Annotated in this window: 49 protein-coding genes and 2 tRNA genes (2 of these 51 cut by a window edge); 29 read left to right on the top strand and 22 right to left on the bottom strand. The window is 67.2% G+C overall.

Going from position 1 to position 56,043, the window contains the following annotated elements; genetic code table 11:
* Positions 1-846, top strand: partial view of a serine hydrolase gene (locus ASC79_RS11470; RefSeq protein ID WP_200937170.1) — the 3' portion only. The gene continues 255 nt to the left of window position 1, outside the view; 846 of the gene's 1,101 nt are visible here — the last part of the coding sequence; its start codon lies beyond the left edge, outside the window; it ends in the stop codon at positions 844-846.
* A gap of 17 nt (positions 847-863) precedes the next feature.
* Here ASC79_RS11470 and ASC79_RS11465 read toward each other — a convergent pair whose 3' ends face one another.
* Positions 864-1,274: a TIGR01244 family sulfur transferase gene (locus ASC79_RS11465; RefSeq protein ID WP_056016042.1), complete on the bottom strand. Its 411-nt coding sequence runs from the start codon at positions 1,272-1,274 to the stop codon at positions 864-866.
* Between the two features lie 106 nt (positions 1,275-1,380).
* Here ASC79_RS11465 and oppB point away from each other — a divergent pair, with 106 nt between their 5' ends.
* Positions 1,381-2,304 carry an oligopeptide ABC transporter permease OppB gene (oppB, locus tag ASC79_RS11460; protein ID WP_056016039.1) on the top strand — a complete coding sequence of 308 codons (924 nt, stop codon included), beginning with the start codon at positions 1,381-1,383 and terminating at the stop codon, positions 2,302-2,304.
* Positions 2,305-2,339: 35 nt separating this feature from the next.
* Complete coding sequence (locus ASC79_RS11455; RefSeq protein WP_056016036.1) at positions 2,340-3,200, top strand: ABC transporter permease; 861 nt, start codon at positions 2,340-2,342, stop codon at positions 3,198-3,200.
* 3 nt (positions 3,201-3,203) lie between these two features.
* Here the strand turns inward: ASC79_RS11455 and ASC79_RS11450 are convergent, their stop codons facing one another.
* Entirely contained in the window at positions 3,204-3,749 is a 546-nt protein-coding gene (locus ASC79_RS11450) for a hypothetical protein (RefSeq protein WP_056016033.1), read from the bottom strand.
* A gap of 9 nt (positions 3,750-3,758) precedes the next feature.
* Here ASC79_RS11450 and ASC79_RS11445 point away from each other — a divergent pair, with 9 nt between their 5' ends.
* The 3 genes from ASC79_RS11445 to ASC79_RS11435 all read left to right on the top strand — a co-directional run bounded on the left by ASC79_RS11445 (position 3,759) and on the right by ASC79_RS11435 (position 9,853).
* Positions 3,759-5,435 (top strand): peptide ABC transporter substrate-binding protein, encoded by a 1,677-nt coding sequence (locus tag ASC79_RS11445; protein WP_056016028.1) that lies wholly within the window; start codon positions 3,759-3,761, stop codon positions 5,433-5,435.
* A 224-nt stretch (positions 5,436-5,659) separates the two neighbouring features.
* Entirely contained in the window at positions 5,660-8,638 is a 2,979-nt protein-coding gene (locus ASC79_RS11440) for a TonB-dependent receptor domain-containing protein (protein ID WP_082532082.1), read from the top strand.
* A gap of 171 nt (positions 8,639-8,809) precedes the next feature.
* Complete coding sequence (locus ASC79_RS11435) at positions 8,810-9,853, top strand: retropepsin-like aspartic protease (RefSeq protein WP_162244286.1); 1,044 nt, start codon at positions 8,810-8,812, stop codon at positions 9,851-9,853.
* Here ASC79_RS11435 and sppA read toward each other — a convergent pair.
* Entirely contained in the window at positions 9,850-11,625 is a 1,776-nt protein-coding gene (gene sppA, locus ASC79_RS11430; RefSeq protein WP_056016019.1) for a signal peptide peptidase SppA, read from the bottom strand. The two genes, ASC79_RS11435 and sppA, sit on opposite strands and share 4 nt — an antisense overlap.
* 296 nt (positions 11,626-11,921) lie before the next feature.
* On the opposite strand from sppA, the gene ASC79_RS11425 reads away from it, so the two are divergent.
* The 5 genes from ASC79_RS11425 (at position 11,922) to ASC79_RS11405 (ending at position 18,398) form a co-directional block, all read left to right on the top strand.
* The gene (locus ASC79_RS11425) at positions 11,922-13,649 is read left to right on the top strand and encodes a CIA30 family protein (protein ID WP_235528639.1); all 1,728 of its coding nucleotides are present in this window, start codon (positions 11,922-11,924) and stop codon (positions 13,647-13,649) included.
* A gap of 330 nt (positions 13,650-13,979) precedes the next feature.
* Positions 13,980-16,994 carry a TonB-dependent siderophore receptor gene (locus ASC79_RS11420; protein ID WP_235528637.1) on the top strand — a complete coding sequence of 1,005 codons (3,015 nt, stop codon included), beginning with the start codon at positions 13,980-13,982 and terminating at the stop codon, positions 16,992-16,994.
* Positions 16,995-17,210: 216 nt separating this feature from the next.
* Positions 17,211-17,435 carry a hypothetical protein gene (locus tag ASC79_RS11415; protein WP_056016012.1) on the top strand — a complete coding sequence of 75 codons (225 nt, stop codon included), beginning with the start codon at positions 17,211-17,213 and terminating at the stop codon, positions 17,433-17,435.
* Positions 17,432-17,788 carry a MarR family winged helix-turn-helix transcriptional regulator gene (locus ASC79_RS11410; RefSeq protein ID WP_156378243.1) on the top strand — a complete coding sequence of 119 codons (357 nt, stop codon included), beginning with the start codon at positions 17,432-17,434 and terminating at the stop codon, positions 17,786-17,788. The genes ASC79_RS11415 and ASC79_RS11410 overlap by 4 nt, the downstream gene beginning before the upstream one ends.
* 145 nt (positions 17,789-17,933) lie before the next feature.
* Positions 17,934-18,398 (top strand): Lrp/AsnC family transcriptional regulator, encoded by a 465-nt coding sequence (locus ASC79_RS11405; protein ID WP_162244285.1) that lies wholly within the window; start codon positions 17,934-17,936, stop codon positions 18,396-18,398.
* A 2-nt stretch (positions 18,399-18,400) separates the two neighbouring features.
* On the opposite strand, the gene ASC79_RS11400 is transcribed toward ASC79_RS11405, so the two are convergent.
* Entirely contained in the window at positions 18,401-19,108 is a 708-nt protein-coding gene (locus tag ASC79_RS11400; RefSeq protein ID WP_082532135.1) for a TetR/AcrR family transcriptional regulator, read from the bottom strand.
* On the opposite strand from ASC79_RS11400, the gene ASC79_RS11395 reads away from it, so the two are divergent.
* The 5 genes from ASC79_RS11395 (at position 19,083) to ASC79_RS11375 (ending at position 26,349) form a co-directional block, all read left to right on the top strand.
* Positions 19,083-20,231, top strand: coding sequence for an efflux RND transporter periplasmic adaptor subunit (locus ASC79_RS11395; RefSeq protein ID WP_056016000.1), 1,149 nt, complete (start codon positions 19,083-19,085; stop codon positions 20,229-20,231). The genes ASC79_RS11400 and ASC79_RS11395 overlap by 26 nt on opposite strands.
* Positions 20,232-20,255: 24 nt before the next feature.
* Entirely contained in the window at positions 20,256-23,480 is a 3,225-nt protein-coding gene (locus ASC79_RS11390) for an efflux RND transporter permease subunit (RefSeq protein ID WP_056015997.1), read from the top strand.
* A complete protein-coding gene (locus ASC79_RS11385) occupies positions 23,477-24,877 on the top strand; it encodes an efflux transporter outer membrane subunit (protein ID WP_056015994.1) in 1,401 nt (466 codons plus the stop codon). The genes ASC79_RS11390 and ASC79_RS11385 overlap by 4 nt, the downstream gene beginning before the upstream one ends.
* A gap of 302 nt (positions 24,878-25,179) precedes the next feature.
* Positions 25,180-25,503, top strand: a complete 324-nt coding sequence (locus tag ASC79_RS11380) for a hypothetical protein (RefSeq protein ID WP_200937169.1) — start codon at positions 25,180-25,182, stop codon at positions 25,501-25,503.
* A gap of 84 nt (positions 25,504-25,587) precedes the next feature.
* The gene (locus ASC79_RS11375) at positions 25,588-26,349 is read left to right on the top strand and encodes a L,D-transpeptidase (protein ID WP_200937167.1); all 762 of its coding nucleotides are present in this window, start codon (positions 25,588-25,590) and stop codon (positions 26,347-26,349) included.
* A gap of 174 nt (positions 26,350-26,523) precedes the next feature.
* Here ASC79_RS11375 and ASC79_RS11370 read toward each other — a convergent pair.
* A tRNA-Pro gene (locus tag ASC79_RS11370) sits at positions 26,524-26,600 on the bottom strand.
* Between the two features lie 144 nt (positions 26,601-26,744).
* Between ASC79_RS11370 and ASC79_RS11365 the strand changes: the two genes are divergently transcribed.
* Positions 26,745-26,818, top strand: a tRNA-Gln gene (locus ASC79_RS11365).
* Between the two features lie 74 nt (positions 26,819-26,892).
* On the opposite strand, the gene ASC79_RS11360 is transcribed toward ASC79_RS11365, so the two are convergent.
* The 3 genes from ASC79_RS11360 to ASC79_RS11350 are packed head-to-tail and all read right to left on the bottom strand — an operon-like array spanning position 26,893 to position 30,043.
* On the bottom strand, positions 26,893-27,447 hold the full coding sequence (locus tag ASC79_RS11360) for a GNAT family N-acetyltransferase (protein ID WP_056015991.1): 555 nt from the start codon (positions 27,445-27,447) through the stop codon (positions 26,893-26,895).
* Complete coding sequence (locus tag ASC79_RS11355; RefSeq protein ID WP_156378241.1) at positions 27,435-29,519, bottom strand: S9 family peptidase; 2,085 nt, start codon at positions 29,517-29,519, stop codon at positions 27,435-27,437. The genes ASC79_RS11360 and ASC79_RS11355 overlap by 13 nt, the downstream gene beginning before the upstream one ends.
* Positions 29,520-29,557: 38 nt before the next feature.
* On the bottom strand, positions 29,558-30,043 hold the full coding sequence (locus ASC79_RS11350) for a peroxiredoxin (RefSeq protein WP_056015985.1): 486 nt from the start codon (positions 30,041-30,043) through the stop codon (positions 29,558-29,560).
* Positions 30,044-30,220: 177 nt separating this feature from the next.
* On the opposite strand from ASC79_RS11350, the gene ASC79_RS11345 reads away from it, so the two are divergent.
* Positions 30,221-31,045 (top strand): serine protease, encoded by an 825-nt coding sequence (locus tag ASC79_RS11345; protein ID WP_056015982.1) that lies wholly within the window; start codon positions 30,221-30,223, stop codon positions 31,043-31,045.
* A 55-nt stretch (positions 31,046-31,100) separates the two neighbouring features.
* Here the strand turns inward: ASC79_RS11345 and ASC79_RS11340 are convergent, their stop codons facing one another.
* Positions 31,101-31,550, bottom strand: a complete 450-nt coding sequence (locus ASC79_RS11340; protein WP_056015979.1) for a MaoC family dehydratase — start codon at positions 31,548-31,550, stop codon at positions 31,101-31,103.
* Positions 31,551-31,652: 102 nt separating this feature from the next.
* On the opposite strand from ASC79_RS11340, the gene proS reads away from it, so the two are divergent.
* Positions 31,653-33,212: a proline--tRNA ligase gene (proS, locus tag ASC79_RS11335; protein WP_056015976.1), complete on the top strand. Its 1,560-nt coding sequence runs from the start codon at positions 31,653-31,655 to the stop codon at positions 33,210-33,212.
* 47 nt (positions 33,213-33,259) lie between these two features.
* On the opposite strand, the gene ASC79_RS11330 is transcribed toward proS, so the two are convergent.
* The 3 genes from ASC79_RS11330 to ASC79_RS11320 form a co-directional block, all read right to left on the bottom strand.
* Entirely contained in the window at positions 33,260-33,745 is a 486-nt protein-coding gene (locus ASC79_RS11330) for a hypothetical protein (protein ID WP_056015973.1), read from the bottom strand.
* A complete protein-coding gene (locus ASC79_RS11325; RefSeq protein WP_056015971.1) occupies positions 33,742-34,386 on the bottom strand; it encodes a hypothetical protein in 645 nt (214 codons plus the stop codon). The genes ASC79_RS11330 and ASC79_RS11325 overlap by 4 nt, the downstream gene beginning before the upstream one ends.
* Positions 34,387-34,488: 102 nt before the next feature.
* Positions 34,489-36,027, bottom strand: a complete 1,539-nt coding sequence (locus ASC79_RS11320) for an acyl-CoA synthetase (RefSeq protein WP_056015968.1) — start codon at positions 36,025-36,027, stop codon at positions 34,489-34,491.
* Positions 36,028-36,167: 140 nt separating this feature from the next.
* Here ASC79_RS11320 and ASC79_RS11315 point away from each other — a divergent pair, with 140 nt between their 5' ends.
* The 4 genes from ASC79_RS11315 to ASC79_RS11300 all read left to right on the top strand — a co-directional run bounded on the left by ASC79_RS11315 (position 36,168) and on the right by ASC79_RS11300 (position 39,658).
* Positions 36,168-37,052, top strand: a complete 885-nt coding sequence (locus ASC79_RS11315) for a crotonase/enoyl-CoA hydratase family protein (RefSeq protein ID WP_056015965.1) — start codon at positions 36,168-36,170, stop codon at positions 37,050-37,052.
* A gap of 56 nt (positions 37,053-37,108) precedes the next feature.
* Entirely contained in the window at positions 37,109-38,320 is a 1,212-nt protein-coding gene (locus ASC79_RS11310; protein WP_056015962.1) for a DUF2336 domain-containing protein, read from the top strand.
* A 221-nt stretch (positions 38,321-38,541) separates the two neighbouring features.
* Positions 38,542-38,964: a MucR family transcriptional regulator gene (locus ASC79_RS11305; protein ID WP_056015959.1), complete on the top strand. Its 423-nt coding sequence runs from the start codon at positions 38,542-38,544 to the stop codon at positions 38,962-38,964.
* Positions 38,965-39,166: 202 nt separating this feature from the next.
* Positions 39,167-39,658: a PAS domain-containing protein gene (locus tag ASC79_RS11300; RefSeq protein ID WP_056015957.1), complete on the top strand. Its 492-nt coding sequence runs from the start codon at positions 39,167-39,169 to the stop codon at positions 39,656-39,658.
* A gap of 6 nt (positions 39,659-39,664) precedes the next feature.
* Here the strand turns inward: ASC79_RS11300 and ASC79_RS11295 are convergent, their stop codons facing one another.
* Both ASC79_RS11295 and ASC79_RS11290 read right to left on the bottom strand, forming a co-directional pair.
* Positions 39,665-40,090 (bottom strand): SufE family protein, encoded by a 426-nt coding sequence (locus ASC79_RS11295; RefSeq protein ID WP_056015954.1) that lies wholly within the window; start codon positions 40,088-40,090, stop codon positions 39,665-39,667.
* A gap of 44 nt (positions 40,091-40,134) precedes the next feature.
* Positions 40,135-40,923 carry a sensor histidine kinase KdpD gene (locus ASC79_RS11290; protein ID WP_056015951.1) on the bottom strand — a complete coding sequence of 263 codons (789 nt, stop codon included), beginning with the start codon at positions 40,921-40,923 and terminating at the stop codon, positions 40,135-40,137.
* A gap of 209 nt (positions 40,924-41,132) precedes the next feature.
* Between ASC79_RS11290 and ASC79_RS20780 the strand changes: the two genes are divergently transcribed.
* On the top strand, positions 41,133-42,608 hold the full coding sequence (locus tag ASC79_RS20780; RefSeq protein WP_156378240.1) for a sensor histidine kinase KdpD: 1,476 nt from the start codon (positions 41,133-41,135) through the stop codon (positions 42,606-42,608).
* Here the strand turns inward: ASC79_RS20780 and ASC79_RS11280 are convergent.
* Positions 42,605-43,516 carry a hypothetical protein gene (locus tag ASC79_RS11280; protein ID WP_156378239.1) on the bottom strand — a complete coding sequence of 304 codons (912 nt, stop codon included), beginning with the start codon at positions 43,514-43,516 and terminating at the stop codon, positions 42,605-42,607. The genes ASC79_RS20780 and ASC79_RS11280 overlap by 4 nt on opposite strands.
* A 91-nt stretch (positions 43,517-43,607) precedes the next feature.
* Between ASC79_RS11280 and ASC79_RS11275 the strand changes: the two genes are divergently transcribed.
* The 4 genes from ASC79_RS11275 to ASC79_RS11260 all read left to right on the top strand — a co-directional run bounded on the left by ASC79_RS11275 (position 43,608) and on the right by ASC79_RS11260 (position 47,626).
* Positions 43,608-43,940: a DUF1491 family protein gene (locus ASC79_RS11275; RefSeq protein ID WP_056015946.1), complete on the top strand. Its 333-nt coding sequence runs from the start codon at positions 43,608-43,610 to the stop codon at positions 43,938-43,940.
* A 99-nt stretch (positions 43,941-44,039) separates the two neighbouring features.
* Positions 44,040-44,420 carry a hypothetical protein gene (locus tag ASC79_RS11270; RefSeq protein WP_056017874.1) on the top strand — a complete coding sequence of 127 codons (381 nt, stop codon included), beginning with the start codon at positions 44,040-44,042 and terminating at the stop codon, positions 44,418-44,420.
* A 42-nt stretch (positions 44,421-44,462) separates the two neighbouring features.
* The gene (locus ASC79_RS11265; protein WP_056015943.1) at positions 44,463-46,061 is read left to right on the top strand and encodes a peptide chain release factor 3; all 1,599 of its coding nucleotides are present in this window, start codon (positions 44,463-44,465) and stop codon (positions 46,059-46,061) included.
* Positions 46,062-46,246: 185 nt separating this feature from the next.
* Positions 46,247-47,626, top strand: coding sequence for a hypothetical protein (locus tag ASC79_RS11260; RefSeq protein ID WP_056015940.1), 1,380 nt, complete (start codon positions 46,247-46,249; stop codon positions 47,624-47,626).
* Here ASC79_RS11260 and ASC79_RS11255 read toward each other — a convergent pair.
* The 6 genes from ASC79_RS11255 to ASC79_RS11230 all read right to left on the bottom strand — a co-directional run bounded on the left by ASC79_RS11255 (position 47,623) and on the right by ASC79_RS11230 (position 54,170).
* The gene (locus ASC79_RS11255; RefSeq protein ID WP_056015937.1) at positions 47,623-48,720 is read right to left on the bottom strand and encodes a DUF2336 domain-containing protein; all 1,098 of its coding nucleotides are present in this window, start codon (positions 48,718-48,720) and stop codon (positions 47,623-47,625) included. The two genes, ASC79_RS11260 and ASC79_RS11255, sit on opposite strands and share 4 nt — an antisense overlap.
* 12 nt (positions 48,721-48,732) lie before the next feature.
* Positions 48,733-49,353, bottom strand: a complete 621-nt coding sequence (locus ASC79_RS11250) for a hypothetical protein (RefSeq protein ID WP_056015934.1) — start codon at positions 49,351-49,353, stop codon at positions 48,733-48,735.
* Between the two features lie 49 nt (positions 49,354-49,402).
* A complete protein-coding gene (locus tag ASC79_RS11245) occupies positions 49,403-50,161 on the bottom strand; it encodes an ABC transporter permease (protein WP_056015932.1) in 759 nt (252 codons plus the stop codon).
* Positions 50,158-50,904, bottom strand: a complete 747-nt coding sequence (locus ASC79_RS11240; protein WP_056015929.1) for an ABC transporter ATP-binding protein — start codon at positions 50,902-50,904, stop codon at positions 50,158-50,160. Before ASC79_RS11240 ends, ASC79_RS11245 begins: the two co-directional genes overlap by 4 nt.
* 110 nt (positions 50,905-51,014) lie before the next feature.
* The gene (locus ASC79_RS11235) at positions 51,015-52,031 is read right to left on the bottom strand and encodes an ABC transporter substrate-binding protein (protein ID WP_369817252.1); all 1,017 of its coding nucleotides are present in this window, start codon (positions 52,029-52,031) and stop codon (positions 51,015-51,017) included.
* A gap of 69 nt (positions 52,032-52,100) precedes the next feature.
* Entirely contained in the window at positions 52,101-54,170 is a 2,070-nt protein-coding gene (locus tag ASC79_RS11230) for an ATP-binding protein (protein ID WP_056015926.1), read from the bottom strand.
* Between the two features lie 195 nt (positions 54,171-54,365).
* Between ASC79_RS11230 and ASC79_RS11225 the strand changes: the two genes are divergently transcribed.
* Complete coding sequence (locus ASC79_RS11225; protein WP_082532079.1) at positions 54,366-55,418, top strand: SPOR domain-containing protein; 1,053 nt, start codon at positions 54,366-54,368, stop codon at positions 55,416-55,418.
* On the opposite strand, the gene ASC79_RS11220 is transcribed toward ASC79_RS11225, so the two are convergent.
* A protein-coding gene (locus tag ASC79_RS11220; protein WP_056015920.1) for an ABC-F family ATP-binding cassette domain-containing protein crosses the window boundary here: on the bottom strand, positions 55,415-56,043 show its 3' end. Its footprint extends 1,183 nt past the window's final position; 629 of the gene's 1,812 nt are visible here — the last part of the coding sequence; the start codon falls outside the window, past its right edge; its stop codon occupies positions 55,415-55,417. The genes ASC79_RS11225 and ASC79_RS11220 overlap by 4 nt on opposite strands.

The following is a 56,043-nucleotide window of genomic DNA, read 5'->3' as shown; positions in this document are numbered from 1 at the left end:
ACCAAGACCGTCACCGCCATGCTGGTCGGCGCGGCGATCGCGCAGGGAGACATCGCCAACGCCGATGCGCCGGTCATGCCGTTCATCGGCGCCTATGGCCCGTTCGATCGTCCAGACCCGCGCAAGGGCGCCATCACGATCGAAGACCTTCTGACCATGAGCTCGCTTCTGGAGTGCGACGACGAGAACCAGTTCTCGAGCGGCCATGAGGAGCGGATGTATCTGATCGAGGACTGGGTGAACTTCGCGTTCGGTCTGCCCATCCGAGGCTTTCCAGCCTGGATCGCCAAGCCCGCCGACCAGCCGTACGGGCGCGCCTTCAGCTATTGCACCGCGGGGGCGACCACGCTCGGCGCGGTGGTTCAGTCCGCCGCCCGCCAGCCGTTGCCGGACTTTGCGCGGCGCGCGCTCTTCGATCCCTTGGGTATCGAGAGGCCGGAGTGGCAGATGTCCCCGACCGGCTTGGCGCAAGGGGGAGGGGGCCTTGGCCTGCGCAGTCGTGATCTGCTCGCCTTGGGCCAGCTCTTGCTGAACGGCGGCCGGTGGGAAGGGCGACAAGTCCTGCCGCAAGCCTGGGTCGGGGCGATGACCAGCCCCCACGCCCGCGTCGATGCGCAGCGCGGGGACTACGGATATTTGACCTGGCTGCCGACCTACACGGTCGCGGGCAAGCCGCACGCCGCTTGGGCGATGTCCGGGAGCGGCGGCAACAAGGTGGTCGTCGTGCCGGATCTGGATGCAGTCGTGGTGGTGACCACCGAGAACTTCCGCGTCCGCAATTCCCACAGCCTCACCGACGGCCTGATCGCCGACCACGCCCTGAAGGCGCTCGTCGCCGGAGGGTGACGCCTAGCCCCTCGCCGTTAGCGCGGGAAAGCGCCCGACAGGTCGTAGCCGGCCTGGGCGCCCAGCTCGACGAGTTCCTCGGCCGAGCGTTCGTCGGCCTGGAACTGGCCCAGCGACCAGGTGACGATCGAACGGGTGCCCGAGCGGCAGAAGGCCAGCACCGGGCCGCCGGCGGCTTCGACCGCGCGATGGTTGGCTTCGACCTGGTCGGGGGTCGGGCCGCCGCGCACCGGGATGTGAACGTAGTCTAGGCCCGCGGCGCGGGCCGCGGCCTCGATCTCGGCGCTGCTCGGCTGGGTCGGGTCCTCGCCGTCCGGCCGATTGTTGATCACCAGCTTGAAGCCCTGGTCCGCCGCGTCCGCCAGGTCGGCGGCCGAGATCTGCGGGGCGACCGAGAGCTGGTCCGTGACGCGTCGAAAGTCAGTCATCTGCAATACCGCTAGGAGAGGAGGGGGGCGATCGTTTGACATCATCGGGGGCCGGTGAAAGTTTCGCAACGCCCGGCCGATCATCGGCCGTCACCTTGAGCCCCTGATGTTCCGCTTTATCGGCCGCCGCCTGCTGGTGGCCATCCCGACCCTGTTCCTCGTGGTGACGGTCGCCTTCTTCATGATGCGCGCCGCCCCGGGCAGTCCGTTCGACATGGACCGCAAGCTTTCGCCCGAGATCGAGCGGAACGTGATGGCCAAGTACGGCATGGATAGGCCGCTGCACGAGCAGTACTTCAACTACCTCAAGGACGTGACCCGCGGCGATTTCGGGCCCTCTCTGAAGTACAAGGACAAGAGCGTCCTCCAGATCCTCAAGGAGAACTACAAGGTCAGTCTGACCCTCGGGCTGTCGGCGATCATCATCGCCGCGGTGGTGGGGGTGACCCTCGGCGTCCTGGCCGCGCTGCGGCAGAACCGGCTGGTCGATTACGGGGTGATGGCGGTGGCCATCGTCGGGGTCTGCATCCCCACATTCGTCACAGCGCCGCTGCTCGTGCTGTTCTTCGGCTCGAAATTGCAGCTTTTGCCTTCTGGGGGTTGGAACGGCGGCGCCCTGGCGAACCTGATATTGCCGGTTGCGGTGCTGGCCTTGCCGCAGATCGCGATCATCTCGCGCCTGACGCGGGCGGGGATGATCGAGGTGCTGCATTCCAACTATGTCCGCACCGCCCGCGCTAAGGGCTTGCCGGAACACAGGATTGTCGGGAAGCACGCCCTGCGCGCCGCGATCCTGCCGCTGGTCAGCTACCTCGGCCCGGCGTGCGCCGGACTGCTAACCGGCAGCTTGGTGGTGGAGAAGATCTTTAACCTGCCGGGACTGGGCAAGTTCTTCGTCATTTCGGCCCTCCAGCGCGACTACACCGTGGTCATGGGGATGGTCATCTTCTACGCCGCCCTGATCCTCGTTCTGAACCTGATCGCCGACCTGCTCTATGCGGCGCTTGATCCCCGCGTGAGGCTGTCGTGATCCTGGCTCCCGGTTCGCGCGCTGGCGCACAAGTCATGGAAAAGGCTGTGAAAGGTCGCAGCCTGTGGGACGACGCCCTTCGTCGGCTGCTGCGCAACTGGGCCGCGGTGAGCGGCATGGTCGTGCTCGCCGTGCTGGTGCTGGTCGCGATCATCGGGCCGCACCTGGTCCCGTTCAGCTACGACCAGATCAACAAGAACGACGTCTGGGCCCCGCCGCTGACCGCCGGCCACCTGCTCGGCGCCGACTCCCTGGGCCGCGACCTGCTGGCCAGACTCCTTATGGGGCTTAGGGTTTCGCTCGCTATCGGGCTGGTGGCGACGCTGGTCTCGCTGGCCATCGGCATCGCCTGGGGCGCCGTCGCCGGCTATGTCGGCGGGGTGCTCGACGAGGTCATGATGCGCGTCGTCGACGTGCTCTACTCCCTGCCTTTCATCTTTTTCGTGATCCTGCTGATGGTGACCTTCGGGTCGAACATCATCCTGATCTTCATCGCCATCGGCGCGGTGGAGTGGCTGACCATGAGCCGCATCGTGCGCGGACAGACGCTGGGCTTGAAACATAAGGAGTTTGTGGAGGCGGCGCGGGCCGCGGGCCTGAGCCAGGGCGGCATCATCTCGCGCCACATCATCCCCAACCTGCTGGGGCCGGTGGTGGTCTATGTGACCCTGACGATACCTGCCGTTATCCTCGCCGAGAGCTTCCTCAGCTTCCTCGGCCTGGGGGTTCAGCCGCCGATGGCCTCGCTGGGCACCCTGATCGCCGGCGGGGCGCAGGACATGGAACTGGCCCCCTGGTTGCTGATCTTCCCCTCGCTCACCATGGTCGTGACCCTGATGAGCTTCAACTTCATCGGCGACGGCCTTCGGGACGCGATCGACCCGAAGGACCGCTGACCCTTAGCGCAGGCGCTTGGCGCGGGCGCCCGACTGGCCGTCCAGGCTGAGGAAGTAGCCGCCGACCGCGCCCTTGCGGACCTCGGCCTTGCTGCCCTTCTTGGGCTGACGGCCCAGGTCGGCGGCGTCGTAGTACTGCCAGACCGCGCCACCGGTGAGTTCGAACACCCACTTGCCGTCGCCGCCGCGATAGGCGCGCTCGACGGTGTCCTCGATGCGATTGGCCTCTTCCGGGGTCGCCTCGGCCTTATTGAACATATCCAGGCTCGGGAGGCCGAGACCAAAGGCCTGCTTGCGCGCGGCCTTGGCCTGCTCGCGGTCAACGACGACGATGTCGCCCTTCTGTTCGGCCGTGTCGATGGCGCCGGCGGCGGCGTCATAGCAGGCCAGGCGCTCGGTCGGATCGCTCTTGGCCTTGCAGTCCAGCAGCCCCTGCAGGACGGCGGCGCGGCCCTCGGATCTGGTCTGGGCGGCGGCCTGGCCGGAGGCGGCGAGGGCGGCCAGCAGAGCGAGTGCGGTCAGCTTTGAGCGCGTGGGAAAGTGTGTCATCCGTGACCCATGGTTTCGACGTCCCGCATTGATAGGGCGCTCCGGGCGCTCGGCAATACGCTGATCCTGGCTTCCGCTGCGTTTTCTATCGCCGCCTGCGCGCCCAAGGGACCTTCGCGTCCGCCGTGCCCGGAGGGGCAGGTCTGCATCCAGGCCGGCAATGTCTCCGAGCCGGTCACGCTCGATCCGCACAAGTCGACCGGCACCTGGGAAGACCGGATCATCGCCAACCTGTTGATCGGCCTGACGGACTCCGATCCGGAGGGAAAGGCTGTGCCCGGCATGGCCGAGCGCTGGGAGACTACGCCCGACGGGCTGGTCTGGACCTTCCATCTGCGCGACGCCCAGTGGTCGGACGGCGTGCCGGTCACCGCCGACGATTTCGTTTTCTCGCTGCGCCGCATCCTGTTGCCGGAGACGGCGTCGGAGTACGCCTCGGTTCTCTATCTGATCAAGAACGCCCAGGCGGTGAACGAGGGCAAGGCGCCCAAGGAGGCGCTCGGCGTGCGCGCCGTGACGCCGAAGATCCTTGAGATCACGCTGAACCACCCGGCGCCTTACCTGCCCGAACTGGCCAAGCACCACACCATGTCGCCGGTGCCCAAGCATCTGCTCGACAAGGTCGGCGAGAAGTGGGTCCAGCCGGGCAACTATCTCTCGAACGGTCCCTACATCGTCACCGACTGGAAGCTCGGCGACTATGTGCGGCTGGTGAAGAACCCCAAATTCTATGAGGCCGACAAGGTCTGCGTGGACCAGATCTATCTCTATCCCACGTCCGACGCGGCGATGGCCGAGCGGCGGGTGGCTCGCGGCGAACTGGATATGAATGCCGACATCCAGTCGAACCGCATCGCTTTCCTGCGCGAGACCATGCCGGGTTACGTCCGCACCAACACCTTCCTGGGTGTGACGTATCTGGCGTTCAACTCGAACGTCCCGGCGTTCAAGGACAAGCGGGTCCGCGTCGCGCTAGCCATGTCCATCGACCGTGACTTCATCACCGAGAAGCTGCTGCGCGGCGGTCAGACGGCGGCCTACACATTCGTGCCGCCCGGCGTCGCCGACTATCAGCCCGCCAAGCCCCCGGTCTGGGCCTCGTGGCCGCTTGAGAAGCGCCAGGCCGAGGCGCGCAAGCTGCTGGCGCAGGCTGGCTACGGCCCGAAGAACCCTCTGCGATTCGAGATCAAGCATCGCAACACGCCTGACCCGATGCTGTTCATGCCGGCCATCCAGGCCGACTGGAAGGCGATCGGAGTGGACGCGAGGTTGGTGCAGAACGAGGCTCAGATCGCTTACGCCGCGTTCCGTTCGCGCGATTTCGATGTCGCCGACGCGGCCTGGATCGCCGACTACAACGACGCCATGAGCTTCCTTTATCTGCAGCAGTCGGCGACCGGCTCGCAAAATTATGGCGATTATCGCAATCCCGCCTACGACGCGCTGCTGGCCAAGGCGGACGCGGAAGTCGATGCGAAGGTCCGCGCCGGTTACCTCGCGCAGGCCGAGGCGCTGATGCTCGATGACGCCCCGGTTGCGCCTATCTACTTCTACGTGAACAAGAATCTCGTCTCGCCGAAGGTGACAGGATTCGTCGACAACATCGTCGATCAGCATCGGGCGCGTTACTGGTGTGTTGCGAAAAACACGCCCGCAACGTCGAATTCCCTTGCGCCAAAAGGGTAAAATTGTGCGCGCAAGCGGTGCTCAGGCACATTCTGTGACCAGAATGCGACAGGTTGGCGTCCACAACGTTGCAGCCTTGCGATCTGCGTTGACCCTCCAGGCGTAAGCCTCGTAACTCCAAGGTAACCGGGTTCGAATGCGAGTCCGGGACCGAACCTTTTTGTGGGGAGCGGGAGTCGCCACCGTCGCGGTGGGCGGACCGCTGGAGGATCTAGACCTTGAAAATGACTACGCAACGTGGGCGCCTCATGGCGTCGTCGATGATTTGCGGAATTGTTGCGACCCTCGGTGCGGGCCAAGCGCTCGCCCAGGACTCGGAAGTCACCGAAATCGTCGTCACCGGCTCGCGCATTCCGCAGCCGAACCTGACCAGCGTGAGCCCGGTTCAGGTGGTCGGTTCGCAGGAAGTCACCCTCGGCGGCCGTCCGGTCACCGCCGACTTCCTGAACCAACTGCCGCAAATTTCGCAGAACGCCGCCACCGGCCTGTCGTCGACCTCGAACCCGCTGTCGGGTCCGGGCGGCGTCGCGACCATCGACCTGCGCGGTCTGGGCCAAACCCGCACCTTGGTGCTGGTCGACGGCCGCCGCCTCGGCATCGGCGACCCGAACACCGGCAACCCGAACCCTTCGCCCGACATCAACCAGATCCCGAGCCAGCTGATCGAACGCGTTGACGTTCTGACCGGCGGCGCCTCGGCGACCTACGGTTCGGACGCCATCGCCGGCGTCGTGAACTTCGTGATGAAGCGCGACTTCGAAGGCCTGCAGATCGACGCCAACTGGGGCATCTATCAGCACAATCAGCAAAACGAGTTCGTCCAGAGCCTGCTCGGCCCGCGCCAAGTCGCCAAGCCGAAGGACAACACCTGGGACGGCGCGTCGCGTGACCTGAGCATCGTCTACGGCGCCAACACCGAAGACGGCCGCGGCAACGTCACCGCGTTCTTCACCTACCACGACCAAGAGCCGGTCACCCAAGGCAAGCGCGACTGGTCGGCCTGTCAGGTCGTCGCCAGCGCCGCGGGCGTCGCCAGCTGCGCGGGTTCGCCGAACTCGAACCAGTGGTTCCGCGCCGATGGCGCCGGCGGCCAGCTCGCCGTCGTTGGCAACGAGTTCCGGCCTTACGACGCGAACGCGACGACCACCCCGCCGCCGCTGTTCAATTCGAACGAATATTCGTACCTGATGCAGCAAAGCACGCGTTACAGCGCGGGCTTCTTCGCCAAGTACGACGTGAACGATAACTTCAAGTTGTACTCCGACTTCTCGTTCATGAACGACCGCACGAACGTGCAGATCGCGCCGACCGGCCTGTTCCAAGGCAGCGGCCCGTCCGCCACCAGCGGCTTCCTGGTCAACTGCGACAACCCGTTCATGAGCGCGCAACAGCGCAATGCGATCGGTTGTAACCTGCCGGGCGTGCTTCCGACCGACTCGGTCGACATGTACATCGGTCGCCGGAACATCGAAGGCGGCGGCCGCGTCGGCTTCTACGAGCACCAGAACTACCGCGTGGTCCTGGGTTCGCGCGGCGACATCGTCGGCCCCTGGAAGTACGATCTGTACGGTTCGTACTACTACACCAGCCTCTACCAAGCCTCGCAGAACTACCTCTCGATCTCCAAGATCCAGAACGCTCTGCAGGTCGTTCAAGGCCCGAACGGTCCGGTCTGTATCTCGGGCGGCGACTGCGTCCCGTACAACATCTTCCGCGACGGCGGCGTGACCAACGAAGCGCTGTCCTACCTGGCCATCAACGGCACCTCGCGCGGTGCGGTCAGCCAGCGGGTCGTCGAAGGTTCGATCACCGGCGATCTGGGCGAGTACGGCGTTAAGTCGCCGTGGGCCAATGACAGCGTGGCGGTCAACTTCGGCTTCCAGACCCGTCGTGAACACCTAGAATACGCCCCCGACGTCGCTCAGCTGAGCGGCGACCTGTCGGGCGCCGGCGGCGCTTCGGTCACCATCGACGAGAGCATCGCCGTCACCGAAGGCTTCGGCGAAGCGCGCATCCCGCTGATCCAGGACGTGGCCTGGGCCAAGGACGTCGTTCTGGACGTCGGCTACCGCTACTCGGACTACTCGACCGGCATCACCGCCGACACCTACAAGATCGCTCTGCAGTGGGCGCCGATCGACGACATTCGGTTCCGCACCTCCTACAACCAAGCGATCCGCGCTCCGAACCTGCTCGAGCTGTACACCCCGCAGTCGGTGACCAACACCAGCCAGGTGTCGTCTGACCCCTGCGCCCAGGCGGCCCCGTCGCCGGCGAGCCTCGCGGCCTGCCTGAACACCGGCATCACCGCGGCTCAGTACGGCAACATCCCGCAGTGCCCCTCGGGTCAGTGCTCGGTGCTCACCGGCGGTAACCCGGACCTGAAGTCGGAAGAAGCCAAGACCTTCTCGATCGGCTTCACCCTGACGCCGACGTTCCTGAACGGCCTGACCGCCAGCCTCGACTACTTCACGATCGACCTGGAAGGCACCATCGGGAACATCCCGCTGGGCGTGATCATGCAGCGCTGCCTGCAGACCGGCGACGAAGCGTTCTGCTCGCAGATCGTTCGTAACCCGGTCAACGGCGCTCTGTTCGGTGACGATGTCGCCGCCGGCGGCTACATCAACGGCGCGAACGTCAACGTTGGTGCGGGCACCACCTCGGGCGTCGACGTCCAGGTCAACTACAACCTGCCGATCGAAATGGTCGGTCTGGAAGACTACGGCCGCGTCTCGGTCGCCCTGAACGGCGCCTACCTGATCGAGTCCACCACGATCCCGCTGCCGGGCGATCCGGAATACGACTGCGCCGGCCTGTTCGGCCCGCAGTGCCAGACGGTGAACCCGAAGTGGCGTCACCAGATGCGCGTCAACTGGACCACTCCGTGGGACATGACGTTCTCGGCCGCTTGGCGCTATATCGGCGAAGTGAAGCTGGAAACCGACACCCAAGAGCCGACCATCGGCACGGGTTCGCAGAACGCCTTCAACCACACCCTGCCGGCGCGTAACTACCTCGACCTGTCGGGCACGTGGAACATCAACGACACCTTCACGGTGCGCGCTGGTGTCAACAACATCCTCGACCAAGACCCGCCGCTGGTGAACTCGCGTATCGCCGGCACCGGTCTGCCGAACACCTACCCGACCTACGATCTGCTGGGTCGCAAGATGTTCATCGGCTTCACGGCCAACTTCTAAGACGCATCCCCCTCAAGGGAGGCGAAGGGCGGCGGAGCAATCCGCCGCCCTTTTTCTTTGCCTGGTCGTTCGGTGGTCGGCCTTCGGCCCCGCGCGCTGGACAGGCGGGCGACTCCCGCCAATGTTCGACGCAAGACCGGCGCATGACGCCGGCGACGGCGGAGGATGGCGGTGCAGGCTTTCGACAGGCGGACGGTGGGTCTTGGCCTGCTCGCTCTGGCGGGCTGTGCGGCCCCGGCCCGCACGCCGCCGGTGATGGTCAACATGGCGCACGTGCCGCCGCCGCCCTTGCTCCAGCCTGGCGACGCCGGCGCCGCCCTGGCCACTGACGCCGACATGTCCGGCCGGGTGACCGCGCCTGTTCGGATCAACGGGCAGGGCCCGTTCGACTTCGTCGTCGACACCGGAGCGAACCGAACCGTCATCACCAGCGAACTGGCCGCGCAGCTTGGCCTGCCCGACGCAGGGCCGGCCGATGTGCACGGCGTGGCCGGCGTCGAGCCTTCGAACACGGCCACGATCGCGCTGCTGGAAGTCGACGCTGTGGCGACCCGAGGCATTCGGGCGCCGACGCTCAGCCGCAGCCGACTGGGCGCGGACGGCCTGCTGGGCGTCGACGTCCTGCGCGGGCGGCGGGTGACCATCGACTTCCTGACGGACGAGTTCCGGATCACCCCGTCGCGCGGCCCGGGATCAATCGCCGCGACCCTGGGGGTGAGCGGCGCGGCCGCCAGCCGGCTTCCGACCAACGATGCTCTCACCGGGCGGCAGATCGTCGTTCCCGCGCGCTACCGCTTCGGCCAATTGATCATCGTCGGCGCCGACGTTTCAGGGCGGCCGGTGACGGCGTTCATGGATTCGGGATCGCAGAGCACCGTCGGCAACGCGGCGCTGCATAGAGCGGTGATCGGAACCCAGGAGCTGCGCGCGCCGCGTTATGTGGTGCCGGTCCTCAGCGCCACGGGGCAGACCGCCCAGGGCGAGCTGGCGGTCTTGCCGCTGCTGCGGATCGGCGGCCTCGACATCACCGGGCTGACCACCGTTTTCGCCGACCTGCATATCTTCGACATCTGGGACCTGAAGTCCAAGCCCAGCCTGCTCATCGGTATCGATGCGATGCGTCAGTTCGATGCGATCACGTTGGACTATGGCCGCCGGCAGGTGATCTTCACGCTGCCGGCCTCAAGCCCGCGCCGCCGCCGTCCGACGAGCTAGTTCACAGGCGTCGGCGCCAGCACCATCGCGCCGGAGCTGCGCATCCGTTCCTGCGCCATGTGATCCAGCACGCCCTTGGCCCGCGGGTCGCCGAACACCCAGGCCGCAGCCGCAAGGGTGCGGGCCGAGTTGGCGGAGACGCCGAAGGCGCTTTCCAGGGCCTGGAACGGCGACACCTGGGTGGTCATGCGCTTGAGGCGGACGTCGCCTTTGAGGCCGGCCAGGGCCTTGGCCTTGTCGACCGCCTGATAGAAGCCGCCGACCTCATCGACTAGACCGATTTCGCGGGCCTGGGCGCCGGTCCAGACGCGGCCCTTGGCGATCTCGCGGACACGCTCTGGCGGCAGCTTGCGGCCCTCGGCGACGCGGTCGATGAAGTTGGCGTAGATGCGGTCCATCCATCCGGAGAAGGCCGCGCGCTGGGCCTGGTTCATTTCTCCGCCCGCGCCGAAGGCGCCGGCGTACTCGCCGCCCACCCCGACCTGACGGATGTCGACCCCGAACCGCTCGAGCGCCGGGCCGAGGGCGAACTTGCCGCCGAACACGCCGATGGAGCCGGTGAGGGTGGTCGGGTGGGCGACGATCGCCGAGGCCTCGCTGGAGACCCAGTAGCCGCCGGAGGCCGCATAGGTGCCCATGGAAACGACGACCGGCTTCTTCGCGGCCTTGGCGGCGCGGACCGCGGCGAGGATCTGTTCGGAGGCGGTGTCCGAGCCGCCTGGCGAGGAAACGCGGAAGACGATGGCCTTCACGTCCTTGTCCTCGATAGCGTCGTACAGCGCCTCGGCGATGTCGTCAGAGTACATGGCCGACGACGAGGAGAACGGATTGGCGGTGCCGTCGTGGCCGGTCACGATCGCGCCTTCGCCCTCGACGATCGCGATCGCCGGGCCCGGACGCGGGACGCGATCACGGCTGGAGCGCATGTACCTCTCGAACTCGACCAGCTCGGCGCCCTTGCCGGCCTTGGCCAGGACGGCGGTCTCGGCGTCCTTCACCTGGCCGACCTTGTCGATCAGGTTCAGCTTGAGGGCGTCTTCGGCGATGTAGGGGCCAGCTTCCAGATTGGTGCGCAGCAGCTGCGGCGCCTGCTTGCGGTCCGTCGCGGCGTTGACCAGCGTGGCGCCGTAGACCGAACCCATCCAGGAGAGCTGCGCCTCGCGGTGCGGAGCGGTGTAGTCGCTGTAGAGGTACGGATTGACCGCGTTCTTGAACTCGTAGCGCTGCTCGTAGTCGGCCTTCACGCCGTACTTGTCGAAGAAGCGCTTGAAGAACACGTCCTCGCTGGCGAGGCCGGTCGCCTGCAGCGAGGCGCCTGGCTGCATCCAGAATTCGTCGGCGGCGGCGCCCAGCATGTAGGTCGAGGTGATGACGCCCGAGGGGTAGAGGCCCTGGCTGTGGGAGATCACCGGCTTGCCTGCGGCGCGGAATTTCTTGAGCGCCAGGCGGATCTCATCGGCCGCGGCCGGGGGCATGCCGCCTTCCGGCAGGCGCACGAGCACCGCCTTGACCTTGCCGTCCTTGCCCGCGCGATCGAGCGTCTCGATCACGGACATCACCGACATCGAGCGGCGGCCGATCGAGGCGAACGGATTGACCGGATCCTGGTCGGTAAGCGGATCGCGCAAATCCAGCGTCAGCACCGTGTGGGCAGGCGTCGGCGTTGGCTTGGCGGCCCCGGCGGCCATCACGATCAGCAGGAACGGCACGCCGATCAGGAACAGCACCAGGCCCGCGAAGACGCCGGCCATGGTGAGGAGGAATTGCTTCATGTGGAGGGTCGCCAGGGGGGAGGAGTGTTCTGAGCCTAGGCTACATGGGCTTGCGTTGCGTTGAAATGAAGACGTTAAGAGGTTTGAACCCGCCGCGGGCGCCGTCAGGGAAGGGGCAAATTCATCCCCTCGGAACGGCGATATGAGTCGCCTTCTTGCCGTGCGGGGCCTAACGGAAGGCCTAGTTGGAACGGCGAAGGCTCGGCCGGCCGTTCAGTGACGAGTATTCGGGGGTGCATGTGAGCGTAGTTCGAGACGGTTGGCGCGCAGTTGGACTGGCTGCAGCGAGCGGAGTCGTGGCTTTCGCCGGCGCAGCGCAGGCGCAGGAGCGGCCGGTGGCGATCATCGGCGCGACGGTGTTCGACGCGACGGGCGCGGCCCCGCACCTGGCCAATGTGGTGATCAAGGACGGCCGCATCGCCGAGGTCGGCCCCGACGTGAAGGCGCCGCGCGGCGCGCTCGTCGTCAACGCCAAGGGCAAGGCCCTGTTGCCGGGCTTCTTCGACGTCCACACCCATTGGACGCCGGGCGGCGAGCCGCGCATCTCGCCCGAGATCGCCAATGCCTACATCGCCGCGGGCGTCACCACCGTGAATGACTTCCACCAGCAGCCCGAGTCGTTCGAGCCGCGCCGTCGCTGGATCGCGTCGATGGCCGCGCCGCATGTGAACTTCGTCGCGCGCATGAGCACGCCGGGCGGCCACGGCGCCGACTGGGCCGACCGCGCCACCACCAAGTGGGTGAACTCGCCCCAAGGCGCGCGCCTGGAAGTGAAGGCGCTGGTTCCCTACAAGCCCGACTTCATCAAGGCCTTCGCCGACGGCTGGCGCTATGGCGCCTCGGCCGACAACACCAGCATGGACGAGGGCACGCTGAGCGCCTTGGTCGACGAAGCGCACCGCAACAACCTGAAGGTCCTGACCCATACGGTGACCGTGGAGCGCGGCGCCATCGCCGGGCGGGCCAAGGTCGACGTCATCGCCCACAGCCTGCAGGACCGCCAGGTCGATCAGGCGACGATCGATGCGATCAAGGCCGGCGGCACCGCCTATGCCCCGACCCTTGCGGTTTACGACCCGGCCAAGGCCGGGCCCTCGCAGACGCCGGAGGCGCGCAGCCGCAGCGAAGTGAAGTTCGGCTATGCGCTTCACAACGTGAAGGCGCTGCATGATGCGGGCGTCACCATCGCGCTTGGCACCGACGCGGGCATGACGGGCACGCCGCACGGCGTCTCCACTCTGCGCGAAATGGAGTTCCTGGTCCGCGCCGGTCTGACGCCGTCGGAGGCGCTGGTCGCTGGGACCGCCAACAGCGCGAAGGTGCTCGGCGAACTGGACGACCGCGGCACCATCGAGAAGGGCAAGCGCGCCGACCTGGTGCTGATCGCCGGTCAACCGTGGGCTGACATCGCCGATGTCCACAAGACCGATCGGGTCTTTGTCGACGGCGTGCAGGTGCATGGCCCGGGGACCAAGCTGCCCGCGGCCAACAGCCAGAAGTCGATGCCTGTCGTGAAGGCCAAGGGGCCGGTGATCGACGACTTCGAGAGCGCGCGTTCGAATTACGACACCCTGCGGATGGACGACATGGACGGCGGTATCGACCGCACGGTCCAGGTGGCGCAGGTGATCAGCCGGGCCGAGGGCGGCCACGTGCTCAGCCTCGCCGCGCGCATGTCGGCCAAGGACGACCCCAACGCTGGCGTGATCATTCCGCTCAGCCGCGGCTCGGTCGAACCGGTCGACGTTCGGGCCTACAAGGGCGTGCGCTTCGAGTTGCGTGGCGACGGCCGCGCCTATGACCTGGGCGTCAACACCCAGAACGGCCGCTGGATCGGCGAGGTCGCGTCCGGCGCCGAGTGGCGCACCGTAGAGGTGCCCTTCAGCAGCCTGAAGCGGACGACCGGCCGCGGGGCCGGCACGGGGCCGTGGACGGGCGATGACGTGCTCGAGATCACCGTCGATGGCGGCCGCGGAGCCGGCGAGAAGATGTGGCTCGAGATCGACAACGTCAGTTTCTACTGAGGATCTGAATTCTCACTGCGTCTAGTCACTGAGCACACGCGTCGGCCCTTGCCGCCGCGTGTGTTCGGCTGCCCGTTCGTTCGCAGGCGCTGATAAGTCACGATGCAGTCGCGGCGAGTAGTGGCCGCACCGCTCTTGCTGCGGTGGCTGCAATGCCACAGACGCCGTTATTTCTCGCTGAGACTAGCTGGGGAGGGTGACGTGACGGCATTGATCATGTGTTTGTCACGCCAACGTCGAATTTTGCAGTATCGGCTGCATATCGCCATAGTACATCTATTGGTTGAGGGGGTAATCTCAATGAATTCTCGCACTTCGTGGCGTCGCGCCATGCTCGCGACCTCGGCGCTTTGCGCGCTCTCCATCGCCGGCGCGGCCTCCGCGCAGACCGACGACGGAACGGTTGAAGAAATCATCGTCGTCGGCTCGCAGATCGAAGGCGCGAAGGTCACGGCGGCTCTCCCCGTCACCGTGGTCGATCAGGCGCAACTGGCGAACGTCGCGGCGACCTCGGGCGACGATCTGTTCCGCTCGATCCCGCAGATGGGCGACGTCAGCTTCAACTCCAGCTACCTGCCGAACTCCAGCAACAGCGCCCGTGGCGACGTCGGTTCGGTGAACCTGCGTAACCTCGGCGTCGGCAACACCCTGGTGCTGCTGAACGGCCGTCGCGTCGTGGCCCACCCCACCAGCCGCGCCGACGAGAACCTGGTGCCGGTGCTGACCTACAACACCAACGCCATCCCGGTGAACGGCCTGAAGCGCCTGGAAGTCCTGCGTGACGGCGCCGCGGCCCTCTACGGCTCGGACGCCGTGGCCGGCGTGGTCAACACCGTGCTGATGGACGACTTCGACGGCCTGACCGTCGATGCGCAATACGGCGCCGCCGAAGGCACCAACATGCGCGAGTACGAGTTCAACGTGCAGGCGGGCCGAAACTTCCACGAAGGCCGCGGCAACGTCAGCCTGTTCGCGAACTACACCAACCGCACCTCGCTGAACGCCTGGGACCAGGACTACACCTCGTCGTCCGACAAGACTCCGCTGTTCGCGGGCACGTCCTATGCCGGCAACGTCACCCTCGACGATCGCCTGACCGCGACGCCCTGGTCCAGCCTGACCGCCGCGGGCGGCATCATCCGCCAGAACGGCGTGGCGCTGACCACGGCCGCGGGCGCCTATCACATCCAGCCCTCGACCAACTCGGCCTGCGCCGCCCAGCTGGGCGGCGGCATCTGCCTCGCCTCGGGCGCGGCCACCACCTCGGCGACCGGAGCGGACCGCAACCTGCGTTTCGACACCGGCAGCTTCAACACCTCGGTCATGCCCGAGCTTGAGCGGGTGAACCTGTTCCTGACCGGCAAGTACGACATCACCGAGGACGTGCGCGCGTTCGGTGAAGTCGGCTTCTACACCGCGACCACTCACGCGGTGCAGACCTCGACGACCAACCTCAGCACCCTGCCGATCGCGATCGCCGCCTCGAACTACTACAACCCGTTCGGCGCCACGACGATCAACGGCCAAGCGAACCCCAACCGCCTGGCGGGCCTGAGCGTCGGCGCGGCCGGCGTCGGTTCGACCATGAACGCCTACAACTTCGTCGACGTCGGTCCGAACCGCGTCGATGTCGAGAACGAGCAATGGCGCTTCCTGGGCGGCCTGAAGGGCGAGAAGTTCGGCTTCAACTGGGAAGGCGCGCTGCTCTATTCGAAGGCTCAGGTCGAGGACACCTCGGACGGCATCAGCGCCACGGCGCTCCAGCGCCAGATGGCCTTGGCCACGCCCGACGCCTACAACCCGTTCAACGGCGGCAGCCTGGACAACCCGAGCATCGGCGACAACCGCCCCAGCTCGCAGGCTTCTATCGACGCGATCCGCGTCAAGACGGTCCGCAAGAACACAAGCAGCCTGGCCATGGCCGACTTCAAGGTCTCGAAGGTCGACCTGTTCCAACTGCCCGGCGGCGACGTCGGCTTTGCGGCCGGTGTCGAGTACCGTCGGGAAACCCAGAAGGACGACCGTGACGCCCGCCTGGACGGCACGATCAACTTCACCAACTCGGCGACTGGCGTGACCTACGCCAACGACCTGGTCGGCTCGAGCCCGTCGCCCGACACCAAGGGCTCGCGGAACGTCACCTCGGCCTATCTCGAGTTCGCTATCCCGCTCGTCTCGCCGGAGATGGACATCCCGTTCGTCTACAACCTGGAAGCCCAGGTCGCCGGACGTTACGAAAGCTTCAGCGACGCTGGCGACGTGGCCAAGCCGAAGGTGGCCATGGCCTGGGACGTCATCGACGGCCTGCGCTTCCGCGGCTCCTGGGCTCAGGGCTTCAAGGCTCCCAACCTCGAGCAGGTCAACGCCACCCTGGTGACCCGCTCGAACAACCGCCGCGACTGGTATCGTTGCGACGCCGACGTCCGCGCCGGCCGTCTCAACAACCTGCAGGCTTGCTCCGCGCCGGCCACCGCCGAGCGCCGCTCGGGCAACCCTGAGCTGAAGCCGGAAGAGTCGGAAACCTGGGGCGTGGGCGTGGTTTACGAACCGCGCTTCATCCCGGACGACTTCGGCCGCTTCACCTTCACCGTCGACTATTGGCGCGTGAAGCAGGACGGCATCGTCGGCCTGTTCGGCGGCGGCAACGCCATCACCGCCGATTACCTGGCGCGCCTGAACGGCTCGTCGTACGCCAGCGTGGTTCGCGCCGCGCCGACGGCTGACGACATCGCGGCCTTCGCCGGCACCGGGCTCGCCCCGGTCGGCCAGATCCTCTACATCACCGACCAGTACCAGAACCTGCTGCCGCAAGAAGCGCGCGGCCTGGACATCGGCGTGATGTGGAACCTGCGCGGTACGCAGTACGGCGACTTCAGCGTCAACTTCAACGCCGCCCACCTGATCAAGTTCTACCGCTCGCCCTCGCCGGGCGTGGCCGAACTGATGGCGGCGCAAGCGGCCGGCGAGATCGACCCGACCATCTTCATCGGCGGCGGCGGTGATCTGGTCCGCCAGGACGGCCGTCCGGAGTGGAAGTGGTCGGCCTCGGCCACCTGGAGCTACGATCAGTGGACCGTCGGCGCGTTCACCCAGTACATCGGCGACGTCGAAGACACCGCCCTGGTGGACTCGGCCGGTACGCCTTGGGTTGTCGACTCGCAGCTGACCGCCAACCTCTACGGTCAGTACGAGTTCACCGAAGGCCTGGCGTCCAACACCCGCCTGCGGGTCGGCGTGCGTAACATCACCGACGAGAAGCCGCCGCTGGCCTCGGACGGCTATCTGGGTGCGCTCTACCAGCCCTACAGCCGCTACTGGTACGTGAGCGTCCGCAAGTCCTTCTAAGGACGTTCAGGACGATCGAAGATCTGGCGCCGGCCGGTCCCCCTGGGACCGGCCGGTTTGCTTTTTTGGGTGCGGGGAGGGACCAGCGCGGTCGAGCGGCGGCGTGCGACGAACATCGCCGCGCCGCCGCGCCGCCGCCGCCCAGAACGCTCCAAAACCGCGTCCGCTCGAGGCTAGCCATAGCAACGACGAGACAATCGGTTTTGGGAGCGCGTCATGAAGCTGTGGGGCCAAATTTCTATTGAGCTGAATGTCGGCGACTATGTCGAAGCGGCCGAACATCAGCGTCGCCTGGAAGGCATCCTCGAGCAGGTAAGGGTGGTCTATCCCGAGGCCAAGCTGGCGATGCGCGAACGCCGGGAGCGACGGGCTACGCCGGCCGTGAGGGCGCTGCCGGCCGGGAGCGGAACCGGTCGGCTGAACGCCTATGCGAGGTCTTGAGCGTGCGGTCCCGCAATTCCCTGATCGAGGCGCTGGCGCTGTTCCGCGGCCTGAATCCGACCATCACGGTCAATGAGATCATGACCTTTCTCTACACCTGCGAGAACGAGGGCCTGAACATCCAGGAGCTCGCCCATGTGGCGCAGATGACTGAACCCACGGCGTCGCGCAGCGTGCGGTCGTTCGGGCCGCCAGGCTCGGCGTGGGCGAGGGCGCCGGGGTGCGGGCTGATCGAGGCCTTCCTCAATCCGCACGACGCGCGCAGCCGCGTGCTGCACCTCACCGTGGCCGGGCAGGCGGTTCGCGACCGACTGGACCAGATCATCGCCGAGGCGGCGCCGATCGCTCAGTAGCGGGCTTTGCTTTCGTCGATGAAATCAGCCGATCTGCGACAGAGATCGCGCTTAGACGCGCGGTCGGCCACCTTGGTCGCGAACGGCATGACCGCGCATCGCCCGAGCGCCATCTGGAGGTCGTGAGACCGTGGAGGAGATGGCGATGGATTTGCAGCTCGACCGACTGGACGTGCGGATCCTGTCGGCGCTCCAGGTATCGAACCAGACGAGCGCGCACGAGCTCGCCGACAGCGTGCCGCTGTCGCCCTCGGCGATTCAACGGCGTATCCGCCACTACCGCAGCAATGGGCTGATTACGGCGGACGTGTCGGTGCTCAACCCGCGGCTGGCCGGAGACCACATCTCGGTGATGGTGATGATTCAGCTGGCCCAGCAGGGGCTTGCGCGCGTCGCCGACGTTCGCGCGCGGCTCAGCCGCTCGCCCCACGTCCAGGTCGTCATGGAGATCGCGGGCGCCTACGACCTGATGTGCATCACGGTCTTTGACGCCATGGAGGCGTTCAACGCATTCGTCGACGCCGAGATCGCCGACCATCCGTCGGTCGGCCGGTTCGAGACGGTGTTCATCCGCCGGCGCGTGAAGTTCGGCGCGACGATCCCGCTCTGAGCCTAGGGCTCAACGGCAGCCTGGATGACCTTGGCCAACCGGCGGCGGAGACTGGCCTGGCCCTCGGCGTCCAGGTCATGGTCGTCTGTAATGGCGCGTGAGATCGCCACGCCCATGATGAGGTCGCCGGCCAATCGCGCGCGGACGTCGGCTTCCGGTCCACCGAGGTAGGCTGCGAAGGGGTCGTGGAACCAGGCGCGCATCGAGCGCCGCAGGGGTTCGGCAGCAGCCGGCGAAGAGGCCGAACGCAACATGATCAGGAGATGGTCGAGGCCGTCGTGGCGATCGGGGTCGTCCAGCAGACGGTCGGCCACGCGCTCGCCGAACTGACTAAGTTCGCCCTGAAAGAGTTCCGTAGCGTCAGGTCCGCAGTTCAGAACCTCGACGAACAGCTCCTCCTTTGAGCCGAAATATCGCGAAACTAAGGCGGCGTCGACGCGGGCGTCGGCGGCGATCTCGCGAAGGCTCGCGCCATCATAACCCTCTCTGGCGAAACGGTTTTTGGCCGCATCGAGGATCGCTTGTCTTGTCGCAGCCGCGTTGCGCGCGCGCACCGGCGCCGGATTTTCGGCCATTTCCGCCGTTCGCTCCCTTGTTGTCATCGGCTGTTGACATATGTAGGCCCTGTCGATGTAAAAGTCATCAACCGTTGACTTGGGCGCTCCCCCGCCCCTGGGATAAATCATGCGAAAGTTTCTCGCGCCGTTCATCGCAACGGCTGCCGCTGCATTGGTATTGGCTGGATGCGGCAAGCCGGAAGGCCCCCCGCAGATGCCGCCGCCGGAAGTTTCCGTCGCCACGCCTCTGCGGCAATCGGTCGTCGATTGGGACGACTTCACCGGCCGCTTCGAGGCGCCGGAGCGCGTCGATGTGCGCGCTCGCGCCGGCGGCTACCTGCAGACCGCGCACTTCCGCGAAGGCCAGTTCGTGAAGAAGGGCCAACTGCTCTTCACGCTCGACCCGCGCCCCGCCGAAGCGCAACTGGCCGCCGCCCGCGCCCAGGCCAAGCTCGCCGCGTCGGATCTGGCGCGCGCCGAGACCCTGTTGAAGGTCCAGGCCATCAGCCGCGAAGAATACGACAACAAGCGCGCCGCCAGCGAAGTCGCCCAGGCGAGCGTCCGTGCGCGGGCGCTGGATCTGGAGTTCACCCGCGTCACCGCGCCGACCTCGGGCGTGGTGTCCGATCGTCGGGTCGACCCGGGCAACGTGATCTCCGGCGGCGGCGCAGGCGCCGACGTCCTGACCACCATCGTCTCCACCACCCCGATCCATTTCGTGTTCGACGCGTCCGAAGGCCAACTGCTGAAGGACCAGCGCGCGACCGGCAAGGGCGGCAAGGTGCAGATCCGTCTGCAAGACGAGCCCGACTATCGTTGGAACGGCGAGATCGACTTCACCGACAACAGCCTGGACAGCTCGTCCGGCGCGGTTCGCATGCGCGCCGTGGTCGCCAATCCTAACGGCTTCCTGAAGCCCGGCATGTTCGGCAAGGCCAAGGTCGAAGGCGGCCAGGCCTATGACGCGCTGCTGGTGCCCGAGGACGCCATCGTCGCCGACGGCGCCCGCAAGGCGGTCAACGTGGTCGCGGCCGATGGATCGGTCACTCTCAAGCCGGTCGAGCTTGGTCCGGTCAGCCAAGGCCTGCGGGTCATCCGCACCGGCATCAAGGCTGACGACAAGGTCATTGTGAACGGCGGCGTGCGGCTCATGGGGCCGGGCATGAAGGTCAAGGCCAAGGTCGTGACCATCGAGCCCAAGAAGGCCGCTGAGCGCGTCACCACCAACGTCACCATTCCCGTGGCCTCGAGCGCCACGCCGGCCGGCGCCCGATAAGGGCCCGAGCCAGGAACGGAATCCATGCGCTTCTCGCACTTCTTCATCGACCGTCCGATCTTCGCGGGCGTGTTGGCGGTGTTCATCGCCCTGATCGGAGCCTTCGCGCTGCCGCTGCTGCCGCTGTCGCAGTATCCGGACATCGCGCCCCCGACCATCGCGGTCACCGCCGTCTATCCGGGCGCCTCGGCCGAGACCCTCGCCGAGACCGTCGCTGCGCCGATCGAGCAGGAAATCAACGGCGTCGAGGGCATGCTCTACATGACCTCGTCGTCGACCGCCGACGGCATGGCGACGATCTCCGTGACCTTCGAGCCGGGCACCGACCTCGACGCCGCGCAGGTGCTTGTGCAGAACCGGGTGGCCTTGGCCACGCCGCGCCTGCCCGAGCAGGTGCGCCAGGTCGGCGTCACCGTGAACAAGCAGCTCTCAGGCTTCCTGCTGCTGGTCGCCCTGACGTCGGACGACCCCAATGCCGACCTCGACCACATCGGCAACTTCGCGAACTCTACGGTGCGCGACCGTATGCTGCGCATCAAGGGCGTCGGCGGCGTGCAGGTGTTCGGCGGCGGCTTCTATTCGATGCGAGTCTGGATCGATCCGGGCAAGGCGGCCGCGCGCAATCTGACGTCCGACGAGATCGTCGCGGCGCTGCGGGCGCAGAACGTCCAGGCCGCCGGCGGCGCCCTGGGCCAGGCTCCCACCGACACCGGCGCGGCCTTCCAGCTGCCCGTACAGGTCCAAGGCCGCCTGGCGGATCCGGAAGAATTCGCCAACATCGTCATCCGCACCGACGCCGAAGGCCGCGTGACGCGCGTCCGCGACATCGGTCGCGTCGAGCTGGGCGCCCAGGACTACGGGATGCGCGGCTACTTCGACGGCAAGCGCGGCATCGGCCTGGCGATCGTCCAGCAACCGGGCGCCAACGCGCTGTCGACGGCCGCCGAGGTGATGAAGGCGGTAGAGGAACTCAAGCCGTCCATGCCGCAAGGCGTGAGCTACTCCATCCCCTACAACCCGACCGAATTCGTCGAGGCGTCCGTCTCGTCGGTTCAGAGCACGCTGCTGGAAGCGGTGGTCCTCGTGGTCGTCGTGATCATGATCTTCCTTCAGACCTGGCGCGCGGCGATCATTCCGATCCTCGCCATCCCGGTCGCGCTGGTCGGCACGTTCGCGATCCAGCTGGCGCTCGGCTACTCGCTGAACTCGCTGTCGATGTTCGCCCTCGTGCTCGCTGTCGGCATCGTCGTCGATGACGCCATCGTCGTGGTTGAAGCGGTCGAGCGAAACATACGCAGGGGCATGACCCCACGAGAGGCGGCCTATAGGACGATGGACGAAGTGTCCGGCGCCCTGATCGCCATCGGCCTCGTCCTTCTGGCCGTGTTCGTGCCGACCGCCTTCATGCCGGGCATCCCGGGGATGTTCTTCCGCCAGTTCGCGGTGACCATCTCGGCCGCCTCGGTCATCTCGCTGATCGTCTCGCTCACCCTGTCGCCGGCCCTGGCCGCGATCCTGCTCAAGCCGCACGTCGAACACTCGGCCGATACCGGCCCGCGCTGGATGCGTCCGATCAAGCTGGCCGGCCAGAAGTTCAACAGCGGCTTTGACTGGCTCAGCGACAAGTACGGCGCGCTGACGGCCCGACTGGTGCGCGCCAGCATGATCGTGCTGGTCGTCTATGCTGGCCTGATCCTGCTGACCGGCTGGCGTCTGACCGCCACGCCGACCGGCTTCATCCCGCAACAGGACCAGGGCTTCCTCATCGGGGTCGTCCAGCTTCCGCCGGGCGCCTCGCTGGAACGGACCGACGCCGTGGTTCGCCAGGCCAGCGCCATCGTGCAGGACACTCCCGGCGTGCAGGGCGTGTCGGCCTTTGCCGGCCTCGACGGGGCCAGCTTCTCGGCCATGTCCAACGGCGGCGTGTTCTTCGTGAAGCTCGACGACTGGGCGGTGCGCGGCAAGGAGCTGAGCGCTGACGTCATGGCTGGTCAGGTCATGGGTCGTCTGGCGGGCATTCAGGAGGCCAACATCTTCTTCCTGGCGCCGCCGCCTGTCGAAGGCATGGGTAACGCCGGCGGGTTCAAGATGATGGTCCAGGACCGCTCGGGCGCAGGCTACGCCGCGCTGGAGCAGGCCGCCAACGGTCTGGTCGGCGCCGCCGCCCAGACCCCGCAGAGCACCGTAGGCGTGTTCTCGCAGTTCAACACCGGCTCGCCGCGTGTGACCGCCGAGATCGACCGCGACAAGGCGCTGCTGATGGGGGTCCAGCCCAGCTCCATCTATGACGCGATGAGCACCTATCTCGGCTCGACTTACGTCAACGACTTCAACCTGCTCGGCCGCACCTTCCGGGTGACCGCGCAGGCGGAGTCCGACGCGCGCGACGATCCGGCCGATATCGCCGGGATCAAGGTCCGCTCGGCTTCCGGCGGCATGGTTCCCTTGGGATCGCTGGCGACAGTGAAGGATGAGACCGGTCCGGTGCGCGTGGTCCGCTACAACCTCTTCCCGGCCGCGGAAGTGCAGGGCGGGGCGCCTCCGGGCGTCGCCTCGGGCGCTTCGCTGACGGCGATGGAGGACCATGCGGCCAAGGTGCTTCCGCCGGGCTTCAGCTACGAGTGGACCGAGCTCGCCTATCAGGAAAAGGCGGCCGGCAACTCCGGTACGCTGATCTTCGTCCTGGCGGTCGTGTTCGTGTTCCTGGTGCTGGCGGCCCAATACGAGGCCTTCACACTGCCGCTCGCGGTCATCCTGATCGTACCGATGTGTATCCTCGCGGCGATCCTCGGCGTGAACCTGCGTGGCCAGGACAACAACATCCTGACCCAGATCGGTCTGATTGTGCTGGTGGCCCTGGCGGCCAAGAACGCGATCCTCATCGTCGAGTTCGCCAAGCAGGCGGAGGAAGACCAAGGGGCCGACCGGTTCGAGGCGGCGGTGCAGGCGGCCCGCACCCGTTTGCGTCCGATCCTGATGACCTCCTTCGCCTTTATCCTGGGGGTGCTGCCTCTGGCGATCGCCACGGGTCCGGGGGCGGAGATGCGTCAGGCCCTGGGGACGGCGGTGTTCTTCGGGATGCTGGGCGTCACCATCTTCGGCCTGATCTTCACGCCGGTCTTCTATGTCCTCTGCCGCTGGATCGCCGCCCGGCTTCCGAAGGCCAAGGGCAAGGAAGAGAAGACCTATCCGACCACCGGGGGCGGCACGCCGCACCACCCGCTCGAGTATGAAGGAGGCGCGAAGTGATCCGCCTTAAGCTGATCTCTGCGCTGCTGGGAGCGACCGCGCTCACCGCCTGCGCCGCCGGACCGAACTACAAGGTCCCGGCGCCGGTGGCCTCGGGGCAGGGGGCGTTCGTCTCCGCCGAGGCGGACGTGGCCGTCCCGCAAGCGCCACCAGGCGACTGGTGGCGGCTGTTCCAGGACCCGACCCTCGATGGCCTGGTCCAGGAGGCCCTGGTCGCCAACAAGGACGTTGCGGTCGCGGCCGCAAACCTGTCGCGGGTCCGCGCGGTCCTGAGTGAAACTCGCTCCGGACTGCTGCCCTCCACGACCGTGTCGGCCTCCGGCCAGCGCGTGCGCGAGCAGGACCTGCTGTCGGGCCAGTTCGGCGAGGGCGATCGCTACCGCGCCGGCTTCGACATGTCCTATGAGGTCGATCTGTTCGGCCGCGTTCGTCGTAGTCTCGAGGCCAATCGAGCCGACGTGGCGGCCGCGCAGGCGGCGCTGGACGTGGTGCGGATCTCGGTCGCCGCCGAGACCGCTCGCGCCTATGCGGACATCTGCGCCGCGAATGCGCAGATCGCCGTGACGAAGCGGACGATCGAACTGCAGCAGAACACCTATGACCTGACGGTTCGTCAGCTCGACGCCGGCCGCGGGACGGCGGCGGACACCTCCAGCGCAGCGACGCAGCTGGAAACCTCCAAGGCGGTGTTGCCGACGCTGGACGCCCAGCGTTCGGCCGCGCTCTTCCGCCTGGCGCTGCTGACCGGGAAGACCCCCGCCGAGGCGCCTCAGGCTTTGCTGAGCTGCCAGACGATGCCGCAGGTGGCTCAGGCCATCCCGGTGGGCGACGGCGCCGGCATGCTGGCGCGCCGTCCTGACGTGCGTCAGGCCGAGCGTGAACTGGCGTCCGCCACCGCGCGCATCGGCGTGGCGACGGCCTCGCTCTATCCGTCGGTCACGATCGGCGGCGGGCTGGCGACGACGGGGGCTCGCACCGGCGACCTTGGCGACGACTTCACCTTCAACGTCGGGCCCCTGATCAGCTGGAACTTCCCGAACATCCTCGCCGCCCGGGCCCGCGTGAAGCAGGCCGGGGCAGGCGCGGAGGGAGCGCTCGCCAACTTCGAGAAGGTCAACCTGACGGCCTTGCAGGAGACCGAGACGGCGCTCACCCAGTACGCTCGCGAACTGGACCGCCGCGCCGCGCTCAAGCGCGCGCGTGACGAGGGCGCCAAAGCGGCCAACCTCACGCGTCTGCGCAACGAGGCCGGCGTGGACAGCCTGTTGGCCGTCCTGGTCGCTGAACGACAGCTAGCCTCTCTGGAGGCCCAACTTGCTCAGTCGGACGCTCAGGTGACGACAAACCAGATTGCGCTCTTCAAAGCGCTGGGCGGCGGGTGGGAGCCCAAGGTCTGATAGCTGAGGACAAGGGCGGGGCGTTCCCCCGCCCTTTTTCTTTGTTGCAGCTTGTCTTCCAGCTGCGCGGGACTTTCTCCATTGAGGTCTCAGTTCCTATGAAAGGCTGGCGGCGTCGAGGCTTGGTCCAAGCCAAGGCCCGCCAGTTTCGGCGACCATCGGGTCGTCTGCCGACGCCCAGGCGCTGTATGTCGAGGGCGAGGACATCAGCAGACAAGTGGAGCCGAACTAAGGGATTCGCCGGGTACAGGCGTCAGCCAGATTGGGCGACCATTCGTCTTCAACCAAAGAGGACGTGCGAGATGGTCCGACTGATGAATCCCTGGGCGAGCGTACGATTCGTTTCGATCCTGGCGGTAGGCGGGTTGGCTTTAAGCGGCTGCGCCACCACTGACTATGTCAATGAGCAGATTGCTGCGGTGAACGGGCGGATTGACGCCGTCGACTCCAAGGCGACGGACGCGATTCAGCGTGCGGATGCGGCCAACAGCGCGGCCCAGGCTGCGTCAAACGACGCTCGGAACGCCAACCAGCGGCTCGATCAACTGACGGCTCGCGTGGACCGAAACGAGCAGATGGCCATCCAGGCGGCGTCTTCGCGCGCTGCAAAGATGCCAAGAAACTGATCGTCCCAATTTCGACGATCTGCGCCGTCAAACGTTCGCTCTTGGCGCCAGTTGTAGTGGCGTTGGGTTGGTGGGACGAATTCCATGCGCGATCCTTTGAAAGCGATGTTGGCGGCTTGGGCGCTTGGTGTGCTGTCGGTCGGGGTGTCTGCAGCCTCGACCGCAGCCGCAGCGACGCCAGAGCAGCGATCTGGCGCCGCACAGACACCGGCGTCAGCTGAGGTTGTGAAGCTGGCCGACTGGATCTTCGCATCCGGAGACAACAAGGGCCTGCCGTTCATGATCATCGACAAGACCTCTGCCGAGGTCTTCGTCTTCGGCGGTGACGGCTTGTTGCGCGGCGTCGCTCCCGCATTGCTGGGGTTCGCGCGTGGAGATGACTCCGCGCCGGGCATTGGCGAAAAAGAGCTCTCCAAGATCACCCCGGAGGAGCGTACGACGCCGGCGGGACGCTTCGTCGCAGGTTTCGGCGCGAGCCCGAGCGACAAGGACATCCTCTGGGTGGACTACGAAACCGCCGTGTCGATTCACCAGGTGGTCAACAACAACCCGAAGGAGCAGCGCCTCAAGCGTCTGGAATCGCCCAGCGTCGAGGACAACCGCATCACCTTCGGCTGCATCAATGTTCCCCCGGACTTCTACAATAAGGTGGTCGTCCCGGAGTTCACGGGCACGAGCGGCGTGGCCTATGTGCTGCCCGAGACGCGGCCGATCGAGGAGGTGTTCCTGAACTTCCAATATCAGGAACGTCCGCTGTCGGGGTTGGCCGCTGCGAGCGCTACGGGCGTCGATGCTGGCGCGACCGCGGCTGCCGACGACGTCCGGGGCCGTCCGGACGCGCACTGACTGCGTCTGGCGCACAGGGTCATGCGTGCGAGCCCAGAAGCCGGACGAATAGCCCGGCATGCCTTCTGCTTAGCTGGCGGCGACGGCGCGCGGATGCGTCCGCCGCCCCCGAAGGGGTGGATGTGTTTCGGGAATTTTGGGAAGTCATCCACCCGCGTAAGCGGGGGAATGAAATGGTCGGAGTGGCAGGATTCGAACCTGCGACCCCCGCGTCCCGAACGCGGTGCTCTACCAGACTGAGCCACACTCCGACTTGGGAGGGCGCCTTATAGAGGCGATCCTTCTGCGCCGCAAGCGGGTCAGAAAGACCTTTTTTGGGGCGTTGCATCCGGCGAAGTGTTGAGCTATCTCCACGCCCTCGCCGCGGGGGACATATCCCCCCGAGCCGTTCCTGCTGGGGAATGGTGTAATGGTAACACTGCGGTTTTTGGTACCGTCATTCTAGGTTCGAGTCCTAGTTCCCCAGCCACTTCTCCCGAGCTCAGACACCCTTGCAGGCGCAACCCGGTGGGGTGTGACTAGGCCACAGGCCAGCAGGCCTCCTCAGGCCCCGCCCAGGATCATGCCAGCGGCCTCAGGCGCGCTGGTGTCGCCGCCGTTCAGAGCCTTGCGCATCCAGACGATGTCGACCCAGCGTCCCTTCTTCCAGCCGAAGCCCTTGCCGACGCCGGCATGCTCGAAGCCGAGCGAGGCGTGCAGGCCGATCGAGCCGGCGTTCTCGGAGTCTCCGATCACCGCCACCACCTGGCGGATGCCGAAGTCCTCACAGGCCGCGATGACGGCGCCGAGCACCGCCTTGCCGACACCGCGTCCAACGGCGTCTGGCGCGATGTAGACGCTGTCCTCGACCGTGTAGCGATAGGCGGCGCGGGGGCGGAACGGCCCGGCATAGGCGAAGCCCAGGACCCGCCCTTCGTCCTCGGCGACCAGATAGGGCAGGCCGCGTTCGACGATCGCCTGGCGGCGGGAGGCCATGTCGTGGGCGGTCGGAGGGACCTCTTCGAAGGTGCCGAAGCCATTCAGCACGTGGTGGCCGTAGATTTCAGCCAGCGCGGAGGCGTCCTCCGTCGTCGAAGCCCTGACAATCACTGTTCCCAACCCCGTTCCTGCGCCCAGATGGCGAAGGCGTAGTCGAGGGCGATTTCCTTGAGGAAGTCGAAACGACCCGAAGCGCCGCCGTGGCCCGCGTCCATGTTGATCTTCAGCAGGATCGGCGCATCGCCTGTCGTGTTGTCGCGCAGCTTCGCCACCCACTTCTGCGGCTCCCAATAGGTGACGCGCGGATCGCTGAGGCCGCCCGTTGCGAGCACCGGGGGATAGGGCTTGGCGCCGACCTGATCATAGGGGCTGTAGGCGGCGATGCGATCGTAGGCATCGGGATCCTCGAGGGGGTTGCCCCACTCGGGCCACTCGGGCGGCGTCAGCGGCAGGGTGGTGTCGCTCATCGTGTTCAGGACGTCGACGAACGGCACGGCGGCGATGATGCCGCTCCACAGGTCGGGCCGCATGTTGACGACGGCGCCCATCAGCATGCCGCCGGCCGAGCCGCCGTAGGCGACCATGCGGCCGGCCTTGCCATAGCCATTGGCGCTCAGATGCTCGGCGCAGGCGATGAAGTCGGTGAAGGTGTTGGTCTTCTTCTCCTTGCGGCCGTCCAGGAACCAGCCCCAGCCCTTGTCGGAGCCGCCGCGGATGTGCGCCACGGCCCAGATCCAGCCGCGATCCACAAGGCTGAGATTGCGGATCGAGAAGGTGGGCTCCATGGCGTGCCCGTAGGAGCCGTAGCCGTAGAGCAGCAGGGGCGCCGACCCATCCAGGGGCGTGTCCTTCAGCATCAGCACCGTGATCGGCACCTCGGCGCCGTCCGTAGCCGTGGCGTAGAGGCGGCGCGCGACGTAGCGGGACGCATCGTGGCCTGAGGGGACCTCCTGGGTCTTGCGCAGGGTCCGCTCGCGGCTGGCCATGTCGTAGTCGAACCATTGCCGCGGCGTGGTCGGCGACTGGTAGACGAAGCGCGTCAGCGAGGTGTCGTACTCCAGTCCGTCCTCCAGGGAGAGGGCGTAGGCCTCCTCGTCGAAGGTGATCTCATGGCTCTCGCCGTCGCGGGCCATGATGACGATCCGGTCGTTGGCGTTGACGCGCTCCAGTCGCGCCAGGAAGCCGGCGAACGCAGCAAACCCGGTGATGAAGCGCCCGGGCTCATGCGGGACGAAGTCGTTCCAGGTCTCTCGCGTGGGAACGGCGGCGCTCGACTGAGCGAGCCTGAAGTCGACCGCGCCGTCGGCGTTGGTGCGGATCACCCAGCGGTCGGTCCAGTGGTCGAGCTCGTACTTCACGCCTTCCTGGCGGGGCTCGGCGACGACGGGCTCAGCCGTCGGCTCGGACGCGGGGATCAGCCAGAGTTCGGTGGTTTCCTGGTTGCCGACATGGATCAGGATGTGGCTGCGGTCCGACGCCACGCCGACGCCCAGGAACATCCCCTCGTCGGCCTCCTCGTAGACCAGGACGTCGTCGCCGCCGCGCGCCGGCCGACGGAAGACCTTCGACGGGCGGGCGTTCTCGTCGCGCCAGATCCAGAAGATCCATTGGCTGTCGGGCGAGAAGACGAAGGAGCCGTAGGCGCTGTCGATCGCGTGATCGAAGGTCTCGCCGCTCTCCAGGTCCTTCACGCGGATCGTGTAGTATTCCGAACCCTGCTCGTCGGCCGCCCAGGCGTAGAGCTTGTGGTCGGGACTGTGGCTCGCCGCGCCGACCTGGAAGAAGGCCTTGCCCTTGGCCAGGGCGTCCTCGTCCAGCAGCACCTGCTCGCCGTCTGCCTGGCCGCGGGGGCGACGGCCGTGGATTGGGTGCTCAGCGCCGATTTCGTAGCGGGCGTAATACTCCCAGAGGCCGTCGGGGGCGGGAACGCTGGAGTCGTCCTCCTTGATCCGCCCCTTCATCTCCGCGAACAGCTGCGCTTGCAGCGCCTCGGTCTTTTCAAGCAGCGTCTTGGTGTAGGCGTTCTCCGCCTCCAGGTGCTCGCGGATATCTTGGCGCAGGACCTTGGGGGCGCGCAGCACCTCGCGCCAGTTGTCGTCCTTCATCCAGGCATAGTCGTCGGTGCGGGTGCGGCCGAGCTGCTCAACGAGCTTCGGGACGCGGCGGGCGGCGGGGGGCTTGGGAGCGCTCATGCAAGCTAAATGCGACGCCGCGTCGCTGGCCTCAAGGGCTAGAGCAGAACCGCGTCGACCGTCGTGCAGGCGAAGTCCTCGATGGCGCTCTCGACGGCCAGCTTCTCGATCACCGCATCGCGCAGGATCATCGTGTAGCGCGCGCTGCGTTCGCCCAAATAAAAGCCCTCCGCCCGCACGCTGAGGCCGAGCTTGCGGGTCAGTTCCAAATTGCCGTCAGACAGGAAGCGGACCTTGCGCTGCGGATCCAGGTCCTGGGCCCAGCGATCGATCACCCAAGGGTCATTGGGCGTGATGCAGACCAGCAGGTGGAAGCCTGCCGATCGCAGGCGGTCCGCATTGCCGATGAAGTCGGGGAGGTGGCGCTGGGCGCAGGTCGGACTGAAGGCGCCGGGCATGCCCATCACCACGGCCCGCTTGCCTGCGAACAGGCTCTCTGTCCGCAGAATCGTCAGTTCACCATTTTGGAGTTCTGCAAGATTGGCGGCGGGAATCCGCGTGCCGACGGCGATACGCTGGAACATGCTCGGCTCAACTCTCCGTGCAACTCTTGCGCAGGTCTGCCGACCTGACCCTTAATCGCCATAGGGGCGTCGCGCGGCAATCGGGCGCGGTCTCCCGGCCTTTCCGCTAACGGCGTTCTTAACTAAATATCGCGTATCGAAGAGCGTACGATTTGTTGAGTTTTAGGGGCGTTTGCCTTGGATCTTGCAGTTGAACTGATACACGCGACTGTCCAGTTGGAGCAGCCGCTGGGCGATGGAACGCGCACGGTGGGCACTGGGTTCCTTATCGCCGAGACGGCGCCGGACGGCAGTCCGCGTACAGTGCTGGTCACGGCCAACCACGTCCTTGCGAAAATGCCGGGCGCCGAAGCGCGCATCGGCTATCGGGTTTCAAATCCGGACGGCAGCTGGAGCTACTCGCCCCAGACCGTGAAGATCCGCGACGCCAACGGCGCGCAGCTGTGGACGAAGCATCCGTCGCGCGACGTGGCGGCGATTTCGATCAAGGCGCCGGAGGCCTTCGCCAAGTCGGCGATTCCGTTGCAGTGGCTGGCGGAGGACGAGACCTTCCAGGCCAACCGCATCGGCGCCGGCGATGAGATGATGGCGCTGGGCTTCCCGCGCGGCCTTGCCGCCAATCAGGCGGGCTTCCCGATCCTGCGGTCGGGCCGGGTCGCATCGTTCCCGGTGGCGCCGGCTCAGGTTTTCCCGACCTTCCTGCTCGACTTCACGGTGTTCCCCGGCAATTCGGGCGGGCCGGTCTTCATGTCGCAGGCGGCGCATCGCCGGGTCGGCGGCGCCGACGCCGGTCAGGAAGTGCAGTTCATCGCCGGCCTGCTGACCCAGCAGGTGGAGCTGAACAATGAGCGGCTCGAAATCGGCATCGTCACGCACGCCAAGTTCATCCGCGAGACGATCACCCTGATCGACGACCCGCGGGCGCCGATCACCATGGCCCGGTCCGAGCCGATCACCGGCGCGCGCGCCGCGTCGGCCGAGGAAGCGGTGTCTCCGCAATAAAAAACGCCGCCCGTCGCGATGACGGGCGGCGCTTCGATCGGTCGAGGGGCTCGGCTTAGGCGCCGTAGACCACCGAGATCGTCTCGGCGATGCACGCGGGCTTGGTCTCGCCTTCGATTTCGATCGTGCACTCGTTCTTCAGCTGCATGCCGCCGGCCTTGGGCTCGGCGCCGATCAGCTTCTGGCGCATGCGCACGCGCTTGCCGACGCGGACCATGTTCACGAAGCGGACCTTATCGGAGCCGTAGTTGATGCCGCGGGTCACGCCCTTGATCGGCAGCATGCCGGCGCCCAGGAACGGGATCAGCGACAGGGTCAGGTAACCGTGGGCGATCGGGCCGCCGATTTCCTTGGTCGCGCGCTCGACGTCGACGTGGATCCATTGATGGTCGCCGGTGGCTTCGGCGAATTGATTGACTCGTTCTTGGGTGATTTCCACCCAATCCGAAACGCCGACTTCCTGACCGACCAGGCCGGCCAGATCCTTGAACTCCACCGGGTTCATCGTTTGCTCCCAAATCAATTGAAACAGATGTTCGAGGTCTAGCACCTGTCTGGGCGCTCGCAACGCCTTTACGCCGCCGCCAGGGACATTAAAGAGCGCCATATGCAACGAGCTCTCAGCGTCAGCCGGATGACCGGCAACAAGTCGACCTTCCCTGACTGGTACCAGGCGATCGTCCGCGAGGCGGACATGGCCGAGGTCAGCCCCGTGCGCGGCTCCATGATCATCAAGCCGTGGGGCTATGGCGTCTGGGAGCGGATCCAGCAGACCATGGATCGCCGCATCAAGGAGATGGGCGTCGACAACGCCTACTTCCCGCTGTTCATTCCGCTCGGCTTCTTCGCCAAGGAGGCCGAGCACGTCGACGGCTTCGCCAAGGAGATGGCGGTGGTCACCCACCACCGGCTGAAGAACATCGACGGCAAGCTGCAGCCTGATCCGGACGCCAAGCTGGAAGAGCCGCTGATCGTCCGTCCGACCTCCGAGACCATCATCGGCGACGCCTTCTCGCGTTGGGTGAAGAGCTATCGGGACCTGCCGCTGAAGATCAACCAGTGGGCCAACGTGGTCCGCTGGGAGATGCGTACGCGCCTGTTCCTGCGCACGTCGGAGTTCCTCTGGCAGGAAGGGCATACGGCCCACGCTGACCGCGAGGACGCCCTGAAGTCCACGCTGCTGGCGCTGGAGATGTACCGGGAGTTCTCGGAGAACGTTCTGGCCATGCCGGTGGTTGCCGGTGAGAAGCCGGAGAACGAGCGCTTCCCCGGCGCCGACAACACCTTCTCGATCGAAGCGATGATGCAGGACGGCAAGGCCCTCCAGGCCGGCACGTCGCACTATCTCGGCACCAGCTTCTCGCGGGCCCAGAACATCCGCTACCAGAGCGACAGCGGCGAGATGGAGTTCTGCCACACCTCCAGCTGGGGCACGTCGACCCGCATGATCGGCGGCGTCATCATGACCCACGGCGACGACGACGGCCTGCGCCTGCCGCCGGCCATCGCGCCGCGCCAAATCGTCATCGTTCCGATGCTGCGCGGCAAGGAGGAGGACGCTCAGGTCCTAGCCTATGCCGAAGCCCTGGTGAAGGACCTCAACGCGCAGTTCGCGCTCGGCGAGCCAATCCGCGCTCTGCTGGACACCAAGGATCAGAAGTCGAGCGACAAGCGCTGGAACTGGGTGCGTCGCGGCGCCCCGGTGATCGTCGAGCTTGGCCCGCGCGATGCGGCCGGCGGCCAGGTCAGCTTCATGCGTCGCGACCGCTTGCGCGACGGCGACAAGGTGAAGTCCCAGGCTCTGGCCCGCGATGAGTTCGTCGCACAGGCCCCGGCGTTGCTGGCCGAAATCCAGCAGACGCTGTTCGACGAGGCCAAGGCGCGCCTCGACGCCAATATCCGCAGCGATCTGACCACCTTTGACCAGGTCGCCGAGTACTTCGGCCAGCTTTCCGACGAGGACGAGGAAACCTCGCCCTTCAAGGGCTGGGTGCGGGCGTCGTGGAGCCGTCCGACCGGCGACGAGCTGGAAAAGGTCGTTACCCGCCTGAAGGCCCTGAAGCTGACCCTGCGTAACGCCCCGGCCGACCAGCCGGCTTCGTTCGGCGCCTGCGTCTTCACCGGCGCGCCGGGCGTCGAGGAAATCCTGATTGGGCGGTCTTACTAGCCGCGCACTATCGGCGAGGCGTAGTCGCCTCGCCGATATCTCGAAGCTCAGTATGCCTCGAAGCTATCCAAGCCTAGAAGCTTGAAGATCTCGTCGACACTATCAGCGGCGTGCACCTGCTCCATTAGCGGAAGCAATACCGTTTCCCGCTCGTCGAAGAGGCAGTAGTCATCCGGAAAGGCTTCCAGCGACTTGCAGGCGCGAGCCTTCACTTCGTTCAGGGACGTCTCTTCAAGCCGCATTAGGCTGTATTCGATCCTGTACAGCCGACCGGACAGCAGCGCCTTTATGAGCCAGGGAATCAGGGATCGCGCGCGGCCCTTGTCGTGGATGGCCGTGACTCGCCAGCAACCGCCGTCGCCGTCGATGAGCTCCATCCCCAAGGATTTGCCCTCACGCAGTGTCAGCACTCCGCAGGTCGTCAGCGACTTTCGATCGGGAAACCCCCAAATCTCACGATCGGGCGTGAAGCCGATCAATGGGAACCTGAAGTCGATGAGATCGGAGGTGATTGTGTCGGTATTCGAACTCATCTGCGCGGCGTTCCCCGCTGTTGAGAAAGGTTTTGAACGCCATCGGCCAGGTTCGCGGCGGCCGCCGTCGGCAGAGCTTTCTGCCAGTCGGTGGTTCCGTACCAAACACGTCGGACAGGGTCATAGCGAGGGGCTCCCTTCCAGCTTCCCGTCAGGCGACGGTGCTGTTCGACAGGCAGCACTTTAAGCAGCGCATAGTGATTGCGAGGATCCTGGGCGGTGCGGCTCAGGCCCTTCAAGGGGATCGTATGGTGGATCTCCTGCCCCTTGCCGGCCAAGCCTTTCGCCCGAATCTTCTTGGCGGCGGCGTTTGCCGAGACTGAACCGTCCTTCAGAACCTTGATGCCTTTGCTCGCGGCGCGTGCGCCTTTCGCCGCTATCCCGATCGGCAGGAGGTCCGCGACCGCCATGGCCCCGTTGAAGGCTGCGCCCGCGTAATTCCCGTCCTGATAGTCGGCGACGGCCTCCCATGCGGGACCGACGACCGGAATGAACGATTGCACCAGACTGGGGCGGGCTATCTTTGTGCGCCCGTCCTCGGCCTCCTCGCGCCGCCTCCTGAGGGCGGCCATCTCAACATCATAAAGTTCGCCCTCCGGATCAGGTACGGAGCGCGGCTGCCCTTTCGGCATTGTCGTCATGCGGGGTTCCTGTCGATCTCAGCATCGCCGTACGGCCATGCGAGGAGGAACTATCGCATAGATTGCATTGAAATCAAGAACGAATGGGGAACGATTGCGCTGTTAGACGATGCGCGAGCCTTCCTTGCCCCAGTAGGCGTCGCGGATCAGGCGCTTGTAGAGCTTGCCGGTCGGGTGGCGCGGCAGTTCCTGCATGAATTCGATCAGGCGCGGCGATTTCACGTGGCTGAGGTTGGCGCGGCAGAAGGCGGCGAGCTCGGCCTTCAGGTCCTCGCCGGCGGCGCTCCAGTCCATGGGCTGGATGACCGCCACGACCTTCTCGCCCATCTCCTCGTCCGGAGCCCCGACCACGGCGGCGTCGGCCACCTTCGGGTGGGTGATGAGCAGGTTCTCAAGTTCCTGCGGATAGATGTTCACGCCGCCTGAGATGATCATGAAGCTCTTGCGGTCGGTCAGGTAGAGGAAGCCTTCCTCATCGACCCAGCCCACGTCGCCCAGGGTGGTCCAGCCGTACTTGTTGGTGTTCTCGGCGATCTTGTCCGGGGCGTTGTGATAGGTCAGCGGCGCGCCGCCGCCGAAGTAGACCACGCCCTCGCTGCGCGGCGGCAGCTCTTCGCCGTCCTCGCCGACGATGTGCAGTTCGGCTGTGGTCGCCTTGCCGACCGATCCCTTGTGGGTCAGCCAGTCGTGCGGGCCGATGTAGCAAAAGCCGTTGCCCTCGCTGCCGGCGTAGTACTCGTGGATCACCGGACCCCACCACGCCATCATCTGCTCCTTGACCGGGATGGGGCAGGGGGCGGCGGCGTGCACGGCCGAGCGCATCGAGGAGACGTCGTACTTGGCGCGGACCTCGGGCGGCAGCTTCAGCATCCGCACGAAGTGGGTCGGCACGAACTGGCCGACATCGATCTTGTGCTCTTCGATCAACGCCAGCGCGTCTTCGGGATCGAATTTCTCCATCACCACCACGGTGCCGCCCAGGCGATGGACGCTCATGCACCAGCGCAGCGGGGCGGCGTGATAGAGCGGCGCGGGCGAGAGATAGATGCTGTCGTTCTGAAAGCCGAAGAGCATCTGGGCCATCATCGCCAACGGGTTGGGCGCGTCGATCGGCGCGCCGGTCAGCGGCGGCTTGATGCCCTTCGGCCGGCCGGTGGTGCCCGACGAATAGAGCATGTCGGCGCCGCCGCTCTCATCGGCGATCGGCGTGGACGGCTGGACGTCGCGCGCGGCTTCGAAGCTCTCGTAAGGGGCGCGGGGCTGGCCGACCATGAACAGCTTCACACCCGGCAGCAGCGGCGGCAACTCGTCGACGACGGGGCCTACGGCGGTCGAGGTGATCAGCACCTTCGCCTCGCAGTCCTTCATGATGTACTCGACTTCGCCCGCCGTGAGCTTCGAGGAAACGCAGGCGTAGTAGAGGCCGGCGCGCTGCGCGGCCCAGGCGATCTCGAAGAACCGCGGGTGGTTCTCCATCAGGATGGCGATGACGTCGCCGGTCTTCAGGCCCATGGACCGGAAGAGCTGCGCGCCCTGGTTCGAGCGTTCGTCCAACTCCCTGTAGGATACGGTCTCGCCCGACCCGGCCATGATGTAGGCGGCGCGGTCGGGGTTGGTCTGGGCGTGATTGGCCGGATGCATGAACTCTTCCTTGCGGCGGCCAGACGCTCATGGGCGTCTCGACCGTCCTCCCAAAGTTATCGTTGTTAAGGCGAGTATGCGGGCCTTGACGGACCGTCCGTCAAGCGCGGCGGACTAGACGAAATTTCAGGGAGGATCAGATGGCCACGCACAGTTTCGAGACCCTCGGATACGGCGTCGAGGATGGGGTGGCGACGATCACCCTCAACCGCCCGGAGAAGCTCAACGCCTTCAACACGCAGATGATGAAGGACCTGATCGCCGCGTTCGACGTCACCGACGCCGACGACGACGTCAGGGCCGTGATCGTGACGGGGGCAGGGCGCGCCTTTTGTGCCGGGGCCGACCTGTCGGCCGGCGGCGAGACCTTCGACTATGAAAAGCGGGGCGGCGAGGACAAGGCCGCGCGCACCCGTGAGGGTGTTCAGCGTGACGGCGGCGGCCTGGTTTCGCTGCGCATCTATGACAGCCTCAAGCCGGTGATCGGGGCGATCAACGGGCCGGCCGTGGGCGTCGGCGTTACGATGCAGTTGCCCATGGACATCCGCATGGCCTCGACCGAGGCGCGCTTTGGCCTGGTGTTCGCGCGACGGGGTCTCAACCCGGAAGCGGCCTCGTCCTGGTTCCTGCCGCGTCTGGTCGGCGTCCAGACGGCGCTGGAGTGGTGTTATACCGGCCGCGTCTTCCCTGCGCAGGAGGCGTTTGACCACGGGCTGGTCCGTTCGCTGCACGCCCCTGACGAGTTGCTGCCCGCGGCGCGGGCGCTGGCGCGCGAGATCGCCGAGAACACGGCACCGGTGTCCATCGCCCTGACGCGCCAACTGCTGTGGCGGATGGCCGGGGCCTCGCATCCCATGGAGGCCCATCGCGCCGACAGCCGCGGCATCCAGACCCGCGGGGCCATGGCCGACGCCCGCGAAGGCGTGATGTCCTTCCTCGAGAAGCGGCCGCCGTCGTTCCCGAACAAGGTGTCCAGCGATCTGCCGGACATCTGGGAACATTGGTCGGCGCCAAGCTTCAAGTGAACACACGGTTAAGCGCGATGTGATTCGATAGCGGCAGGTATTCGTTCGGACCTGCCATGAATCTGCCGTCGATGATGACCGAGCTCGACGCCCCGCCCGCCTCACGGGCGCGGGCGACGTTGCTCAAGCGGCTGGCCGATGTGGTCTGCCTGCCGATCTCGCGGGTCAACGCCTTCGAGCGGGCGATGACCGCCGACCTGCTGGTCGACATGCTGCGCGACGCCGAGCCCGCGGAGCGCAAGAAGGTGGCCCGGCGTATTTCCGGGCTCACCGAGATACCGGCCAGCCTGGCGCGGCTGTTGCTGCGCGACGAGGTCGATATCGCCGAGGAGCTGTTGCTCAACGCCGCGACCCTGTCGGATTCTGATCTGCTCGACTGCGCCCGGTTGATGAACCTGGAGCATCGCCGGCTCATCGCCCTGCGCCGCGGGGTCAGCGAGGTCGTCTGCGACGTGCTGATCGAGTTCGGCGAAGTGCTCGTCCTGGAGTGCCTGCTGAAGAACGACGAGGCCAAGTTCTCCACGGGCGGCATCGAGGCGGTCGTGGCCCTGACGCGAGGCGATCCGCGTCTGACGACGATGCTGCTGCGCCGGCCGGAACTGCGGCCAGCGCACGCCTATGTGCTGTTCTGGTGGGCCGACGCCGAGGCGCGGAAGATCATCCTCCAACGTTTCGCGGTCTCACGCGAAGTCCTCCAGGAGGCGACCAGCGACATCTTCGCCATGGCCGCCGCCGAGCGCTGGCAGGACTCGCTTTCCCGCAAGGCGCTGCAGTTCATCGAACGGCGTCAGCGCAACCGCGCTGCCGTCGAGAAGAGCCCCTTCGATCACCTGGAAGCAGCCGTGGCCGCGGCCGGCGACGGGCTGACGCGCGAGGTCGCCGAGGAGATATCCTATCTCGCCGGCTTGAAGCCGATGACCGGCGCGAAGATCTTCACCGACTCCGGCGGTGAGCCGCTAGCTATTCTCTGCAAGGCGACGGGGCTGCCGAAGTCCGCGATCCGCGCCCTATGGCGGGGGCTCAAGCGCGACGAGACAGAAGCCGACGGGGCCCCCTCCGCGGCGCTGGAACGGGCGATACTGGTCTTCGACATGATCGCGGTCGACCGCGCCCAGACTGTTCTCAGGTATTGGAACTGGTCTCTGACGTCGGCCCTGACGCCAGCTCTACTACGCGCCATCCGCGATGGCGACGAAGACGGTTTCGACGAATACTCGGCCCCACAGAAGGCCGCCATGCTAGCGTTTTCCAAGGAATTTGGGCGCTGATCACTTCAGCTTGCGACGCTTTGCCGCGTCGCAATAGTAGGTATTGCACAACCGATCGGTGCATCGAAACACCTAGACTTAACGATGAACGTGTTCGTTGAAGAACAGCACCGTATTGGATGCTTGTGCTGCAGTTGGGTTCCAGATATTAACGCGATCACTGATGTCGTGAATCAGTCATCCCCCAACTTGGTGCAACCGCACTCACGGAACCGAGAAATATGGACGAGAAGTCGGAAGTCATTGAGATGACGGCGGATATTGTTTCCGCGTATGTCGGGAACAACTCGGTCGCTGCCGCCGACCTCCCGAACCTTATCCAGAGCGTCCATCGGGCGCTGGCCGGTATTTCCACCGGTTCCGATGTTCAGGAAGTCGCGCCGAAGGAGCCTGCGGTTCCTGTGCGTCGGTCGATCACGCCCGATCATCTGGTTTGCCTGGAGGATGGGCGCAAGTTCAAGTCGCTTAAGCGTCACCTGCGCACGAAGTACAATATGAGCCCTGAGGAATACCGCGCGAAGTGGGGTCTTCCGAAAGACTACCCGATGGTCGCGCCGAACTACGCCAAGGCGCGCTCGGACCTCGCCAAGCAGATGGGTCTTGGGCAAGGCGGCCGTCAGGCCCCGCGCAAGCGCTCCAAGTAAGCCGCACACAAGCGATCTTCGAACGCCCGCCCTCTCACCGGCGGGCGTTTTCTTTTGGGCGCCCGCGCGCCTCTACGGCCAAGCTGCGCCACCTTTCGGCCCGAATTCTTTCCAGCGGTTAGGATTTCCCCTTGCCGGAGAATCACCCTCTGGGCGATAAGTGATTCGTCGTGATTCCAAGGGGTTGTTAAGGAATCTGAATATGGCCGCACAGATGGGGGCTTCGGCGGCGGCCGCCCGCGCTCATGAAGAGCTTTACGCCTATTGGGCCGGGCTTCGGCGAAGCGGCCGACTGCCGGGACGCGATGATATTCGCCCCGACGACTTCAAGCGGCTGCTGCCGTCGATCAGCCTGATCGATGTTCGCCGCGACCCGATGGAATTCCGCCTGCGCCTGGCCGGGACCGGCCTCTATGGGGTGTATGGACGCGAGATCACCGGCCGTACCCTGTCCGAGGTCTACAATTCCAACGCGGCCGACTACTGGCGCCGTGAATTGAGCAAGTTGGTTGAAGAGCGGCGGCCCGCGGTGGGCGTGCACAGCCTGGCCTGGCGCGGCGCGTCGCACATCTCGATCTTGTGGCTGCGTCTGCCGCTCGCGTCGAACGGCGCGGATGTCGACATGATCCTCGGCTACGACGCCGTTGTCGGCGTGCAGGGCGACACCTTCGCCAGCGGCATTCGCGCCGCCTGATCCGTCTTAGGCGGTGGTGAGCGCCTCGGCGTCGCGGCGGATGCGCGCGGCCATTGACGCCAGGCCATTGGACCGTTGAGCCGACAGGTGGCCGGCCAGGCCCAGGCGATCGAACGCCGACTTCACATCAAAGGCGAGGATCTCGTCCGGACGCCGGCCGGAGAACAATCGCAGCAGCACCGCGATCAGCCCCCGCACGATGTGGGCGTCTGAATCGCCCCGGAACACGACGGCGCCGTCTGCCTGCGGCTCGGTCACCAGCCAGACCTGGCTGGCGCAGCCGCGGACCTTGTTGGCGTCATTGCGTTCGCCGTCGGTCAGCGGCGCCAGCTCGCGGCCAAGCTCGATCACATAGCGATAGCGTTCCTCCCAGTCGCCCAGGAGGTCGAACTCCTCGACGAGGTCGGCCAGGTCGTTCTCGATTGTGCTCATATCAAAGGCGACTTAGGCGCCGCGGGCCGCCAGCGCAACGGCTTTCAGGCCGCCGGCAGCCTCACGCGGGCGGTCAGCCCTTCGCCCGGAGCCGAGCTCAGCTTCAGGCGGCCGCCCATGGCGGTGCACAGCAGCTCGACGATCGGCAGGCCGAGGCCCGCACCCTCGCTGCGGCGGGTGAGGGCGTTCTCGCCCTGCTCGAACGGCCGCAGCAGCCGCGGAATGTCCTCGGGATCCACGCCAGGGCCGCGGTCGATCACCGCCAGTTCGACCCAGTCGCCGATCCGCTCGGCGCGCACGCGGACGACGCCGCCCTCGGGCGAGAAGATTGCGGCGTTCTGGACGAGGTTGCCAAGCAGGTTGCGCAGCCCCCGGGCGTCAGCGAGCGCCACCGGCAGAGCGCCGCGGTTCTCGATCAGCACGGCGACGTTGCGCAGGGCGATCTCTTCGCGAAGCCCGTCCAGGACGTCGTCCAGCGCATGGTCCAGCGACTCGGGGCGCAGGTCGAAATCCATCGCCCCGCCTTCGAGCCGGGCGATTTCCAGCACCTGGTTCACCAGCTTCAGCAGCCGCGCGCCGCTGGTGTGGATGATGCCCGCGTACTCCTTGTACTGGGGGGCGCCCAGCGGGCCGTAAAGCTCCGACTGCAGGATTTCCGAGAAGCCGAGGATCGAGTTCAGCGGCGTGCGAAGTTCGTGGCTCGCCATGCGCAGGAACGAACGCTTCGCTTCGTCTGCGACGGCGTCGCGCCGCTTGCGGGCCGCTGCCCGAGCGTCCGTCTCTGCTGCGCAAGCCGGTTGCGCGCCGGGCGGTATGGAAGCCGCTTGGGCCATGGGGGACGAAAAGCCTCGCGGTCTGTACTGGCGAAAATCTAGGGCCGGGCCGCTTACGATTTGGTTTCGATCTGCGGTCGCCGCCATCTCTACGCCCAAGTTGGGTCGCTTCGGACGCGAGCGGCCTCGCGGAGACTCACCGGCGCCGCTAGACTCTGGGACGGAGAATCCTCTGTCGAGTCGCCCGCCAAAGGAGCCGCGAACCGCCCGTGATCGAAAGCCCGCCCGCCAGGACCCTATCGACAGCAAGGCCGGCCGGCCGTGCCTCGATCCTTGCGATCGTCGGCCTCGGTGTGGCGGCTGCGAGCACGGCTGTCCTGACCGGCGGTGTCGCCAGCCCGATGGCCGTCTGGTGCCTGGCGCCGCTGGTGGCGGCGGTCGGCGTGGCGCGGGGCGAGCGGCTGGCGCTGGGCGCGGCGGTGTCTCTCGCCGCCGTCGGGGTGACGGCGCTGGGCGGCCTGACGGTTTCGGCTTTCGTCGTGCGCCCGGCGGTGGCGCCGGTGCTCACCCTCTTCGCCCTCGCCTCGACGGTGCTCGGCCTGGCCGCGGCGCTGGTGGTCATGCAGCGCGAACTGGGCCGAGAGGATCGGCGGCAACGCCAGGCCCTGGCGCACCTGCGCCGCGTGCTGGAGGAGCAGCCCTTTCTGTTGGTGTCGATGGCCGCCAACGGCGATGTCGCGCGCACCTGGGGCCAGGAGCCGGCCGGAGCACCGGGCGTATCGAGCGCCGGCGGTTCGATCGTGGACCTAGCCAGGGAGGCCGACCGCGGGCGACTGCGCGAGGCGCTCGCCCGCGCCACGTTCGATGGCGCGGCCGAGGTCGGCTTCGCTCCGTCGGCCGAGCCCCAGGCCTGGCTGTCGCTGGTCCTCAAGCGGACCGAATCCGGCAGGCTGGTGGGCGCGCTGCGCGACGCCGGCGCCGCGCACGCGCGCGAACTGGAATTGGAGCAGGCTCGCAGCGAGGCCGAGGCGCAGAACGCCGGCAAGTCGCGCTTCCTGGCCAATATGAGCCACGAACTGCGCACCCCGCTGAACGCGATCATGGGGTTCTCGGACATCATGCGGCAGCGCCTGTTCGGGCCGCTGTCGGATCGCTACGCCGAATATGCCGAACTGGTGCACGAGTCCGGCGGCCACCTGCTGGACCTGATCAACGACGTCCTCGACATGTCCAAGATCGAGGCCGAGCGCTTCGAGCTGGCGCGCGAACCCTTCGATGCGCGCGATGCGGTGTCGAGCGTGCTGAGGCTGATGCGCGGCCAGGCGGACCGGGCGGGCGTGCAGTTGCGCGGTCTGCTGCCGCGTGAATCCCTGGATGTGGTGGCCGACCGTCGGGCGCTGAAGCAGATCGCCCTGAACCTGATCTCCAACGCGTTGAAATTCACTCCGCGCGGCGGCGGCGTGACCGTGACCCTGCACGCAGACGGTTCGGTAATGGAACTGATCGTGGCGGACACGGGGGTCGGGATCGGTCCGGAAGACGTTCAGCGTCTCGGCCGCCCGTTCGAACAGGCGGGCGGCGCGGCGCAAAAGGCGGCCGGGACCGGGCTTGGCCTGTCCCTGGTGCGCTCGTTCGCTGAACTGCATGGCGGCGAAATGGTCATGGAAAGCCGGTTGGGCGAGGGCACCACGGTGACGGTCCGACTGCCGGTGATCGACCATCCGCAGGCCGCCAACGAGGTCTAGCGGGAAGCGACCTGCAGGAAGGCGCGGCCGGCCGCGAAGTCGCCCACCTCGACATAGGCGCGACGAACGACCTCTCCGTCCGATCCGGCAAATAGGAACTCCACCGCCACCGCTTCGCGCGGATCAAGCTCGGCCAGGGCGTGCGCCGCCGCGGCCGGAAAGCGGAACGCCCAACCGGACTTGAACTCCTTGGGCAGCAGATCCTGGCCCGCGGGGCTGCGCGCTTCGGCGGTGTAGGCGTTGCGCGCGGTCTCCGGCGGCAGGCGCCGCGCCAGGGGCAGCTTGGTCAGGGGTTGGCCTCGGGCGTCCAGATAGGGCCCCAGCGTCGCGTCGGTGTCGCGCAGCACCAGGCGCGCACCATAGGGCGCCTTGCCGTCGGCGAAGGTGGCGACGGTCATCAGGGCGTTGGCGCCTTCGCGGCCGGCCAGCCCGAACACCATCTTGTTCCAGCCGAAACTGGCGGTTTGCTGCAGGCGCCAACGCACGCCGCCGGAGCGGTCCGCGCGCCACTCGGAGATCTCGCCCGGATAGGTCATGCGGCTGAGCTGCGCGTAGCCTTCGAAGGCCTCGCGCACGCGGCCGGCCGCCAGGGTCATGTCGGCCGAGCGGCAGGGGGTGGCGGCGGCCTTGGCGCGGGCGCGTCGTTCAAGCTGGGCCAGATCGGCCTTGTCGGCGCCCGACCGGATCGCCGCGCCGTGCGCCTGCATGCGGCCAGCCGCCAGCGCCGCGCCGACGGGGGGCGCGAACAGGCCGCACCTTGCGTCGGCGGCGGTCATCACCGTGCGTTCGTAGAAGAGGTCGGCGGCGGCTGCGACCGAAACCCCGGGCGCAGCGAGAAGCCCCCCCGCCGCGGCCAGCCCCATCCATCCACACACGACGCGCCGCGCGGTTCTGCGCGTACTCGTCATGCCTTTTGTTTTTCTCGTATAGGTTCGAGATGTTGCGGCCGAGCCTAGAGGTTCGGCCTTTCCGTTCCGTTATCGAGACCGCGCCAACGCCATGCTGCTTTCCACCGACATCTGGGTCGCGGCCCTGATCCGCCGCGTTGAGCTGGGCGGAGGCTTCGCCGTGGTCGTGCGCAAGGGCGACGCTCGGGCCGGCAGCGTGCTGGTCAAGGTGCTGAACCGGGGCGAGGGGACCAGCCGCCTCTATGCCGAGGCCACGCGCGGCGACGGCGAGCGGATCTGGATGCGGCCGGCGTTGTCTGACCAGGAGGCAGATCTCGATCGCTACATCGAGCGCGCGATCCGCATCGACCCCGACATCTGGGTGGTCGAGATCGAGGATCGGGACGGCCGTCACTTTCTGATCGAGCCTGTCGAACAGGGCTGACCAGCGCGGTTACCGGCGGATTCACCGCCTTTCTCAACGAGGGCGAAAGCACGCCCATGGCACACCATGGCGTTCCACGAACGCGAGCGCTTGCTTGGTATGCTCTTTCTTCTGAACGACGTTGTCCTGAACCTCAGTGGAGCCAAGCTCTCGCCGAAAGTGGCGGGGCGCAGGTTCCGGGCGTTGCCGTTCAATGTGGTCAGCAAGCTGGGGCAGGAGCTCTACGCCGAGGACCCGCTGCTTCACTTCGACAAGCCTGAGCGGGCTCGGCGGCTGGCGACCCTGATCATCGCCAAGGCTCCGTCGATCAATGCGGCCCTGTTCGTCGCCCCGGCCTACGGCTGCGCTCCCGAGGACGTGACGCTGCGCTACGCCAATGTGGACTTCGAAGTCATGGCCCGGCTTTCCAGCGCCCAGGACCAGGGCGTCCTGGACACCGTGTCGACCGATCGGCAGGTCTGGCGTCGCCTGGCGGCATAACGCGGGCTTTCGCGGCGGCCCCGGCTGCGCTACCAGCCGTCCATGAGCACCTCTCCCGCCGCCGAGGCCGCGCGCCGGCGCACCTTCGCCATCATCTCCCACCCGGACGCCGGCAAGACCACCCTGACCGAGAACCTGCTGCTGGCCGGCGGGGCGATCCGGGCCGCCGGGGCCGTGCGTGCGCGCGGCGAGAACCGTCGCACCCGGTCCGACTGGATGAAGATTGAGCGCGAGCGCGGGATCTCGGTCTCGGCCAGCGTCATGACCTTCGACCACGAAGGCCTGATGTTCAACCTGCTGGACACGCCGGGCCACGAGGACTTCTCGGAGGACACCTATCGCACGCTGACGGCCGCCGACGCCGCGGTCATGGTGCTGGACGCGGCCAAGGGCATCGAGCCGCAGACCCTGAAGCTGTTCGAGGTCTGCCGCCTGCGCGACATCCCGATCGTGACCTTCATCAACAAGATGGACCGCGAAGCCCAGGACCCGATCGAGTTGCTGGACGAGATCGCCTCGAAGCTGGCCCTCGATCCGGCGCCGCTGTTCTGGCCGGCGGGGTCCGGCGGCCGTTTCAAAGGCATGCTCGACCTGCGTAGCGAGCAGTTCTTCCCGTTCGCCAAGAAGGGCTCGGACGTCGACGAAGGCCACCCGGCCTCGGTCGCGTTCAAAGGCAATGCGGTGGACAGCTACCTCGACCCGGAGGAGCAGGCCGAGCTCGAAGAGAACGCGATGCTGGTTCAGGAGGCTTCGAAGCCGTTCGATCCGCAGGCGTTCCTCGAAGGTCACATGACCCCGGTGTTCTTCGGCTCGGCGCTGCGCCATTTCGGCGTCGACCAGCTGCTGGCCGGCCTTGGCGCCTATGCGCCGCCGCCGAAGGCGGTGGCTGCGGCGCGCGGCGGCGAGCCGACCCACATCGCGCCTGGCGACAAGGAGGTCACCGGTTTCGTGTTCAAGGTCCAGGCGAACATGGACCCCAACCACCGCGACCGGATCGCCTTCCTGCGGCTGACCTCGGGCCGGTTCAATCGCGGTATGAAGCTGAAGGTCCAGAACACCGGCCGCCAGCTGTCGGTCAACGCGCCGATCATGTTCTTCGCCTCCGATCGCGAACTGGCCGAGGAAGCCTTCGCCGGCGACGTCATCGGTATTCCCAACCACGGCGTCCTGCGGGTAGGCGACAGCCTCTCGGAGACGGGGACGCTGCGCTTCGCCGGCCTGCCGAACTTCGCGCCTGAAATCCTGCAACGCGTGCGGGTCAAGGATCCGCTCAAGGCCAAGCACCTGAAGAAGGCGCTGGAGGGCCTGGCCGAAGAGGGCGTCACCCAGCTGTTCCGCCCGGTGATCGGGTCGGACTTCATCGTCGGGGCGGTGGGGCAGCTGCAGTTCGAGGTCATGGCCGACCGCCTGGCCAACGAGTACCAGCTTGAGGTGATCTTCGAGGCGTCGCCCTATGCCGAGGCCCGCTGGCTGTCGGGCGCCAAGGCCGACGTCGAGGATTTCGCGAACAAGCACAAGGGCGCGATGGGCTCTGACATCGACGACCAGCCGGTGTTCCTGGCCAAGTCCGCGTGGGAAATCGGCTATGTCGCCGAGCGTTTCCCCAAGATCGGGTTCGAGCGGTCGAAGGAACGTGCTTAACAGCCGTTAAGCAAGTTCGGCGCCAGAGCGGAGCTGGCGCCGAACACATTTTATTCAGTTATTGTTAACCATACTCCGCGCGTTAACCACTTGTTTACGAACTCGGCTCCGGCTTTGCTGCTTCCGGTCTGAACCTTCCGTAGGCGTCCCGTGTTGAGACGTCGCGAGGTGATCGGAGCCTTCGCATGTTCGAGTTCGGTCGAGAACTGAAGCGTCTGTTCGGCGCGGACGCGGTCAACGCCCCGCGCGACGGACTGACCGGCGGCGACGCATCGCTGCTGGAACTGCTCGACTTGCAGATGATCGCCGAGGAGGGCCGGGCCGCCGACGTCGCCGCCGGCCGTGTCGGAGCCAAGGACAAGGCGCAGCGCCGGCTGGAGAGCGCGATCGTCTGGCGCGAGGTCGCAAGGCGATCCGGCGACGCCGCCATCCTGCGCAAGGCCGCCGCCACCGCCGAGGCCGCGGCCGAAGCTTTCAATCGTGAACGCCGGCCCGACGGTTGGGCCAGGGCGCGCTGCGAGCAGGCGTTCTGCGCCATGCTGGGCGCGGAACTGTTCGGCGATGACGGCCTCAACGCCGCCGCCGACGTGGCCTTCCGTGAGGCGCGCGCCGCTGCGCGGGGCGGCCTGTCGCTGCCGCTCGCCGATATCGGCATCGCCGCCATCGAGGCGCGCGAACAGATGGCGACGGGCGACGCCCACGCCGCTCGCGCAGTCGCCCAACGCTTCGCCGGCCCGATCGCCGGCCTGCAGAGCCTGACCCGCCGTTGCCGCGCCGCGCGGCTGCTGGCGGTCGAGGCCCGGCTGGTGTTGGCCGACATCCTGATCGGCTGGGGCGCTCGGCTACGCGACATCGACATCCTGGCCGCTGGCCGCGAGGAGGCCGAGCGGGCCGCCGAGGGCCTAGACCCTGCCTACGAGCCCCTGAGCTGGGCGCGCGCCGCGGCGCTGCGCGGCCAGGCCATGGCGCTTCAGGGCGAGATGATCGGCGAGGTCGAGGTGCTGGCCCAGGCGGTCAACGCCCTCGCCGATGTGGTCGGCGAGCTTTCGCGAGAGCACAGCCCGCTCGATTGGGCGCGGGTCCAGACGGCGCTGGCTCAGGGGCTCCAGGCATTGGGCGAAGCCGGAGCCTCCGAGCGCGCCTACGAGCAGGCCGTGACCTGCTACGATCGCGCCGCGCACGTGCTGAAGAAAACCCCGGGCCTCTCGCTGCGCGCCTTCGGCGCCTCGAACCGGGCGCTCTGCCTGGCGCGCTCGGCTGAGCTGTCCGGCGACCTGACGGTGTTGGATGCGGCCGAGGCGGCGTTCAAGATCGAGCTGGCGGCGATTTCCGCCAAGCGCGAACCGGCGGCCTGGGCGCTGCTGCAGGTCAATCTGGCCCGGCTTTACGAAGCGCGCATGGACATTACCGGCGTCGACCGCGGCGAGCGCGCCAGCGCCGCCATGGCCCTGAACGCCGCCCTCGACGTCTTCGGCGAACTCGGCCTGCGCTCGCTCAGCGTGATCGCCGCCGACGCGCTGGAGCGGCTGGCGAACGCGGGAACCGCGGCGAAGTCGGCCTACTAGGCCGCGGCCATGTCGCCGGTCTTGCGGCGCATGCGCCAGAAGCGGATCGTGCGCTGGGCGGCTTCGCGCGGCAGGTTCTCGTAGAGCTCGCCGTATTCGCGCGCGCGGCCCATGGCGTTGGCGTCGCGGTCCAGGATCAGCACCGCGAAGGTGAGGTAGAGCGATCGCTCGAAGCCGGCCGCCTTACAGACGATCGACAGGGCGTCGAGCTCGCGGCGCTCCAGGATCCGTCGGGCGGTGTGGAAGTCGATGTCGGCCAGTTCGCTCAGCGCCACCAGGAACTTGGTGGTCTCGCGGGCGCGCAGGAAGCCGGCCAGAACCTGCGGCGTGATCGCCCCGCGCAGGCGCAGCACGCGGATCTGCTTTTCGGCGTCGGAATAGTCGGAGGGCAGGGCGCCGTCGCGGGCGGCCAGCTGCTTGCGGCCGGCGGCCAGGGCGGCGTCCAGCTCGGCCGGATCGACCAGCTCGTTGCGGGCCAGGATCTCGCCGCGCAGCCGGGCCTCGACCACGAAGTACATCTCGTTCAGCAGGTCGACCGGCAACGCCTTGCGGGTGACCACGGCCTCGTGCAGCGCCGGGTTCTCGACCGCGCGGTCGACGACCATCTCCTGCACCTCGCGCGACATCGCCGCGCCCTCATTGGCCAGCAGCACGCCGAGCGTGGCGTCATCGCCGCGTTCCACGATGGCTTCTGAGACGGCCTCGGACACCGTCGGGCGTTGCGAGATGGCGCGCAGGTGGTCCTGGCCACGGGTGCGGGCGACCGACAGCAGATCGTCGTCGGTCAGCGCCCGGGAGTTCTCCAGCACCGGACGGGCGACGTCGATCGAGACGTCGCGGGCCAGGTCGCGCAGCAGGCCGCGCGGCGGGCTGGCGGCGCTGGACATCCGCTGGGCCAGTTCGCCGCGCACGGCTTCTTCCATTTCGCCGGCGAGCTGGCTGAGCACGTCGTCGAACAGCTCCATTTCCTCGCCGCCGCGCATGTCGTCGCTCGAGAAGAACAGGTCCGTCACACCGCGCAGCAGCTCGCGCCGCCGTTCGCTCGACGGCTCCTTGGCCATCTCGATCAGGTCGTGAAGCTTGCTGCGGGCCATTTAAGCGTCTTCTCAGAAGGCGCCCGGACGGGCGTCCGGTGCGTCGTCGTCGTCGGTCTTCGCGTTCTGCGGCGCATCGGGCGGTCCGATGAGTACGAACCGATCACCGGCCGGCGGCTCGGGGATCGCATCGGGCGTCATCCCGTAGCCGCGATGGACGGAGTAGAAACGGGGCGCTCCGCCCACGCCGCCCGGCGTCGCGGCGGCGAGGCGCTGGGGCGGCGCTTGGACAGCGCGCGGAGCGGGCGCCGGAGCGGTCTGGCGAACCGGAGCCGGAGCCGCGGTGGCGGCCGGGGTCGGCGCGGCCTGGCCATAGATGCTCGTCGGCAGGCGCTGGGGCTGGACGGCGGCGACCGGCTTCTGCTGCTGCAACGGCAGGGGAACCTGCGGCTGGAACGGCGCATAGGTCGGCTGCTGGCGGTAGGGTGTCGGCGCCGACGGCAGAGCCTGGCCTGGGTTGGTTTGCACGGCCGCCTGTTTGTTGGCCCAGCTCAGCGCCCGGCCTTGATAGGCCTCGCTGGCGGCCTGGTTCAGGCGTGCGACCGAGGTCGGCCCATAGCGGTCGCCGGCGGTCTGAGCGGCGGCGCTCAGCGGGCAGGCGAGGCCGACGAGGATGGCGAAAACGGCGCGCATGCCTGCATCGTTAACCGCAAGCCGCTTAAAGCTCGCCTAACGGCTGAGCTTAACGTCCGCGCCACCATGTCAGGCCGATGCGCTCGGCCTTGTCGAGCAGCGCATGCAGCGCCACCCCCATCAGGCCCAAGACGACAAGCGCGGCGATCATCCGCGCAGTCTGCAGCTTGTTGCCGGCGTCGAGGATCTGCCACGCCAGACCGCGCACGCCCCCGGATCCGGCCCCGAACTCGGCCACCACGGCGCCGATGATCGCCAGGCCCGCGCCGACTTTGTGGCCTTCGAGCAGGAACGGGACCGAGGACGGAAGCCGCAACCGCAGGACCCGCTGCCAGCGACCCGCGCCGTAGAGGTCGAACAACCGCTCGAGATCTGGGTCGGCCGCGCGCAGGCCGGTCACGGCGCCGGAGAAGATCGGGAAGAAGGCGACCAGCACGGCCAGGGCGATGATCGCCCGCTCGGGATGATCGATCCCCGACCAGATCAGCACCAGCGGCGCGATGGCCACCACCGGCGTCACCTGCAGCACCGAGGCGAGCGGCCTGACCGCGGCCTCCAGCAAGGGGTTGAGGCCGACGACGACCGCCAGCCCGACGGCGAGCAGGCTGGCGACCACCAGGGCGATCAGGGCGGTCGAAAGGGTGATCCATGCCGCGGCGGCCAGACTCGGCAGGTTCTCCACCAGGGCGATCGCGACGCCCGATGGCGGCGGTAGGAAGTACGCCGGCACCCCCATGGTGCGCACGGCGATTTCCCAGGCCGCCAGCAGGACGCCGACCAGGACGAGCGGGGCGAGGATGCGGCTCACGATGCGGTCTCCATGCCCTGGACCAGCAGGCCTGAGACCTGCTCGACCGCAGCGCGGAAGACCGATGAGGTGCGGAAGCCTTCAGGCCGGGGCAAGGGCGCGTCGATCTGGGTCACGCCCGCCAGCCGTCCGGGGCCGCGGGTCAGCACCGCGACGCGGTCGGCCATGTAGACCGCCTCCTCGACATTGTGGGTCACAAAGACGATCGCGGGGCGGGACGTCTCCCAGAGGCGCAGCACATCGTCGGCCAGGGTCCGGCGGGTGATCTCGTCAAGGGCGGCGAAGGGTTCGTCCAGCAGCAGCAGGCGCGGCTCGGTGACCATGGCGCGGGCCAGCGAGGCCCGCATGGCCATGCCGCCCGATAGCGTCGCCGGCCGGGCGGTTTCCGCGCCGGCCAGCCCAACGCGGGCCAGGGCTTCAGCGGCGCGGCGGCGCGCCTCGTCGCGCGGTGTTCCCGACAGTTCGAGGGGCAGGGAGACGTTGGCACGAGCGGTCAGCCAGGGGGCGAGCGTCGGCGCCTGGAACACCACGGCGGTTTCGCCACGGCCGGGCGTCCGCTCCAGGGTTCCGCGCGTCGGACCCTCGAGCCCGGCCAGCAGCCGCAGAGCCGTCGACTTGCCGCAGCCGGACGGCCCGACCAACGCCAGAATCTGTCCAGGCTCGATGCTCAGGCTGACTGGCCCGAGCGCTCGTCCACGTCCTGGGTAATCGACCTCGACGTCCTTGAGGGCGGCGATGCTCATGCGCTTTCCTCCCCTGCGAAGCGGGGGAGGGGGACCGCCCGAAGGGCGGGGGAAGGGGCGCGAGGCGTTTTCGCCCGTTTCACCGTCAGAACTGGTGCGCGCACGTCGCCCTACTTGGCCGCCGGCGTGACGAACTGCAGCGTGTAGGCGCTCTTGTAGTCCATGTCCTTGGGGTAGACGCCCTGACTCGAGGCGACGTTGAAGAACTCGGCCCAGCGCGCATCGGTCATCACGCCGACGCCGGCGGTCTGCGCGTCGCCCGAGTCGACGATCCCGTAGGATTTCAGCTTCTCGCGCGCCTGGTCCAGGACATCCTGGGTCATCTCCGGATTGTCCTTCCGGATCAACGCATCGCCGGGCGCGGCGTCGCCGTGCAGATAGCTCTTCCAGCCGGCGGACGAGGCCTCGACGAAGGCTTTCACAGCGGCCGGATTTTTGGCGATCAGGCTGTCGGGGACCAGGATCATGGTCGCGTAGCCGGGATAACCTTCGTCGGCCAGGAGGAAGACCTTCGGCTTCAGGCCCGCCTGTTTCTCGATGGTGTAGGGCTCGGAGGTGACATAGCCCTGCTGGACCACGCGCTTGTCGGCCAGGAACGGCGCGGCGTTGAAGGTGTACTTGCGCACCTGATCGTCGGTGAAGCCGTACTTCGACTTGAGCCACACCCAGAAGGCGGTGACCGAGGCGTCCGACAGCAGGATCGGGCGGCCCTTCAGGTCGGCGATCTTCTCAAGCCCCTGGTCAGGGTGGGCGATCAGGACCTGCGGGTCCTTCTGCATCATCGCCGCGACCGCTTTGACCGGGATCTTCTCCTGGGCGAGGTTCATCACGATGAAGCTGTTGGAGCCCATGCCCGCCTCGACGGCGCCGGACGCCAGGAGTTGCGGGACGTTCACGCCGGGCCCGCCCTGCACGATCTGCACATCCAGGCCGCGCTTGGCGTACTCGCCGGTCGCCACGGCCTGATAGAAGCCGCCCTGTTCGGCCTGGGCGCGCCAGTCGGTGGCGAAGCGGATCGTGGTGCGTCCGTCAGGCGCTTTGGCCGCCTGGTCCTTCTGGCTAGGCGAGCAGGCGCAAACGAGGGCCGCGAGAGCGACGGCGGCGAGACGCAGGAGTTTCATGGACATCCCCAGACTTTAGCGCCGGCGAGCCTAAGCGCAGCCGCTCGCGGTTCCAAGGCTGACGGACGCTAAAGTTCAGGCCGCGGCCGCGCCCTGACCCGGCAGCCATTGCGCCAGCACCTGATGCAAGGCGCTGATCTGGATCGGCTTGCCGACGGCGGCGTTCATGCCAGCCTTCAGGCAGGCGGCCTCCATCTCGGGCATCACGTCGGCGCTCATGGCGATGATCGGCACCTCGGCGCAAACGCCGCCGAGGGAGCGGATGGCTCGGGTGGCCTCCAGCCCGTCCATGCGCGGCATGTGCACGTCCATCAGGATCAGGTCGCAGCCGCTGGTCTGGGCTGCGCTGACCGCCTCTTCGCCGTTCTCGGCCAGGATCACCTCGCATCCCAGCAGGCTCAGCACCGTCGAGCCGAGCTCGCGGTTCATAGGATGGTCGTCGACCAGCAGCACGCGCGCGTTCAGCATCGTGGCGTCGGCGGGCTCGGCGGCCTCCGGCGCGGCGCCTTCCAAAGGGCGGGCCGGGATTTCGAACCAGAACACCGCTCCAGCCGACGGCTTGCTCTCGACGCCGATCTTGCCGCCCATCAGATCGGTCAGCCCGCGGCAGATGGCTAGGCCAAGGCCTGTCCCGCCATGGGTGCGACTGACCGAGGAGTCGCCCTGGCTGAAGCGCTTGAACAGCCGTGCGGCCTGTTCGGAAGGCACGCCAGGCCCGGTGTCCGAGACGCGGAAACGCAGCGTTGTGGCGTCGGCGGTCTCCAGCGCCTGCAGGTCCAGGCGGACCCGGCCCTGTTCGGTGAACTTGATCGCGTTGGAGAGCAGGTTGAGCAGGATCTGCCGCACCCGCAGGTCGTCGATCATCACGGGCCGTTCGACCGGACCGATGAAGCCGAGCTGCAGATCCAGCCCCTTGCGGCGGGCGGCCTCGGCGACAATGGCCAGGGCGTCCTGGGCGACGCTGCGCGGCGTGACCGGGGCAAGCGAGAGTTCGACCTCGCCGGACTCCACCTTCGAGAAGTCGAGGATATCGTTGACGACGGTGAGCAGCGAGGCGCCCGCCCGGTCGATCAGCGCCAGCTGGCGGCGCGCGGGGTCGGGCAGGTCCTCGCGCTTGAGCAGCACCTCGGTGAAGCCGACGATCGAGGTCATCGGGGTGCGGATCTCGTGGCTCATGGTCGCCAGGAATTCGGTCTTGGCCTGGCCGGCGGCCATGGCGCGGGCCTGGGCGGCGCGCGCGATGCGCGTGCGGCTGGCCCAAAGGCGCTTCATGCGCTTCTGGTCGGCGATGACGATGGCCATCGCCAGGCTGGTGAAGAAGTTGATGGCGATCAGGAACTGCAGGCTGCGCGCGCGCTCGGCCAGGCTCCAGCTTGCATCGAGCGCTCCGACGGGCAGGCTGAACATCAGGCTCGACAGCGTCACGGCCATGACCAGGGCGCCGACAGCCGACCCGCGGGGGCCGAGTCGGAAGGCGAGCAGCGCCATGGTCGGAAACAGCAACAGCGAAATCGGAAACCGCAGGGGCAGCGCGGTGAGGGCGCTCAAGCCGGCGACCAGTCCGTAGAGGGCGACCTGCTCCATCCACGGACGGCGGAAGTCCCGGATCATGTCGGGGCGGGCCACCATCAGGCAGGCCGGCAACATGATCGCCATGCCCAGCGCGTGCCCGTAGAACCAGCTGGCCAGCACCGTGTTGAAGCTGCGTCCGTAGAGCGTGAAGATGTCTGCGGCGAGCACGGCCGCCAGGCCGGTGGCGGGCGCGACGGCCAGGAAGATCAGTTTTGCGACCCGCGCCATGCTGGTGAGGCGCATCGTAGAACCGCACACCTTGCGGGCCAACCAGGCGGTTGCTGCGGCCTCTGCGGTGGTGAGGGCGGGAAACGTCGCGGACGCGAGCAGCGTGTTTCCGACCACAAGATTCAGGGTGAACTGAAAGGCGATGCAGATAGCCGCCATGCCCACGCCCCAGCGCCGCGGCAACAGCAGGAAGCCTGCGGCCATGATCCCACCGGCCAGCCAGATGGTCGCCACCCCGGACCCCTCGCGCGTGAGGGTCAGGCTGAACAGCACGCTGGCCGCATAGGCCACCGACAGGCCTAAGCTGAGCGCCAGATTGTGAGACCAGGAGGTCCGAGCCGTCATGGGGGTTCCCGTGAGTTCGGACCAGGGTGCGCCGACCTTGAACACCAAACGCTTAAGGCGTCAGGGACGGGACGGTTTGTCGCAGGAACCTGCGAGCCGTCTAGAGCAGGCGCGCGGGGCCGCCGGCTGCACCGGGAATTGCCGCCAACCCTGTTGCCCGAACGCGAACTATGCCACCTCCTACAGCTTGTGGTCATGGTTAAAGGGGGCGGCGCGGTGCGGGCGGGCTTCGGATTGGCGGTGGTGCTGGCAGGGCTGGTCATGGCCGGCGGAGCTTTCGCGCAGCTGAACGACGCATCGCTCAGCGCGCGCGAGCGCCGCGCCATCAGCGCCAGCGGCCTGCCGCGCGCCTCGGTGGTTTCGGTGAAGTCGGACCTTGTGGTGGCGATCCGGGACCGCGGCGCGGCCAGTCCTGGCGGCGGCGTGATCGAGGGCGTGGTGCTCCAGGGCGAGGTCACCTCGGCCGAGGCGGCGCGCTCGCTGGGTTACCGCTCGATGCGCTCGACCGTGAACGTAGACTGCGTTCGCAGGCGCGACCTGGTGGTGAAGATGACCGTCTTCACCGAGCCGAACGCCAAGGGTGCGGCGATCAATCGCCACGTCCCAGGCGGCTGGGTCCAGCCTTCGCCGGACGCCTACCTCGCTCACGTGCTTCGCGCGGTCTGCGGACCGGCGCCGAGGGTGGCCGAGGCGGAGGAGTCCCGCCCGGTCAAGGCCGCCCCGAAACCAGCAGCCGCGAAACCGGACAAGCTGAAACCCAAGGCGGCGAAGGCGGCCCCCGCCAAGCCAGAGACTGTCGAAGTCGCTGCAGCCCCCGCAGGGCCGCCGGTTCCCAGCGAGGAGGCGCCCCTGCCGACCGCCTTCGAGGCGCGGTTGACCCGCTCGTCAGGGGCGCGGCCGGCGGCTCGGGTCGCGCCGCCGGCGGAAACCGCGGCTCTGCCTGAGGCTGCCCTGCGTCCGTTGACGCCTGAGCCTGAGCCGGCTCGCCCTGCGGCGAAGCCTGCGCCGCCGCGGGCCAAGACGCCGGGCAAGGTCGCGGTGCAGATCGCGGCCGCCGACAGCGAAACACAGGCTCGCGCTGCGCTGACCAAGATCAAGGGCAAGGTGGCGCCGCCCCTGACCAGCGCCGTCCGCAGCGTCGTCGTCGACGGCAGGACCTTCCATCGCGCCCTGGTCATGGGGTTCCAGACGCGCAACGAGGCGCAGGCCTTCTGTAAAGGTCTGAAGGGCGACTGCTTCGTGCGTTAGCGGGCGAGCGCCTCGCGGCGCTCTTCCAGTTCCAGCCACTCCTCCTCGGCCGCGGCGAGTTCGCTGCGCGCGGCTTCGAGCTGGCCGTTGATGCGGGCGAATCCGGCCGGATCGCGGGCGTAGAGGTTGGGGTCGTGGAGGTCGGCTTCCAGCTTGGCGATCTTGTCGGGAAGGGCGGCGATGGCGGCGTCCAGTTCCTGCAGCCTGCGCTGATCCTTGTAGGAGAGCTTGGTCGGTTTGGCGGGCTCGGCGCGTGGAGCGGCCGGCTTGGGCGCAGCGGCGAGCGACGAGGCGCCGTCCGCCACCGACTTGAAGAAGCCCGGGTTCTGCGACAGGAAATCCTGCCAGCCGCCGGGGGTTTCCACGACCTTGCCGTGGCCGTCCAGGGCGATGGTCGAGGTCGCCAGCCGGTCGACGAAGTCGCGATCGTGGCTGACCAGGATCAGGGTGCCCTCGTAGTCGGCCAGCAGGTCCTCCAACAGGTCCAGCGTGTCCATGTCGAGGTCGTTGGTCGGTTCGTCCAGCACCAGCAGATTGGCGGGGGTGGCCAGGGCGCGCGCCAGCAGCAGGCGATTGCGTTCGCCGCCGGACAGGCTCTTCACTGGCTGGCGCAGCTGGCTGTCGG

The sequence above is a fragment of the Phenylobacterium sp. Root1290 genome, assembly GCF_001425305.1.
Lineage (GTDB): Bacteria > Pseudomonadota > Alphaproteobacteria > Caulobacterales > Caulobacteraceae > Phenylobacterium.
The sequence above is the reverse complement of the archived record's forward strand: the minus strand, read 5'-3'. Positions and strand labels throughout refer to the sequence as shown.

What these genes read in the sequence shown, in the direction of transcription:
- ASC79_RS11300 (WP_056015957.1), top strand. Translation starts at nt 39,167, where the DNA reads ATGGCCGCACAGATGGGGGCTTCGGCGGCGGCCGCCCGCGCTCATGAA.
- ASC79_RS11265 (WP_056015943.1), top strand. Translation starts at nt 44,463, where the DNA reads ATGAGCACCTCTCCCGCCGCCGAGGCCGCGCGCCGGCGCACCTTCGCC.
- ASC79_RS11405 (WP_162244285.1), top strand. Translation starts at nt 17,934, where the DNA reads ATGGATTTGCAGCTCGACCGACTGGACGTGCGGATCCTGTCGGCGCTC.
- ASC79_RS11250 (WP_056015934.1), bottom strand. Translation starts at nt 49,353, where the DNA reads ATGCGCGCCGTTTTCGCCATCCTCGTCGGCCTCGCCTGCCCGCTGAGC.
- ASC79_RS11380 (WP_200937169.1), top strand. Translation starts at nt 25,180, where the DNA reads ATGGTCCGACTGATGAATCCCTGGGCGAGCGTACGATTCGTTTCGATC.
- ASC79_RS11275 (WP_056015946.1), top strand. Translation starts at nt 43,608, where the DNA reads ATGCTGCTTTCCACCGACATCTGGGTCGCGGCCCTGATCCGCCGCGTT.
- ASC79_RS11340 (WP_056015979.1), bottom strand. Translation starts at nt 31,550, where the DNA reads ATGAACCCGGTGGAGTTCAAGGATCTGGCCGGCCTGGTCGGTCAGGAA.
- ASC79_RS11310 (WP_056015962.1), top strand. Translation starts at nt 37,109, where the DNA reads ATGAATCTGCCGTCGATGATGACCGAGCTCGACGCCCCGCCCGCCTCA.
- ASC79_RS11290 (WP_056015951.1), bottom strand. Translation starts at nt 40,923, where the DNA reads ATGGCCCAAGCGGCTTCCATACCGCCCGGCGCGCAACCGGCTTGCGCA.
- ASC79_RS11270 (WP_056017874.1), top strand. Translation starts at nt 44,040, where the DNA reads ATGCTCTTTCTTCTGAACGACGTTGTCCTGAACCTCAGTGGAGCCAAG.
- ASC79_RS11375 (WP_200937167.1), top strand. Translation starts at nt 25,588, where the DNA reads ATGCGCGATCCTTTGAAAGCGATGTTGGCGGCTTGGGCGCTTGGTGTG.
- ASC79_RS11235 (WP_369817252.1), bottom strand. Translation starts at nt 52,031, where the DNA reads ATGTCCATGAAACTCCTGCGTCTCGCCGCCGTCGCTCTCGCGGCCCTC.
- ASC79_RS11240 (WP_056015929.1), bottom strand. Translation starts at nt 50,904, where the DNA reads ATGAGCATCGCCGCCCTCAAGGACGTCGAGGTCGATTACCCAGGACGT.
- ASC79_RS11320 (WP_056015968.1), bottom strand. Translation starts at nt 36,027, where the DNA reads ATGCATCCGGCCAATCACGCCCAGACCAACCCCGACCGCGCCGCCTAC.
- proS (WP_056015976.1), top strand. Translation starts at nt 31,653, where the DNA reads ATGCAACGAGCTCTCAGCGTCAGCCGGATGACCGGCAACAAGTCGACC.
- ASC79_RS11295 (WP_056015954.1), bottom strand. Translation starts at nt 40,090, where the DNA reads ATGAGCACAATCGAGAACGACCTGGCCGACCTCGTCGAGGAGTTCGAC.
- sppA (WP_056016019.1), bottom strand. Translation starts at nt 11,625, where the DNA reads ATGAAGCAATTCCTCCTCACCATGGCCGGCGTCTTCGCGGGCCTGGTG.
- ASC79_RS11315 (WP_056015965.1), top strand. Translation starts at nt 36,168, where the DNA reads ATGGCCACGCACAGTTTCGAGACCCTCGGATACGGCGTCGAGGATGGG.
- ASC79_RS11355 (WP_156378241.1), bottom strand. Translation starts at nt 29,519, where the DNA reads ATGAGCGCTCCCAAGCCCCCCGCCGCCCGCCGCGTCCCGAAGCTCGTT.
- ASC79_RS11280 (WP_156378239.1), bottom strand. Translation starts at nt 43,516, where the DNA reads ATGACGAGTACGCGCAGAACCGCGCGGCGCGTCGTGTGTGGATGGATG.
- ASC79_RS11445 (WP_056016028.1), top strand. Translation starts at nt 3,759, where the DNA reads ATGGTTTCGACGTCCCGCATTGATAGGGCGCTCCGGGCGCTCGGCAAT.
- ASC79_RS11225 (WP_082532079.1), top strand. Translation starts at nt 54,366, where the DNA reads ATGGTTAAAGGGGGCGGCGCGGTGCGGGCGGGCTTCGGATTGGCGGTG.
- ASC79_RS11305 (WP_056015959.1), top strand. Translation starts at nt 38,542, where the DNA reads ATGGACGAGAAGTCGGAAGTCATTGAGATGACGGCGGATATTGTTTCC.
- ASC79_RS11390 (WP_056015997.1), top strand. Translation starts at nt 20,256, where the DNA reads ATGCGCTTCTCGCACTTCTTCATCGACCGTCCGATCTTCGCGGGCGTG.
- ASC79_RS11440 (WP_082532082.1), top strand. Translation starts at nt 5,660, where the DNA reads ATGACTACGCAACGTGGGCGCCTCATGGCGTCGTCGATGATTTGCGGA.
- ASC79_RS11400 (WP_082532135.1), bottom strand. Translation starts at nt 19,108, where the DNA reads ATGAACGGCGCGAGAAACTTTCGCATGATTTATCCCAGGGGCGGGGGA.
- oppB (WP_056016039.1), top strand. Translation starts at nt 1,381, where the DNA reads ATGTTCCGCTTTATCGGCCGCCGCCTGCTGGTGGCCATCCCGACCCTG.
- ASC79_RS11415 (WP_056016012.1), top strand. Translation starts at nt 17,211, where the DNA reads ATGAAGCTGTGGGGCCAAATTTCTATTGAGCTGAATGTCGGCGACTAT.
- ASC79_RS11330 (WP_056015973.1), bottom strand. Translation starts at nt 33,745, where the DNA reads ATGAGTTCGAATACCGACACAATCACCTCCGATCTCATCGACTTCAGG.
- ASC79_RS11455 (WP_056016036.1), top strand. Translation starts at nt 2,340, where the DNA reads ATGGAAAAGGCTGTGAAAGGTCGCAGCCTGTGGGACGACGCCCTTCGT.
- ASC79_RS11255 (WP_056015937.1), bottom strand. Translation starts at nt 48,720, where the DNA reads ATGGCCCGCAGCAAGCTTCACGACCTGATCGAGATGGCCAAGGAGCCG.
- ASC79_RS11465 (WP_056016042.1), bottom strand. Translation starts at nt 1,274, where the DNA reads ATGACTGACTTTCGACGCGTCACGGACCAGCTCTCGGTCGCCCCGCAG.
- ASC79_RS11450 (WP_056016033.1), bottom strand. Translation starts at nt 3,749, where the DNA reads ATGACACACTTTCCCACGCGCTCAAAGCTGACCGCACTCGCTCTGCTG.
- ASC79_RS11395 (WP_056016000.1), top strand. Translation starts at nt 19,083, where the DNA reads ATGCGAAAGTTTCTCGCGCCGTTCATCGCAACGGCTGCCGCTGCATTG.
- ASC79_RS11420 (WP_235528637.1), top strand. Translation starts at nt 13,980, where the DNA reads ATGCTCGCGACCTCGGCGCTTTGCGCGCTCTCCATCGCCGGCGCGGCC.
- ASC79_RS11230 (WP_056015926.1), bottom strand. Translation starts at nt 54,170, where the DNA reads ATGACGGCTCGGACCTCCTGGTCTCACAATCTGGCGCTCAGCTTAGGC.
- ASC79_RS11325 (WP_056015971.1), bottom strand. Translation starts at nt 34,386, where the DNA reads ATGACGACAATGCCGAAAGGGCAGCCGCGCTCCGTACCTGATCCGGAG.
- ASC79_RS11260 (WP_056015940.1), top strand. Translation starts at nt 46,247, where the DNA reads ATGTTCGAGTTCGGTCGAGAACTGAAGCGTCTGTTCGGCGCGGACGCG.
- ASC79_RS11350 (WP_056015985.1), bottom strand. Translation starts at nt 30,043, where the DNA reads ATGTTCCAGCGTATCGCCGTCGGCACGCGGATTCCCGCCGCCAATCTT.